Source organism: Clostridium sp., from assembly GCF_036646415.1.
Classification (GTDB): domain Bacteria; phylum Bacillota; class Clostridia; order Clostridiales; family Clostridiaceae; genus Clostridium_J.
The window spans coordinates 1-57,671 of record NZ_JAVXMF010000006.1; the positions used below are offsets into that span (position 1 = coordinate 1).

At 31.0% G+C, this 57,671-nt stretch carries 50 protein-coding genes and 1 pseudogene (1 of these 51 running past the window's edge); 8 read left to right on the forward strand and 43 right to left on the reverse strand.

The features are described 5' to 3' along the window. The first annotated feature begins 149 nt into the window (after positions 1-149). Positions 150-1,433, forward strand: a complete 1,284-nt coding sequence (locus tag RSD37_RS06015) for a DUF3794 domain-containing protein (RefSeq protein WP_346945809.1) — start codon at positions 150-152, stop codon at positions 1,431-1,433. A gap of 271 nt (positions 1,434-1,704) precedes the next feature. Further along, positions 1,705-2,235: a hypothetical protein gene (locus RSD37_RS06020; protein WP_346945810.1), complete on the forward strand. Its 531-nt coding sequence runs from the start codon at positions 1,705-1,707 to the stop codon at positions 2,233-2,235. Between the two features lie 84 nt (positions 2,236-2,319). On the opposite strand, the gene RSD37_RS06025 is transcribed toward RSD37_RS06020, so the two are convergent. The 18 genes and pseudogenes from RSD37_RS06025 to RSD37_RS06110 form a co-directional block, all read right to left on the reverse strand. Further along, on the reverse strand, positions 2,320-2,829 hold the full coding sequence (locus RSD37_RS06025; protein ID WP_346945811.1) for a DUF5698 domain-containing protein: 510 nt from the start codon (positions 2,827-2,829) through the stop codon (positions 2,320-2,322). Between the two features lie 238 nt (positions 2,830-3,067). Then, positions 3,068-3,400 (reverse strand): cupin, encoded by a 333-nt coding sequence (locus RSD37_RS06030; RefSeq protein ID WP_346945812.1) that lies wholly within the window; start codon positions 3,398-3,400, stop codon positions 3,068-3,070. Next, the gene (locus tag RSD37_RS06035) at positions 3,378-3,743 is read right to left on the reverse strand and encodes a cupin domain-containing protein (protein WP_346945813.1); all 366 of its coding nucleotides are present in this window, start codon (positions 3,741-3,743) and stop codon (positions 3,378-3,380) included. Before RSD37_RS06035 ends, RSD37_RS06030 begins: the two co-directional genes overlap by 23 nt. Before the next feature lie 127 nt (positions 3,744-3,870). Beyond that, positions 3,871-4,584: a Crp/Fnr family transcriptional regulator gene (locus tag RSD37_RS06040; RefSeq protein ID WP_346945814.1), complete on the reverse strand. Its 714-nt coding sequence runs from the start codon at positions 4,582-4,584 to the stop codon at positions 3,871-3,873. Between the two features lie 430 nt (positions 4,585-5,014). Beyond that, positions 5,015-5,293: pseudogene (locus RSD37_RS06045) on the reverse strand (PfkB family carbohydrate kinase); the annotation flags it as partial. Between the two features lie 170 nt (positions 5,294-5,463). After that, positions 5,464-7,044 (reverse strand): hypothetical protein, encoded by a 1,581-nt coding sequence (locus RSD37_RS06050; RefSeq protein ID WP_346945815.1) that lies wholly within the window; start codon positions 7,042-7,044, stop codon positions 5,464-5,466. Between the two features lie 201 nt (positions 7,045-7,245). Then, positions 7,246-7,968: a DUF434 domain-containing protein gene (locus tag RSD37_RS06055; RefSeq protein ID WP_346945816.1), complete on the reverse strand. Its 723-nt coding sequence runs from the start codon at positions 7,966-7,968 to the stop codon at positions 7,246-7,248. 50 nt (positions 7,969-8,018) lie between these two features. Then, positions 8,019-9,305, reverse strand: coding sequence for an argininosuccinate lyase (gene argH, locus RSD37_RS06060; RefSeq protein ID WP_346945817.1), 1,287 nt, complete (start codon positions 9,303-9,305; stop codon positions 8,019-8,021). Between the two features lie 43 nt (positions 9,306-9,348). Next, positions 9,349-10,551, reverse strand: coding sequence for an argininosuccinate synthase (locus RSD37_RS06065; protein ID WP_346945818.1), 1,203 nt, complete (start codon positions 10,549-10,551; stop codon positions 9,349-9,351). Positions 10,552-10,671: 120 nt separating this feature from the next. Then, positions 10,672-11,403, reverse strand: coding sequence for an amino acid ABC transporter ATP-binding protein (locus tag RSD37_RS06070; protein WP_346945819.1), 732 nt, complete (start codon positions 11,401-11,403; stop codon positions 10,672-10,674). A 16-nt stretch (positions 11,404-11,419) separates the two neighbouring features. After that, a complete protein-coding gene (locus RSD37_RS06075) occupies positions 11,420-12,067 on the reverse strand; it encodes an amino acid ABC transporter permease (RefSeq protein ID WP_346945820.1) in 648 nt (215 codons plus the stop codon). Between the two features lie 97 nt (positions 12,068-12,164). Further along, complete coding sequence (locus RSD37_RS06080) at positions 12,165-12,962, reverse strand: ABC transporter substrate-binding protein (protein ID WP_346945821.1); 798 nt, start codon at positions 12,960-12,962, stop codon at positions 12,165-12,167. A gap of 540 nt (positions 12,963-13,502) precedes the next feature. Continuing rightward, positions 13,503-14,363: a methyl-accepting chemotaxis protein gene (locus tag RSD37_RS06085; protein ID WP_346945822.1), complete on the reverse strand. Its 861-nt coding sequence runs from the start codon at positions 14,361-14,363 to the stop codon at positions 13,503-13,505. 199 nt (positions 14,364-14,562) lie between these two features. Further along, the gene (locus RSD37_RS06090) at positions 14,563-16,095 is read right to left on the reverse strand and encodes an MBL fold metallo-hydrolase (protein ID WP_346945823.1); all 1,533 of its coding nucleotides are present in this window, start codon (positions 16,093-16,095) and stop codon (positions 14,563-14,565) included. Positions 16,096-16,353: 258 nt separating this feature from the next. Beyond that, the gene (locus tag RSD37_RS06095) at positions 16,354-16,536 is read right to left on the reverse strand and encodes a hypothetical protein (RefSeq protein WP_346945824.1); all 183 of its coding nucleotides are present in this window, start codon (positions 16,534-16,536) and stop codon (positions 16,354-16,356) included. 62 nt (positions 16,537-16,598) lie between these two features. Beyond that, entirely contained in the window at positions 16,599-17,144 is a 546-nt protein-coding gene (locus tag RSD37_RS06100; RefSeq protein ID WP_346945825.1) for a CD3072 family TudS-related putative desulfidase, read from the reverse strand. Between the two features lie 483 nt (positions 17,145-17,627). Further along, positions 17,628-18,581, reverse strand: a complete 954-nt coding sequence (locus RSD37_RS06105; protein WP_346945826.1) for a hypothetical protein — start codon at positions 18,579-18,581, stop codon at positions 17,628-17,630. A 188-nt stretch (positions 18,582-18,769) separates the two neighbouring features. After that, positions 18,770-19,291, reverse strand: coding sequence for a GNAT family N-acetyltransferase (locus RSD37_RS06110; protein WP_346945827.1), 522 nt, complete (start codon positions 19,289-19,291; stop codon positions 18,770-18,772). 483 nt (positions 19,292-19,774) lie between these two features. On the opposite strand from RSD37_RS06110, the gene RSD37_RS06115 reads away from it, so the two are divergent. The 4 genes from RSD37_RS06115 (at position 19,775) to RSD37_RS06130 (ending at position 24,070) form a co-directional block, all read left to right on the forward strand. Continuing rightward, the gene (locus RSD37_RS06115) at positions 19,775-20,818 is read left to right on the forward strand and encodes an ABC transporter ATP-binding protein (RefSeq protein WP_346945828.1); all 1,044 of its coding nucleotides are present in this window, start codon (positions 19,775-19,777) and stop codon (positions 20,816-20,818) included. Positions 20,819-20,838: 20 nt separating this feature from the next. Further along, positions 20,839-21,729 (forward strand): sugar ABC transporter permease, encoded by an 891-nt coding sequence (locus RSD37_RS06120; RefSeq protein WP_346945829.1) that lies wholly within the window; start codon positions 20,839-20,841, stop codon positions 21,727-21,729. A 2-nt stretch (positions 21,730-21,731) separates the two neighbouring features. Further along, positions 21,732-22,577, forward strand: a complete 846-nt coding sequence (locus RSD37_RS06125) for a carbohydrate ABC transporter permease (protein ID WP_346945830.1) — start codon at positions 21,732-21,734, stop codon at positions 22,575-22,577. Between the two features lie 134 nt (positions 22,578-22,711). After that, the gene (locus tag RSD37_RS06130) at positions 22,712-24,070 is read left to right on the forward strand and encodes an ABC transporter substrate-binding protein (protein ID WP_346945831.1); all 1,359 of its coding nucleotides are present in this window, start codon (positions 22,712-22,714) and stop codon (positions 24,068-24,070) included. Positions 24,071-24,248: 178 nt separating this feature from the next. Here the strand turns inward: RSD37_RS06130 and RSD37_RS06135 are convergent, their stop codons facing one another. Both RSD37_RS06135 and RSD37_RS06140 read right to left on the reverse strand, forming a co-directional pair. After that, positions 24,249-24,470, reverse strand: a complete 222-nt coding sequence (locus tag RSD37_RS06135; protein WP_346945832.1) for a PC4/YdbC family ssDNA-binding protein — start codon at positions 24,468-24,470, stop codon at positions 24,249-24,251. 149 nt (positions 24,471-24,619) lie between these two features. Continuing rightward, the gene (locus tag RSD37_RS06140) at positions 24,620-26,458 is read right to left on the reverse strand and encodes a sensor histidine kinase (RefSeq protein WP_346945833.1); all 1,839 of its coding nucleotides are present in this window, start codon (positions 26,456-26,458) and stop codon (positions 24,620-24,622) included. A 238-nt stretch (positions 26,459-26,696) separates the two neighbouring features. On the opposite strand from RSD37_RS06140, the gene RSD37_RS06145 reads away from it, so the two are divergent. Beyond that, positions 26,697-27,035 carry a GNAT family protein gene (locus RSD37_RS06145; RefSeq protein WP_346945834.1) on the forward strand — a complete coding sequence of 113 codons (339 nt, stop codon included), beginning with the start codon at positions 26,697-26,699 and terminating at the stop codon, positions 27,033-27,035. A gap of 139 nt (positions 27,036-27,174) precedes the next feature. Here RSD37_RS06145 and RSD37_RS06150 read toward each other — a convergent pair whose 3' ends face one another. The 21 genes from RSD37_RS06150 to RSD37_RS06250 form a co-directional block, all read right to left on the reverse strand. Beyond that, entirely contained in the window at positions 27,175-28,611 is a 1,437-nt protein-coding gene (locus RSD37_RS06150) for a carbon starvation protein A (protein WP_346945835.1), read from the reverse strand. 105 nt (positions 28,612-28,716) lie between these two features. Then, positions 28,717-29,418: a LytTR family DNA-binding domain-containing protein gene (locus tag RSD37_RS06155; protein ID WP_346945836.1), complete on the reverse strand. Its 702-nt coding sequence runs from the start codon at positions 29,416-29,418 to the stop codon at positions 28,717-28,719. A 4-nt stretch (positions 29,419-29,422) separates the two neighbouring features. Continuing rightward, entirely contained in the window at positions 29,423-31,096 is a 1,674-nt protein-coding gene (locus tag RSD37_RS06160) for a sensor histidine kinase (RefSeq protein ID WP_346945837.1), read from the reverse strand. A 307-nt stretch (positions 31,097-31,403) separates the two neighbouring features. Further along, positions 31,404-32,729, reverse strand: coding sequence for an amidohydrolase (locus RSD37_RS06165; RefSeq protein ID WP_346945838.1), 1,326 nt, complete (start codon positions 32,727-32,729; stop codon positions 31,404-31,406). 138 nt (positions 32,730-32,867) lie between these two features. Beyond that, a complete protein-coding gene (locus tag RSD37_RS06170) occupies positions 32,868-34,577 on the reverse strand; it encodes an adenine deaminase C-terminal domain-containing protein (protein WP_346945839.1) in 1,710 nt (569 codons plus the stop codon). A 92-nt stretch (positions 34,578-34,669) separates the two neighbouring features. Continuing rightward, the gene (locus RSD37_RS06175; RefSeq protein WP_346945840.1) at positions 34,670-35,740 is read right to left on the reverse strand and encodes an ABC transporter substrate-binding protein; all 1,071 of its coding nucleotides are present in this window, start codon (positions 35,738-35,740) and stop codon (positions 34,670-34,672) included. 47 nt (positions 35,741-35,787) lie between these two features. Beyond that, complete coding sequence (locus RSD37_RS06180) at positions 35,788-36,819, reverse strand: ABC transporter ATP-binding protein (protein ID WP_346945841.1); 1,032 nt, start codon at positions 36,817-36,819, stop codon at positions 35,788-35,790. 30 nt (positions 36,820-36,849) lie between these two features. Then, positions 36,850-37,632 carry an ABC transporter permease gene (locus RSD37_RS06185; RefSeq protein WP_346945842.1) on the reverse strand — a complete coding sequence of 261 codons (783 nt, stop codon included), beginning with the start codon at positions 37,630-37,632 and terminating at the stop codon, positions 36,850-36,852. A 1-nt stretch (position 37,633) separates the two neighbouring features. After that, positions 37,634-38,461, reverse strand: coding sequence for an ABC transporter permease (locus RSD37_RS06190; protein ID WP_346945843.1), 828 nt, complete (start codon positions 38,459-38,461; stop codon positions 37,634-37,636). Positions 38,462-38,876: 415 nt separating this feature from the next. Next, entirely contained in the window at positions 38,877-40,391 is a 1,515-nt protein-coding gene (gene xylB, locus RSD37_RS06195; protein WP_346945844.1) for a xylulokinase, read from the reverse strand. Between the two features lie 23 nt (positions 40,392-40,414). Next, the gene (locus RSD37_RS06200) at positions 40,415-41,455 is read right to left on the reverse strand and encodes an NAD(P)-dependent alcohol dehydrogenase (protein ID WP_346945845.1); all 1,041 of its coding nucleotides are present in this window, start codon (positions 41,453-41,455) and stop codon (positions 40,415-40,417) included. A 73-nt stretch (positions 41,456-41,528) separates the two neighbouring features. Further along, entirely contained in the window at positions 41,529-42,515 is a 987-nt protein-coding gene (locus RSD37_RS06205; RefSeq protein WP_346945846.1) for a sugar ABC transporter substrate-binding protein, read from the reverse strand. Positions 42,516-42,580: 65 nt separating this feature from the next. Next, positions 42,581-43,606, reverse strand: coding sequence for an ABC transporter permease (locus RSD37_RS06210; RefSeq protein ID WP_346945847.1), 1,026 nt, complete (start codon positions 43,604-43,606; stop codon positions 42,581-42,583). 4 nt (positions 43,607-43,610) lie between these two features. After that, entirely contained in the window at positions 43,611-45,107 is a 1,497-nt protein-coding gene (locus RSD37_RS06215; RefSeq protein ID WP_346945848.1) for a sugar ABC transporter ATP-binding protein, read from the reverse strand. A gap of 259 nt (positions 45,108-45,366) precedes the next feature. Next, positions 45,367-46,968: a response regulator gene (locus tag RSD37_RS06220; protein ID WP_346945849.1), complete on the reverse strand. Its 1,602-nt coding sequence runs from the start codon at positions 46,966-46,968 to the stop codon at positions 45,367-45,369. After that, complete coding sequence (locus RSD37_RS06225) at positions 46,955-48,757, reverse strand: sensor histidine kinase (protein ID WP_346945850.1); 1,803 nt, start codon at positions 48,755-48,757, stop codon at positions 46,955-46,957. Before RSD37_RS06225 ends, RSD37_RS06220 begins: the two co-directional genes overlap by 14 nt. 14 nt (positions 48,758-48,771) lie before the next feature. After that, the gene (locus RSD37_RS06230) at positions 48,772-50,301 is read right to left on the reverse strand and encodes an extracellular solute-binding protein (protein ID WP_346945851.1); all 1,530 of its coding nucleotides are present in this window, start codon (positions 50,299-50,301) and stop codon (positions 48,772-48,774) included. Positions 50,302-50,717: 416 nt separating this feature from the next. Next, a complete protein-coding gene (locus RSD37_RS06235; RefSeq protein WP_346945852.1) occupies positions 50,718-51,800 on the reverse strand; it encodes a glycosyltransferase in 1,083 nt (360 codons plus the stop codon). A gap of 176 nt (positions 51,801-51,976) precedes the next feature. Next, the gene (locus RSD37_RS06240; RefSeq protein WP_346945853.1) at positions 51,977-52,816 is read right to left on the reverse strand and encodes an SPOCS domain-containing protein; all 840 of its coding nucleotides are present in this window, start codon (positions 52,814-52,816) and stop codon (positions 51,977-51,979) included. A 15-nt stretch (positions 52,817-52,831) separates the two neighbouring features. Beyond that, positions 52,832-54,106, reverse strand: a complete 1,275-nt coding sequence (locus RSD37_RS06245; protein WP_346945854.1) for a DUF3794 domain-containing protein — start codon at positions 54,104-54,106, stop codon at positions 52,832-52,834. A gap of 21 nt (positions 54,107-54,127) precedes the next feature. After that, positions 54,128-55,618, reverse strand: a complete 1,491-nt coding sequence (locus tag RSD37_RS06250) for a collagen-like protein (protein ID WP_346945855.1) — start codon at positions 55,616-55,618, stop codon at positions 54,128-54,130. A gap of 143 nt (positions 55,619-55,761) precedes the next feature. Between RSD37_RS06250 and RSD37_RS06255 the strand changes: the two genes are divergently transcribed. Next, complete coding sequence (locus RSD37_RS06255; protein ID WP_346945856.1) at positions 55,762-56,388, forward strand: hypothetical protein; 627 nt, start codon at positions 55,762-55,764, stop codon at positions 56,386-56,388. A 134-nt stretch (positions 56,389-56,522) separates the two neighbouring features. Here the strand turns inward: RSD37_RS06255 and RSD37_RS06260 are convergent, their stop codons facing one another. Then, the gene (locus RSD37_RS06260) at positions 56,523-57,350 is read right to left on the reverse strand and encodes a MerR family transcriptional regulator (protein ID WP_346945857.1); all 828 of its coding nucleotides are present in this window, start codon (positions 57,348-57,350) and stop codon (positions 56,523-56,525) included. Positions 57,351-57,520: 170 nt separating this feature from the next. Continuing rightward, positions 57,521-57,671, reverse strand: the end of a protein-coding gene (locus RSD37_RS06265) for an MATE family efflux transporter (RefSeq protein ID WP_346945858.1). Its footprint extends 1,169 nt past the window's final position; only the last 151 of its 1,320 coding nucleotides appear in the window; its start codon lies off the right edge, out of view; its stop codon occupies positions 57,521-57,523.

Below are 57,671 nucleotides of genomic sequence, written 5' to 3' on the forward strand. Positions count from 1 at the left end.
GAGGAAATATTCTTCAAAAATCCTCTTAAAATAAATTCGGTGAATAATTCAGGATCACCTATAATATGAACTATTTATAATAATTTTCATATTATGATATTGTCGATGGATATTCTATTGGTAATATAAAATTTTAAGGAGTAATTTATATGATAGATCATATCATTAAAATATTAGAAACCAATCTCGAAGAGATGAATGATACAAGCACTTGTGACATTGATAAATTTAGAAAGTTACTAGAAAACACCCCTGAGCTAGTAGCCTTGTTAGAAGAGAAACCAAATCAACGTAACTCTCCAGAGCTAAGACAATCACCTGCACTAAGCACCTGTAAAATTTTAGCTGTATCTCAAGGTCCAGCTTTTTATTTACCAGCAGCTTTAGCTATACTCAAAACTTTCTACAATCCTAATTTAAACTACGATATAGTTTTTCCAATCGGAGCTACACCATTTGCGCAGACACTATCACCTTTTATAAATAATATAGATGATTATTCTGTTATAATAGTAGATTGGCAAGTTAATCAAAATATAGTAACTGGACTTACAGTTTATAAGGATATTATAGCAAGATGGATAAATTGTGGTGGAACTATAATTTCACAATCTACTAATAATGCTACAAACCCTTATGGATATTTACCACTAAGCGTTAATAATCTTAATACTAATGATACTAATACAGTTATTATTACCGACCCTACTAGTCCTCTTATGAATAATTTAACAAATGCAACCATGAGTGGCTGGAATAACTCTATTCATGCTGTATTTGGTCCAATTGATCCTGCCTTTAAAACTATAACCACTAATCCCGCTGCACAACCAGCAACTATTTTAGCACAATATGGTAATGGTAATATAATTGTTACAGGACATGACTTTGCCTTCCATGTAATCTTTGGACCTTTTGCTGCTATTTTATTTGCTTTAAATCTAATTGACTTTGCTTGTAGTGGATGTAAACAATGCTGCTGCCCAGAGGCTAATCCTCAACTTTCTTGTCAGGTAGTTCTAAAGCATGAAACTCAACTTGTACCTCCAGCTTTAATGACTTCTGTTCCTGTAGTTACTAGAAAGCTTGATGTAAGAATTGAAAAAGTTATTGCAGAAAAAATTCTAATTTGTGGAGTTCTTCATAAAAAGATAACCTATAATTCTGTAGATGACTGTGGAAATCCATTACAAGGTGTTGTAAGATGTGATGATGTTCCTTTTAGTTGCTTTATAGATATACCTTGTGAAAATTGTTGTTCTCCAAATGCTCCTTATGAAATAAATGCAGCTATTGAAGATGTAGTTTATTCAAGAGTAGCGTGTTTTGGAAAACACCATAGTACTGGGCAACTTGTTGGATGGAAATATGTTGAGAAAGAAGTAATTAAAGTTACAGTTAAAAAAGCTGGTTGCGCTGGAACTTGCCCATAGGCTTATACCAGTCTAAGAAGTAATAAAATCTTTTAGATAAAATTTAACTAGTAGTATCCTTGGGACTTGGATAAATTCCGAGTCCCTTTTTATAATCACCTTAATTATTACCCTATACCTTACTTCCTTTGCACCAGCTAAAGTTTAAACTCATATAATATCAATAACTATATCTTAAAACTATATTTTAAAACCACATTTTAAAACTATATTTTAAAGCTATATTCTAAAACTATGTAAGTTTAATTATAATTAAAGGAGTTAACACTTTATGGAATATTTGAATAATACATCTGATGAAAACTTCACAAAATTATGTGAATATGATAATACACCTTTTGCTCCCCAAATCTCTCATGATCTACTTCTAAATGGTGAAACAAAACTATATCCACCCATACTCCTTAATTCATCTTATTCTATAAAAAGATATACTGATGTTTGGGCTGAAAAAGTACTTTGTGATAAGATTTTAATATCAGGAGTAATATATAATAAAATAATATATGATTCAGTAGATAAATACGGTGGAAATTTACATCATGTTGTTAAGTGCTATAATACCCCATTCCAATGTCTTATATCCTATCCATGTAATGACACATCCACTTGTCCTAATGACTATGCGGTTCATACCTCTATAAACAGTGTAATATACTCTAATTTTTCTTGCATTAATTCACTATGTAATTCTTGCAAATTAATTGGCTGGAAATTATCAGAAAAATATTTAATTTATATTACCGTCAAAAAAAAATGTAGGTCTCCAATCTGTGAAGATGCCTCAATGTCAAATCTTTAATGATAGCTATTACAAACTAAATGAGAGTAAATATATTTGTATAATAAACCAAATATATTCACTCTCTATATTGAAGCCAAATTTTTATCTTCTTTTAAATCCATAGCCACCTTGAATGCTACCTGTTTCAGCTGCAGAAACAAAGAACTTAACATCTAATTCCTCTAAGGATGATACCACTTCCACCTTACGATTTCTAGGTATATATGCAATAATTAGTATGTTATTATCTACTTGCCCATGAGCATCTACCATAGTATATCCAACGCCTATATCTCTTAACTTATCGGCAACAACCTGACTACTGCTTTCTCCTAATATTATGTTCAAAGTAACTGTTCCAAGAGCAATTTTCTCTTCAAGCCAGCTACCCAAGTAGCATCCTACTGAGAATCCCAACGCATATGCAACACCTTTGAAAATATCCTCTGATATACCATTTAGCACATTACCTGCAACTATTATCCATATGCAAATCTCTACAAATGATATTAAAGCTCCCTTTACTCTTTCACCCTTTGTTATAAATACCATCCTAAGAGTTCCTAATGCAACCTCTATCAATTTTGCCACAAATATCATCAAATATATCATAACTTTTCCTCTCCTTATCTCATTTTAAATTATATTAACATATTTATTAGACTTATTATACATTTTTTTAGGTAGATAGCAAATAATGTATTGTTATTGAGGAGGATATTTTTCTCCGCTCCCAATATCACCTTTTAAAATATACACCTTTAGTAGAAGAATAAATAATTATTTTATGGATTATGGATAAAAAGAAAAAAGAGCCCACAGAGGCTCTTTTGGGGGTTTAGAACATAAATCACTTTACTAATATATTAAATAACTTTACATCCGTTAGTGCTTCTATACCATAGTTTATATCTGATTCCATTGCTACCATGTCTCCTGCATTCATTATTACTTCTTCATCTTCTTTATACAAAACCTTGGCACTACCTTCAATCATAATAAATAATGTTTCCATTTCATAAAATTCCTTATCTATGCTCTCACCTTTTGCAAAGGAGAAAAATCTTATCTCTGTATTTTCATTATCTATTAATGCTTTACTTGCTATTTTATTCCCTGTATGTTGTACCATAGCATTCATGGCAACTGGATCAAAAGGCTTAATGTTTCTTAAATATTTCATGGCCTACCTCCTCTTTAACAACTATAAGTAGCATTTTCATATCTTCCTTAGCTGTAACTTGATGAGGAACATTTGCTGGCATTACTACAATTTGACCTTTAGATGCTTCCATTGTTTCATCACCTATTTTTACTGTTGCCACACCTTGATGTATATAAATTAGAGCATCTCCCTTAGCTGCATGAGGACCTACACCTTCACCTTTACCAAATGCTAAAGCAGTTAAACCTATACCCTTTTTTTGAGCTAAAGTCACAGTTTCTATTTGGCCCTCTTTACAACTTACTAAACTATCAAAATCTATATTTTTTGCCTTCTCGATATTTTTTATTAATTCTTGCATAATTAAACTCTCCTTTATATCACTTATTTTTGTATCTAATCTTTATATCCTCATGATACTTTAAATACTAACTTTATTATGTGATTTAAATCAAATTTAAAACCTATAAATTAAAAATCTCTAATATTTATATTATTAATTCCTCTAATTCCTTTATATTTTTAATTATAATTTTCTTAGTTCCAACAAGTTTAATTATTCCTTGCTTATCTAAAGATGTCAGCTTCCTACTTAAGGTTTCTCGTGCTATCCCACAGTAATTAGCCATCTCTTCTCTATTTAATGGTAATGCTACCTCTAATTCTCCGTTAATCTCTATGCCATACTTATCTGCAAATTCTAGAATCATACAACATATTCCAGCCTCAGGATTATTACTAGACAAATACTTAGTTAAATTTTCTATATCCACTAATCTTTTATTTAATTCCGCTAATAATTTTAAGCATATAGTTGGATTATCATATAAAATAACTTCTAAATCTTTTCTAGATATAGTACATAACTCAGTATCCCTGACTGCTATTGCAGATACATTACTTTCGGCTGTATTCCCCAATATATTACTTTCTCCAAAAAAGTCTCCAACAGTTAATATATTAATTATTTGCTCTTTACCCTCCACTGTGTTTTTGGTTATTTTTACTATACCATCATTTATTATAAAAAGTTTAGAAACTAGTTCCCCCTCTAGAAATAAGATCTCGCCTTTTTTAAAACTCATGTGTTCTCTTATATCTATTATTCTATTTAGCTCACCTTGTGAAAGGGACTCAAATATAGGTACCTCTTTAGCATATAACCGACTTGCACACATTTCACAGCAACTACCCTTTTTCAAAATATATTTCCCCCTTAATTTTAAAACTTCATTTCTATTTAATCCAAATAGTAACACAATATTTATTAAATTTCACTTTATTTAGGATAAAAAAATTCTAATTGATTTTATTAATTCCAATTAGAATTTGTAAATATCTATTTCACTGTTTTTCGCTCTACTAAGTAAGGCATTAAGGTTACTACTTCGTTTTATGTAAATGTTAAAACTACTACCTACAGTAATATAAGTCTAATTTTAACATAGGTTTAAAACATACTCAACTTTAGACAGTCCCTTGAAGTTATTTACTTATTATCTTTAAGTCTGCAGCTATTAATTTTTCAATTGCTTCACCATTGTATATTTTTTCTGTAATTTCAACACCTAAAGCTCCAATTAAATCTGGTTGTTGTGCTACAGTTGCTTTCATTTCACCTTTTTCGATAGCATCTATTGCATTTACTTTGTAAGCTGGAACTAATTCACAGAAATCTGCTCCTATTACCGCTGTTCCTCTAGATCCTAAAGTTATTATTGCAAATTTCACCCCTTTTTCTAAGAAAACTTTCCCTGCTCTTTCAGCATCCTCTATGCTCTCTACCTTAATTCCTGTTATAAGTTCTGCTTCTGTTTCATTTGGAACTATTATATCTGTAACTTTTAAAAGTTCTTCTTTAATAGCCTTAGCTGGAGCTGGAAATAATAGCCATTCCCGTTGACTCTTTTTCATCTTCAAAAACAAAATTCACATCTATATTATCTCTAAAAAAACTATCAATAAATCACCAGGATTGCAATTGATAAAGCCAGGATTACTCCTGGCTAATTGTTTTAACTTGAATTTTTTAGTCTTTTTATATTTTATTAAGACTATAAGAAATGCTTATCATAATAATATTATTTAACAAAATTATGATAGGTTTCACTTGGAAAAAGTTTAACAATTTCCAATAAATTCTCTTGTAAAAATTTAAAATGCTTTCTTATTTCTTCACTTACATTTAATTCATTTACATTTAATTCGTTTAATTCGTTTAGTTCACTTGCATTTAATTCACTGTAATAAACTTTAGGCATTCTATTATTACAGCAACAATCTTCTTCTTTATATTTAACATCCCAAACTTCACAACCTTGGAATGGGTTTGCCGTACCAAGATATAATTTATTTTCGCAATCTACAAATAATATTCTTCCACCATAGTTATTAGGATTATCTAAGCCTTTTTTTAATACTGGCTCAAATGTCTTTCCATTTTGGGAAACATACAAATCAAAACCAATTGGATACCTAACTCTAGCTAATATTCTAACAACACCTTCATAAGATTTAATTATTAGTTTAGTAGCATCCACCCCAATTAGTGATTCGATAGCAATTCTATTTCCAAGAATAGTATCTAATATAACCTCCATATTACTTGAATCATCAAAGGTTGATATTAATAATTCACCTTTATACTCCTGTATTTGCCATGCATATACATTAAACGGATTGTTAAAACCTGATCCAAGACCTGATATGCTTTCTCCTCTACTTCCCTTAGACGGAATAGATGGAATTAAAGGTTTTCCTCCAACAACTAATTCCCAATTATCATTTTTATTAATTCTAATGATGTCGCAACCAAGAGGTATAGCCCACGCTAATGGCAATGGTTTAGTTCCACTTACATAAAGATAATTTTTAAACACGCCTATACTTAGAACATATTTATTTGCAGAATCACCAAACCCTTTATCTACTACAAGTATCCACTCATTTAATCTTGGCTCTTCACCTTCACTTCTCCATACCTGAGCACCATCAGAAGAACTTGTTGCAACATAAAGTTTATTATTGAATACAGCCATATTGGTTATAGCACCCTTAGGATTTTTATCCGGATCAAAAGATGGATTACTAGCATCTATTACATCTTTCCAAGGATAATATTCCGGATCTTTACTACTATAAAGCAACGGTGTATCACTTGAATTTATATCATCTACAGTAGATACATATAATTTACCCTTAACAACAACCATAGTTCTTGAAGAAGTTCCTTCTAAAGTTGCATACGGCATTTCAAACCAATTGCATCCATTAGTTGATTTCAATATTTTAACTTGAGTTCCAAAGGTAGCCGCAAAAATACAAGGAGCACCACCTGCTGGTCTATGGGATATCATAAATCTGAAGCCTGTAATTCCTGAACCTATTTCAGCTTTATAAACTCTCTTCCATGGACGACTTCCATCTTTCTTATACCTCCAAATTTCAGCTAGATTATCCTGTGGAGTTGGTTCTAATAAAGAAGGTGGATTGATACTACCTTCAATAGATTGAAGAACTAGTAGTGGAATATTACGACCAGTACCTACATAAATATAATCATCTAATTCTGCCATAGACCATGCATAATTATTTTGTCTTGCATTATTTAAATTATCAAAATCGAATCCATTTGTCGGTGTAATATTTTTAAAACTATACATAACGTCCCCTCCTATTAGCAATATATGTCGCTTACAGATAGGTTGTACTTAATTCAACAAAAGTTACCTAATAATAATTGTTCACTTGGAGAAAATATAGTTTTCTCTATACTTATAATAAAAAAAGATGTTCGCACAAAGGAAGCCTAAAACTTTAAATGGTGGTATAAACACTTCAAAGCTTATACCACCATTCTTTTTCTATTTCACATTTAATTCGTTAAAATCTACATAATTAGCATATAATATCTTATCATCTATAATATATCTATTCATATTAATCCAACTCTTACATTTATCAAGGATAATTGCATCACTAGATACCACATTCTCTTTTGTTTCTAATGCACTATCTACATTATTAATATTTTCTACGTTTATTTCAAATTGCAAGTTCTCCAATACTTCTAAGATTTTCATCTTCAATCTACCTGAATTTGAAACTGGCAAATCCAAATAAAATATAGCTTTATCAACTTTATATTCTGCTAACCTTTCACCTATTAGCTTAATTGCAATCTCCGTTTTATCTATAACTGAATATGTACCTCTAAGTCCTGCTAAATCTCTTATAGTCCCATCCATAGATTTTATAATTAATGAATTAGATAAAGCAACTTCTAGAGTTATTATTGTATTGAAACCATCTATATGTATTATTTTTCCGACTAAAGAATCAGTAACTTCTTTAGATTTTCTTCTTCTAATATCTTCACTCTTAGATATTCCTCTTACTAACGCAAGTCTCTGCCTTTCAGATAAAAGATAGTGATTTCCTACAAAAGTGGAAGCTCCCTTTATCTTGTAACCTTCATTTAAAAGATACAATAAATTTTCTCCTGCTTTATATAATTTTTCACTATACTTATCTCCAAATTCCTTTTCATCTGTTGGAACATATCCTCTTCTAGTAGCTTTACTCATAATCTTCACCTTCATATTATAATTTTCTACTTTAAATTCATGAACTTTTATTAAATAAATCTTAAATCTATAAATTCATATACATCTTCTTGGAATAAAGCACTAAAACTCTTAAGCTTTTCTAAATTTAAATCTTCTATAGCCTTATGATTTTGTTCACAATATATAACAATAGACCCTATAACTTCATGGGCATCTCTAAATGCCATTCCCTTATTTACAAGATAATCCGCAGCTTCCGTAGCATTTAAAAAGCCTCTTTTAACTGCATTATACATATTATCTTTTTTAATTTTTAAAGTACTTATCATCCCATTCATTACTTTTAAGCATTTTAAAACTGTATCAACTGCATCAAAGAAGGGCTCCTTATCTTCCTGCATATCTTTATTATAGGCCAATGGAATCCCTTTCATAGTGGTAAGTAAACTTATTAAATCTCCATAGACTCTTCCGGTTTTCCCTCTTATTAACTCTGCTGCATCTGGATTTCTTTTTTGTGGCATTATACTGCTACCAGTAGAAAATTCATCACTAATTTCAATAAAATCAAACTCTTTAGTACTCCATAAAATCAGTTCCTCACTTAATCTACTAAGATGCATCATTATTATAGAAAAGGCAGATAAAAGTTCTAATAAATAATCTCTATCACTTACTCCATCCATAAAATTATCTACTGGTTTTTTAAACCCAAGTTCTCTTGTAGTAACACCTCTATCTGTATCATAGGTTGTTCCTGCCAAAGCACAGCATCCAAGGGGATTTTCATCCATAATATCAATAGCGCTCATAAGTCTTTTTCTATCTCTACTTAGCATATTATAATATGCCATAATATGTTGTTTGAAGGTTACCGGTTGGGCTCTTTGTAGATGTGTATAACCTGGCATTATAACAGCATTTTCATTGCCTAATTTTTCAATAGTACCTAAAACAATATCTAAATTTCCAATAACTTCTTTAGCCTTATATTTTGAATATAATCTCATATCCACTGCAACCTGATCATTTCGACTTCTTGCTGTATGAAGTTTTTTACCTACCTCACCTATACGTTTTGTGAGTTGTATTTCCATGAAACTGTGAATATCTTCATAGTTACCTTCAATTATTAATTTACCCCCTTCAATATCTGAAAGAATAGAATTGAGTCCATTAACTATAGTTTTAAATTCTTCATCAGTTAAAATACTACATTTAGCAAGCATTTTAACATGAGCTATACTGCCCACAACATCTTCATAATACAATGTTTTATCAAAGCTTAAAGAGCTATTAAAGTCCTCCATAAGTTTGCTTTCCTTTTCTTTAAATCTTCCACCCCAAAGTTTCATATATACAACTCCCCGCTTAATATTATATAGATTTTATAATCTCTTAAATGTTATTTAAATTTTTGTATGCTTTAATTTTACTTGGCAATGAAAATAAATTTATAAATCCTTCTGCATCCTTATGATCATATAGGTCACTTGCACCAAACGAAGATACACTCTCATCATAAAGAGCATTAGGTGATTCTTTACCTGCTACCATGATGTTTCCCTTATAAAGCTTTAGTTTAATAGTACCTGTTACAGTTTCTTGAGTCTTATCTACAAATGCATCAAGTGCTTCTCTCATAGTAGTAAACCAAAGTCCATCATAAACTAACTGTCCATATTTTTGTGATACTAAGTATTTAAAGTGCAATGTATCCTTATCTAAAGTTATTTCCTCTAGTTCTTTGTGTGCTGCGTAAAGTACAGTACCACCAGGGGTTTCGTATATTCCTCTTGATTTCATTCCCACAAGTCTATTCTCTACTAAATCTATAACACCTATTCCATTTTCCCCACCAATTTTGTTTAATACTGTAACAATATCTATTGGCTCTAACTCTTTACCATCTATTTTCTTCGCAATTCCATTTTCAAAATATATTTCTACATAAGACGGTTCATCTTTAGCTTTTTCTGGAGGTGTAACCATAAGATACATATCTTGTTTATGTTCATTTTTTAGATCTTCAATATCCCCACCTTCATGACTTATATGCCATAAATTTTGATCTCTTGAATATATCTTTTCCTTAGTAACTGATATTTCTATACCTTTAGCATTAGCATAATCTATAGCATCTTCTCTTGATTTTATATCCCAAATTCTCCAAGGAGCAATAATCTTTATAGAAGGATCTATAGCTGCTATGCCAACTTCAAATCTAACTTGGTCATTTCCCTTACCAGTACATCCGTGGCATATATATTTTGCCCCTTCTTTATGAGCAATTTCCACAAGCTTTTTAGCTATTAAAGGTCTTGCAAAAGATGTACCTAATAAATACTTACCTTCATATAAAGCATTTGCTTTAACTCCTTTGAATACGTAATCTTTTATGAATTCAGCTGTCACGTTTTCAATATAAATTTTTTCTACCCCTGCTTTTAAAGCCTTCTTTTCAATTTCCTTCATATCGTCTTCTTGACCAACATTAATACAAGCTGCTATAACATCCACATCATAGTTTTCCTTAAGCCAAGTTATTATTATAGAGGTATCTAATCCCCCTGAATACGCTAAGACTACTTTTTCTTTCATTTTTTTATCCCCTTCCACATTTGTTTTTATATTTTAATATCATTAGTGAATCACTAATTTTTGCTAAATAATCATGTTTATTAATTTGAAACTAAGTATTCGTCATCCCATAGCTTCTATCTAAAGTATTTTATTTAAAAACTCTTTAGTACGTTGCTCTTTAGGAGCAGTAAAAAATTCTTTTGGAGTTCCCTCTTCTACTATTTTCCCTCCATCCATGAAAATTACTCTATCTGCCACTTCTTTAGCAAATCCCATTTCATGGGTTACAACCACCATAGTCATTCCTTCTTTTGCAAGATTCTTCATTACTCCTAAAACCTCTCCAACTAACTCTGGATCTAAGGCAGAAGTAGGTTCATCAAAGAGCATTATGTCAGGTCTCATAGCCAGTGCTCTTGCTATGGCTACCCTTTGCTTTTGCCCTCCTGATAATTTTGATGGATAACTCTCTAATTTTTCTTTAAGACCTACCTTCTCAATAATTACTTCTGCTCTCTTTAACACCTCAGCTTTGGCTTCATGCTTAACTGTAATTGGAGCCTCCATTACATTCTGGAGCACAGTCATATTAGAAAAAAGATTAAAGTTTTGAAATACCATTCCTACTTTTTCAATAATATTTCTCATATGCTTTTTATTTTTAACATTCAGCCTTTCGCCTTCAATAAAAACCTCTCCCATATCAGGCTCTTCAAGGTGATTTAGACATCTTAAAAATGTACTTTTTCCTGAACCAGAAGGTCCTATTACAACTAATACTTCTCCTTTTTCAACTGTTACATTTAAACCTTCAAATACCGTTAGGCAGCCGAATTTCTTAGTTAAATTTTTAGTCTCTATCATATACATTCCATCTCACCTCTACTTAATATACTGACAGTCTTTTTTCATAGTATGAAAATACTGTAGTAAAAATTGTTGTCATAAAAAGATACAAGCATCCTGTTATAAAGAAAGCTTCCATAGGTCTAAAGCTTGAGGCATATAGAAGCTGTGCTGATCTCATAATTTCTACCATAGCTATAGTAGACACTAAAGAGGTATCCTTAAGCATTGTTATAAACTCATTACCTACAGATGGAATAATTATTTTGAAGGTTTGAGGTAATATTACTTTTTTCATAGTATCAAAATAAGTGAAACCTAATGACTTACAAGCTTCAAACTGCCCTTTGTCTACTGAAAGTATTCCACCTCTTATTATTTCTCCCATGTAAGCTCCTGAATTTAAACTAAGTCCTATTACGGCTGCTTGAAAAGGTGTAAATTTAATACCTATATATGGCAACCCATAATAGAAAACAAATAATTGAAGTAGCATAGGTGTTCCTCTAAATAGCCAGGTATAAAAACCTGCTATAGTAACCATTAATTTATTTTTAGAAAGTTTTAGTAAAGCTGTAACCATCCCTATTAAACTTCCAAGTACTACTGATATAAGAGTTAGCTCCATAGTTATTAAACTTCCTTTTAATAACACCGGGAACATCTCCTTTAAAATATTTATATCCATTTTTGTTCCCCCTAGTATTCCTCTGGGATAGATAACAAATATTAATTGTTATCCCCCTAATGTTTGTCTTTTATAACTAATAATTATTAATTGTTGGCTACTTGTTATTCTTATATGCATCAAATCCAAACCATTTTTCTGAAAGCTTAGATAGAGTTCCATCTGATTCAAGTTCATCAAGAGCCTTTTGTATTGCTGATTTTAATTCCTTATCTTCTTTCTTAAATCCAATTCCCATAGGTTCTTCACTAATCATGCCATCTAAAACCTCATACTCACCTGGTTTCTTTGCTACATAGTATCCACCAACTTGAGCATCCATAATAACTGCATCTACTCTTTCAGATGATAACTCTTGGAATGACTCTGTAATCTTGTCATACTTTTTAACCTCTTTTAATCCTTCCATTGCCGTCGCTGCACTATCTCCTGTAGATCCTAGCTGACAAGCTACAACCTTCCCCTTTAAATCCTCCAAATTTTTTATTGATGTATTCCCTCGTTTTATAGCAACAACTTGTCCGCCCATTGCATAAGTATCTGAAAAATCTATATTTTCCTTTCTCTTATCTGTAATACTCATACCTGAAAGTATAATATTAAATTTTGATGAGGTAAGAGCTAAAATTATTCCATTAAAATCTGTAGTAGTATACTCTGTTTCAACACCTAATTTTTTCCCTATTTCATTTCCTAAATCCACATCGAAACCTACTAAATTATTTTTAGAATCTCTAAATTCCATTGGAGGATAAGAATCATCTAATCCTATAGTTAATTTACCCGCCTGTTGAACTGCTTCTAGAGAATTTAATTTTTTCTGTTTTGGGCCACATCCTACAAGTAATGTCCCCACCATAGTAACTATTAATATAATTGACATGATTTTTTTCATTTGTACCACTCCTCATTTATAGTATATGTATGAATATTTATACATTGTTATACACAATGTTCATTTCCGTCTTTTCCTTGTTTTTTAATTATTTTTTAGTGTATATTGTTGATTTAACTAGCTTGTTTTTACTTATTATATATTGGTTTTTATAATAACGCAACACTTTTTTCTTATTTTTATTCATTGTTTTTAAATATTTATGCATATAAAACAATGGAAACTTGTCAAAGCAATTGATTTCACTCATCTCTTGTAATAACAAAATTCCATCCTCAATATTATTGTCATCACCATTTGTTACAAACTCACAACTTCCATTTCATCCCTTATTTCCTGAAAATTCCCAAGGTACAGTTGTACCAGTGACTCCATATATTCAGTCAATCTATCCATTATTCTTCTATTGAATTTTGCTTTATTAGTATAAAAAAAATGACACAACCAATTTATGATTGTGTCATTATCCAATATCAACTAATTATATAGGTTTTTATATCAATAATAAAGTATGGTGAAAATTGCTCAATAATTTACTTTCTATAATTTACTTGCCATTTTTGCTAAAATTTCTGCACTTCTATTCAACTCTTTTACAGAATGTACTATTTCAGTCAAAGCTTTTTCTTGTTTTTCAGCTGAAATCATAGAAATAGCAATACTGGTTTCTACTACTTTTACTGAATCCTTAATACTTTTCAGTATAGTATTAATTTCAGTTATAGACTGGGTACTAGATCCAGACAACTTTCTTATTTCAGATGCTACAACCCCAAATCCTCTTCCAAATTCACCTGCTCTAGCAGCCTCTATTGCTGCATTTAACCCTAGAAGATTGGTTTGGTTTGCTACTCCCTTAATAAAGTCAATTATATTATCTGTATTGTTGCATTGATTTGAAGTGATTTTTACTTCTTCTACAACCTTAGTGTTTATTTCTCTAATATTCTGTATATCACTGTTAATTTCATTTGCCACTTTTAGTATAGATGCAGTTGCATTTGATAGGTCCGCAGACATTTTAGATACCTTAATACTGTTTTCTAAATTTTTACCATAGGATATTGCACCTACTATGTTACCATGATTATCCCTTATTGGGATTGCAACTACTCTAATACTCATATTATTATAATTATCAACTGTGAAAGCTTTTATTTTACCACTTTCCATAACTTCCCTTAATGCTTCACCCTTAGGAATTACTTTTCCAACTTCAGAATATGCAGGCATATTTTTACTTTCAACAAACTTAACAAAACGCTCATTATCTGTCAATGTAAAAGAAATTTCATCCTCAAATAATGCAGGTAACTGATCTAATATTTCTTCAAAACTACTTATTACATTGTTTCTATTGTTTGTATTTTCGGCTTCTTTTAACGATATTTTATTATTCACTTTTTTCCCCCCACCCCATGAATTATCTAACTTTTCATAATAATTATATCACATAGAATTTTATTATAAATACCCTTTTCCATCTGTACCCTACCATTTGCAGGAAATCAAATTTTCTATGAAATCTTAAAGTATCCCACTACAAAAACCAACCCCTTAATGAGGTTGGTTTTATATCTACTCTTTTTATAGTATAATATTATTTAGATTCCTCTTCATCGCAAATAAAATCTTTTATAATATCAAGTAATTTTTCTTTTTCTAATCTTTCAATATTTTTTATTGATTTAATGTGTTTTATTAATCTGGTCCTTAGATTTTTACTATTTTTATCATTTCTTTCATTGATATAAAATTCCTCTCCACTTTCAACTATTCTAGAGTTGTAACCCTTTGAATCCAATAACTGTTGAAAGTTTTCCTGCGCTTCTTCATCTCCATGAACAAGTAGAATTTCCTTTGGCTTTTCCATAAAGCTATCTATCCAATTGAATAATCCATTTTTATCAGCGTGTCCTGATAATCCCTCTAGGTTATAAATATGAGCATTAACAGTAATGGGTTCTCCAAATATCTTAACTTGTTTTGCACCCTGCAATATATTTCTACCCAATGTACCTTGTGCTTGATATCCTACAAAAACAATTGATGATTCTTTTCTCCACAAATTATGCTTAAGATGATGTTTTATTCTACCTGCTTCACACATACCACTTGCAGAAATAATTATTGCCCCGCTTTGAATTTTATTTATAGCAGATGAATCATGTGCAGAAATTGAGAATCTCAAACCATCAAATCTAAACGGATAATCTCCCTTCATTAAAAATGCTTTAGCCTCTTCATCATAACCCTCATTGCAGCTTTCAAATATCCTTGTTGCTTCAATAGCTAAAGGACTATCGATATAAACTTGAATATCCTTCAACTCTTCACTTTCTACATATTTATTTAACTCATATAAAATCTCCTGAGTCCTACCCACTGCAAATGAAGGTATAACAACATTTCCACCTCTTGCAAAGGTCTCTTTAATTATTTTCAATAACTCCTTTAAATTTTCTTTCATCTCAGGATGAACCCTATTTCCGTAAGTGGTTTCTATTATCAAGTAATCTGCATAATTGATGATAGTTGGATCTTTTATAATTGGCTTATTTATATTGCCCAAATCACCACTGTACACAAGTTTTACTTCTTCTTGATATTTTTCTGTAATATATAATTCAACAATAGCAGATCCCAAAAGATGCCCCGCATCTCTAAATCTTATTTTTAACCCATCAAAAACCTCTATCATCTCATCATAGGGAAATTCTCTAAAAAGATAAATAGACAACTCAGCCAACTTCGCTGTATAAAGTGGTTCTATAGGGTTTAACCCTTGACGTGCTCTTTTTCTATTTTTCCACTCAACCTCAGATTCATGAATATGTCCACTATCAGGAAGCATAATGCTGCATAAATCCCTTGTTGCTTCAGTTGAGAAAATATCCCCCTTAAAGCCGTGTTTATAGAGTAGCGGTATTCTTCCACTATGATCTATATGTGCGTGTGATAAAATAACATAATCTACATCTTTAGGATTAAAATCAAATTCCTCATTTCCAAATTCCTTTTCATCTCTGCCCTGGTATAAACCACAATCAAGCAAAACAGTCTTTCCATTTATGTGTAAAATGTGACATGAACCTGTAACAGTTTTTGCGGCTCCATAGAATTGAACTTTCATAATAACCCTCCTCTTCTTCTTGCAAATACTTGTTTTATGCTGTTAATCATCTCAGTATTGGCTTTTATTTTTCATTGGGTAAGAGTGTTTTTAGCATTATTCTATACCCGTTCTTATCTGTTTGAAAATTCAGATATTTTTTCTATTATATCAAATATATTATAATATGACTAGATTGTCTTCGATTTATTTCTATAAGAAAACCCACGATAATTTGTCGTGGGTTTCATGGTATTTGTGAGGAGTTACTACACTTTACTAACTGTCTATAGATTTAGTCACATTGAACTCCATAAAATTCTGTGGTTTAAAAGTTGCAGGCAACGCTGAAATAACAAAATAAAGAATTACACAAGTTCCAATCTTATCAATAAGATTGTTAAATACTTTAGGAATAAAAGAAGCGGTAAAAATACTTGCTCCACTTTGTTTTATCCACATTACTGCAACATCAGATATAGTTCCTGTAAGACCACCATATAAATATATAAGCCTCCCTATATTTATATAATTATTTTATGCACTCCTTCCGTTAACCCAACCATTATCATATCTATTCCGTTTTCCTGAAGCAGGCTTTCTAACACTTCTATAAAAACACCTTTTTCTTTCTTTACATGAACTCTTTGTATTACCCCATTAATATCATCGTGGCTCGAAAATTCTCCACCCCATTCACCGCAACATGTAACATTTACACCACAGCTCGGACTTCCATCAATACCAATAATACCAAGGACTTCAAATTTATCCGATGAATTTACATACTCCTTAATTTGTAGTATATAAGGTTCTAACATTTTTCTACAGCTATCTCTGAAAAATGGATTATCAAATTGCTCCTTTGTATGTCCCCAACGATTAGATCCATATAAGTTAAATTCGGGACAAGGTAGTTGAATAATATGTATATCTTCTTTAATTGCTTCACATAAAAAATTCTTTCTTGCTATCTCCTCTTCAGTAATCCCCTTTTTTACATTATAAACAACTTTTGAAGCTGTATTTAACACGCAATGACTTACAAAAACAATTTTCTTTTTCTCCACAATTAACCTCCTTGTATAGATAACACTCTATTATCTTGCATCTTTTTTAAATATAACACACATTGTAAAAGTTTTGAAATTAAAAATACTGATGGTACTAAACCCGTCTATAGCAAATTTCTATAACCCCCACAATTCATAATCAAGCTTCTTTAACCATTGATAAACGGTCCAATGCTTCCCACTTACAATGACTACCACCCCCGAGAACTATATCCAACTTGAGTTCACCAAGGTTGAAATCACTTGCTCTTATATAGCAACCCCTAATACAACAAAAAACTGCAATAAAGTTTTTAACTTTATCACAGTTTAATTACTAAATATATTACTAGAAAATTTCTCTTTTCCCAATTGGATATTATTAAGCTTATGTTTTTCACACTCCTTGTAGAAAGTGCTTGACCCTGGCATTCACTATATCCACAGTGGAAAATGACACCACCTGAACTTACAAAAGTCCAAGGGTTTTTGCTATAGATGTTACTTATGCAAATGAAACTCCGTCCATATTTTTGCTAGATCTCCATTAGGAATCCATGAAGAACTTTTTTTATCCCCTTTATGTTCTAAAATAGGAGCTATATAGCCATCCGTTCTATCTCCTAGCCAAACAGATGATTGATTTATATCTTTTAATATAATAGGTCCCTTTGTTGCATTTACTTTTTCGGGTAATCTTTGTTTAATAACTTCATTTAACCATGGAATGGCTAACTCATCTGTTTTCCCGATTTCATGCTCAGAGTCTGGTTCATTTGCTAAACACCATAGTGGTTCATTTTTTATATTTTTATCAAACAATTCATTAACTGCATCTATCCTCCGTTGCAAATCATATTCTCCAGTAAACCACAATGCAGGTATTTTTAATGTTTCATTACTGGGTTCTGAAAAATAATATCCACCTTTTACAGCAATGAATGTAATGACCCTCTCAGGGTTCCAACAAGCAAAATGATAGTTAAACTGTGCCCCAGCAGAAAAACCCCACATGGCTAATGGTGCATGCTCTATTTCAGGATGATTTGATTCCTTTGCAAAATATCCTAGAGCATTCAGCATTTCTTGACCTGATCCATATTCTGCCTGCCAGTATGCTATGTCAGAATCCGCTTCTGTTCGGCTTTTCATATGTGAAGTCAATAAAATAAACTCATTTTCTCTTGCAATATCCTGCCACTTCGCTTCGTCCATCATAGGTATACTGCTATATTCATAACCAGCTCCCAAGTATAATATACCCTTATAGGTTTTTATATTTTCAGGACACCAAATGGAAAACTGTCCATAAGAAAAATTATCTTCGTCACTAGGAGTAGATGTATATGTAAATATCTTATCTCCTTCTTGAGTCGGTGCTTCATTTCTACAAGCTACTAAAATTATCATTGCACACATAATAATACCAATACTGAATTTATAAATGCTTTTCATAACCTCATCCTTCAAATGTAATAATTTAACTCATTGTAATATATTCAACCAAAGTATTCATTATTCCTCTATAAACTTAACTTTGTAATATAAGAAATCACACAACCAATTTATGATTATGTGATTCTAAATAATAATCATTACATTTATGAGTATAATTTTCAAAAGTTATATTTAACAAAATTTAATTATTGGGATACTGGTTTAATGAATTCCCAGTAAATTAAATAGCGGTCTCTATTAATTTCTCTCATGCCAGCCTTTTCTAATATGCGGGCAGAAGGTTTGTTATTAATTAAACAATCCGCTTTGATAACTTTAACACTTTCTTTAAAACTTAACCAATCCATAATAGCATTTAAAGATTCAAAACCAAAACCTTTTGCTCTTTCATGTTCTACTAATCCAAATCCAACTTCAACTTCGCCTTTTTCATTAGGTTTTCCATGAAAACCTATATCGCCAATTACTTGCATATTATCTTTTTTTACAATCATCCAAAATTCAAATCCACTTGGTATCTTATCCCTTTCTAATGAATTATTTATAATAGGTAAAATATCCATTGTATCTTTTCTAGGCCATTTTTTATCTGTTTTAATTCCAAGTTTCTCAACTTCTTTACTATTTCCAGCTAATAAAGATTTAGTTATTTCCAATGTTACAGGTACTAACATTAACCTATCTGTGTGTATGTTTCTTAAATTCATTTTATTTTCCACCTTTCAATACTAAAAAATAACTCAATAGAAGTAAAGATGGATTACTGTCTATAAATTTAATTTAGGTAGCAATCCACCTTATAGACTTCCCACTTATAAAACTTTTCATAATATCCACTTGTCATATAGTCTAATACGTAAGTATCCACCTCCAATGGATTACTATAAAATCATAGGCATTATAGGAATTTTCTATAGATGACTCTATAATTATAATTATTTTGAATTTCCAGTTTTTAAAAATATATGTTATATTGAAAATTACTGTAAGGAAATAAACTGGCAGTTAGTATATTCAGTATGGGAATTATAAATAGAAAGAAATTTGTTTTTTAAGTCATTATATATCAAATACAGCTTCAAAAGTTGTTTATTATAATAAAAAAGAGATTATAAATAAAGGAATATATGAGTGAGACTGATATATTCGAAGTTCTTGGTACTATTGAAATTGATTAGAGGTATGAAGCCATGAAAATACAATTAGAAAATATGTCAAAGCAGTATAAAGAGGTATTGGCAGTTAATAAGCTAAACGTTGAAATTGAGGATGGAAGCTTAGTATGCCTATTAGGACCAAGTGGTTGTGGGAAAAGTACAACATTGTCCATGATTGCAGGTCTAGATAAACCAACAAATGGCAATATATATTTTAATGGTGTAAATGTAAATGATGTTAAAGCAGAACATCGGGATATTGGAATGGTATTCCAAGACTATGCACTTTATCCACATATGTCTGTTAGTGAAAATATTGAATTCCCCTTAAAGATGCGTAAGTGGAAGAAAAAACAACGAGAAGAAAAGGTAAGGGAAGTAGCGAATATTTTGCAGATTGAAGAGTTATTAAATCGTAAGCCTTCTAAATTATCAGGGGGACAACAACAACGTGTGGCAATTGCTAGGGCATTAGTAAAAGATCCTAAAATATTGTTGCTAGATGAACCACTATCTAATCTAGATGCTAGACTTCGTATTGAGCTTAGAGATGAAATTAGAAATTTGCAAAGGAAGCTACAGATTACAACTATTTTTGTTACCCATGACCAAGAAGAAGCCCTTAGCATTTCAGATAAGATATTATTACTAAATAACGGTAATTTACAACAGTATTCTTCACCTAAGGAAATGTATACAGAGCCAAGAAATAAATTTGTGGCAGGATTCTTAGGCAATCCACCAATGAATTTTATAGATGGCACTTTAGAGAATGAAAATCTTTTTATAAAACCAGCTGATAAAAAGATACCAATACATGGAGAGCACATTTATAATTTGGAAAAACATCAGGGTGACAACCTAGTATTAGGAATTCGCCCAGAGGATTTAATTTTGTCTGAGAGTAAAAGCAATTTAGCAGGAATAATTACAAGTATTCAAACTCTTGGGAAAGAGGTTTATATTAAATTTTCAGTGGGGAATATAACCTTAACAGCCTGTGTAAGTTGGGATCACAATTATGATATTGGAGACCATGTAGATTTTGCAATTAGGCGTATACATGTATTCAGATAGATTTAAGGAGAATTCTGCATATGAAAAGATTTGAATTGAAAAATAATAATATGAGAGCAATTCTGTATCTTATGCCTGCATTGGTTATAATTGGGGTGTTTCAGTTTTATCCTATTTTTAAGTCCTTTATGATGGGGTTTTACACAAAGTTTGATTATTTAACAGATACAGTATATGAAACCGGGTTAGATAATTTCATTTATGTACTAAAGGATGGAGAATTTCTTTTGGCACTTAAAAACACTTGTATTTTTGCATTTTTTGCTGCACCACTTGGAATTGTTGTAGCTTTAATAATTGCTTTGATATTAAATTCAAGTATTAGATTTCAGAAATTCTTTCGAAGTGTGTATTTCTTACCATTTGTTACTTCAACGACAGCTGTATCTATTGTATGGAGATGGATGCTTAATAAGGATTATGGACTGACAAATGCTTTCTTAGGGGTATTTGGAATGGCTAAGATGAGTTGGCTTACAGATCCCAGAATGACTATACCTATTTTAGTAGCCTTAAGTATATGGAAGGGTCTTGGTTATAAAATTATTATTATTTTAGCTGGTCTTCAAGGTGTGGACAATCGTTATGAACTAGCAGGCAGAATGGATGGAGCATCTAAGTTACGCAGAATATGGAATATAACTATTCCAATTTTAAAGCCTACTATAGCATTTCTATCTATTACATCTACTATTGGTGCCTTTAAGTTATTTGATGAGGTGTACATTTTATATAGCCAGAAGCCTGGACCTCTACAAAGCGGTTTGACAATAGTTTATTATATTTTTGATAAATTTTATCGACATTGGGAATTTTCAACGGCATCAGCAGCAGCATTTATTTTATTTCTTGTGATATTAATACTAACTGTTATTCAGTTTGTATTTTCAAGAGCATTTAAGGAGGATTAGATATGAAAACTAGCAAGTTACAAAATAAAAAAGTTTCAGTTGTACATATCTTATCCTATTTTATTTTGATTATTGGTGCCATATGGGTATTGTTGCCCTTTATATGGATGCTATTAACTTCGGTAAAACCATCTAATGAAGTGCTATCTATGCCACCAAAATGGATTCCTTCCAAGATTATGTGGCAAAACTTTAAAGAAGCTTTAAAAACAGTACCATTTCAAAAATATTTATTTAATAGTATTTTTGTAGCTGTTTGTGTTACTTTAGGAGAATTATTTACCACAATATTAGCAGCATATGCTTTTGTATATATACCATTTCGCTTTAAAAATATATTATTTATTATTTTAGTAGCAACTATGATGGTGCCTAGCGAAATCTTAATGATTCCAAACTATGTTACATTAAGTAATTTGGGTTGGATTAATAGTTATAAAGCATTGATTTTACCATGGTGTGCTAGTATTTTCTCAATATTTTTACTTAGACAACAGTTTTCAACTGTTCCATATTCATATTATAAATCAGCAAAGATTGACGGTTGCTCTGATTTTCGTTACCTTTTTACAATATTGGTTCCAGTATCTATGCCAACCTTAGTGTCTATTGCCATATTAAAATTTATTAATAGTTGGAACTCTTATATGTGGCCATTGATTACAACCAATACCAGTGAAATGCGTACTTTACCAGTTGCTTTAGCAGCTTTTTCAACTGAAGCTGGGACAAGGTACAACATATTGATGGCTTTCTCTGTTCTTATGATTGCACCTATTATCATTTTATACTTATTTACACAAAAGTATATTATAAAAGGTGTTAGTAAATCGGGACTAAAAGGATAATTTAAATATTAATAAGTAAATATAGGGATTAATAAATATTTTCTAGTAAAAAACTTTGATTTTAAAGATAGATTGATTTTAAAATTAATTTGTTTTTATAATATATATTTTTAGAATAATAGGGGGATTAAACAATGAAAAAGAAAAAAATATTATCATTACTATTAGCCATGTCAATTATGGCTACTGCAATGGTAGGATGTGGGAAAAAGACAGAAGATACTTCAGAAGAATCAACAGGAACTAAGCAGGAGACAACATCAGTTGCAACAAAGGTAACAGAACCGGTAGAAATTACATTCTGGCATGCAATGAGTGGTCCCAATGAAGAGGCAATAAAAAAAATCACAGCTGACTTCATGAAGCAAAACGAAAATGTTACTGTAAAGTTAGAAAATCAAGGGAAATATCTAGATTTATTTGACAAGTTAATGGCATCAGCAAAAGCTGAACAAATGCCTACAATTTCACAGGTTTATTCGAATCGTCTTTCATGGTACGTTTCTAAAGATTTAGTAACAGACTTAACACCATATATGAAAGATTCAGAAATAGGTTTTACAGATAAGGATTACTCAGATATTCCTGAAATGTTCTTAGCTGATGGTATTTGGAATGAAAAGCAATTTGCTATGCCTTTCAACAAGAGCCAAATGGTACTTTACTATAATGTAGAAATGTTTAAAGCAGCAGGTATTGAAATCCCAACTACTTGGGACGAATGGGCAGCGGCAGCTAAGAAACTTACTGTAGATGAAGATGGTAATGGTGAACCAGAAGTATATGGTTGTGTATTTGCAAACAATCTTTCTACAGATATTGCACCATGGTTAAAACAAGCTGGTGGAGCAACAATGAATGAAGAGACAAATGAACTATACTTTGACACAAAAGAAACAAAGAGTGCAGTTGAATTCTTAAATGGTATGATGAAAGATAAAACAGCTCGTTTAGCTGGAGATGACTCTAATGCAAACGTACCATTACAAGATGGCCGTGCAGCAATGTGCGTAGCATCTACATCAGCACTTCCTTATATAGAAGAGAGTACTATTGAAGGTATTACAATTGATGCAGCAGCTTTACCAGGAAATCTTACTGATGATCAATTATACTATGGTACAAACGTTGCAGTATTTAATACATCTACTGACATGCAAAAACAAGCAGCTTGGGAGTACATAAAATTCTTAACAAGCACAGAAAACACAGCTTACTTTGCTTCTCAAACAGGTTACATTCCAGTAAGAAAATCAGCACAAGAAGATCCTGTGTTTAAAGAAATATTAGCAAAAAAACCAATAAAACAACTTTCATTCGATTGCATGGACAAAGGTTTCCAAGGAACTAGAAACATTGGTGGTATCAATGCATTAGATGAATTAGGAAAGCAATTAGACTTAGTATTTAGTGGAGAAAAGTCTATTGAAGATGCTTTAAAAGATGCCCAAAAGAATGGTAAAGATGCAATGGAAAAGGCTGCAAGCAACTAGCCAATTTCATAATATTATAACTGAAAAGGAGTTACTGAGGTAAAGGTCCTGTATTCATAGAGGAACTTATTTCAGAATAGCTCCTTTTCTATTGCTCTTTATTGATATTTAATTTAACTTTGCTAATATAAAAAATGACCCCCCCTTTAAAATTGTGTCATTCTCCAGTATAAACTTATTATATATCCATGTCATTAAGAATCTCTTTAAGTTTTTTCAACTCATCTACACTTAAAGTAACACCCTTACCCATTTTCTCATGGTTCGGTGCCCACTCTCTTAAATCATACTTAGGTTCTTTATCATTCCAACTTATTAGATTTAATTCCTTCTTCCAGCCTTTAGATGATTCTGCTATAGTTCCAAATTCTTTTTCTATTTCATATTTAATCTCTGCCATTATGATCTCCACCTATCTAAAATTATTATTAGGATTATTATATAGGTTTTTATGATAATAGTGAAGTAATGTTAATAGAAAATCTTATTTTCCCAGGGTGAAATGTCACCAACCTGAGTTTATGAAGGTTGAATGGTGCTTTCTATATTCTATGAATATATATCTGAAAATTCAATATGAATTTTATCTACATTACATTGTGGTATGAATTCTTCTATGAACGATTGATTCTCCTCTTTTGAAACCAGTTTAACAGGTATTTCAATGATAAATTCTGTTCCTTCACCACATTTACTTATAACATAAATGTTACCATTATGCATTTCAACTAAAGACTTAACCAGTGATAAACCTATTCCACTTCCCTCATTTCTTCTAATGTATAATTGATCTACTTGCCTAAATCTTTCAAATATTATTTGCTGTTTGTCTTCTGAAATTCCTATACCTGTATCTTTTACGGATATTAAAATACTTTCTTTTTTATCCTGTATCTTAACTTCTATTTTATCATTTGGATTTGTAAACTTAACTGCATTTGAAATAAGATTCAATACAATTCTTTCCATTTGTTCTGGGTCAAATGCCATAATTTTTTCTTCTATTTCTGTATCAAATATAATTTCTCTTGATTTACTTTTCACATAATCAACAGTTGATAATGTTATATTCTCAATAACTTCTACAATATTTTTATTTTGCAAATTTAAATCTTTAAATCCTGAATCAATCTTTGTAATATCAATTAAATTATTTACTAGCCTTAATAATCTATAAGAATTTTGATTTACTAAATTTATATATTTATTTAATTTCTCAGTGTCTAAATCATGATTATTACTGTGTAAAGACAATAACTGCATTGTAGAAAAAATAATATTTAAAGGGGTTTTTAATTCATGAGATATATTTGAAAAAAATTCAGTTTTTAATTTATCATATTCAAGGGCTTCTTCTAATAATCTTTTATTTTCTTTTATAAGGATATTAAAACTATTTGATAAAACTCCTATTTCATCATTACACTTTATATCAGATTGAACTGCAAGATCTCCTTTTGCAGCTACTTCCATATACTGTTTTAATTTATTAATAGGTTTAACACATGCATTTGTTAGAAAATATAATACTCCACCTATTAAAATTACTATTATAATAGACGTAATTAAAACGTATAATTTTAATATTTCTAAACTTTTAGTCACCTCATGATAATTAGCAGACATACCTATAGACCATCCCGTAGATTTAACGGGCTTAAATGAAACTAATTTTTTCTCACCATTATAGTAATAATATTCAGTTCCGTCTTCACCCATTGTCATTCTAGTAATAATATTTTTTAAATCTTTATTGGAATTTTTAAATAAATATTCCTCATTGGGATGTGCTACTGTTGCTCCATGTGAATCAAACATATAGGCATATCCATAATTTCCAAATTTTTCATCATTGATAATATCTGTGATAACAAATAAATTTATTGTTCCTGCTACTAATCCTATAACCTTACCCTCATTATCTTTTATAGGTGCTGAAACTATAATAATAGGATTTCCTGTAGATTTAGATATCATAGGCTCTGATATCATAGTTTGTCCTTTAATAGTTTTATGAAAATACTCTCTATCATTAATATTACCTGATACTCCATTTGTTGCACTATAGTTACCATTTATATCTGATATTAAAACTACTTCATAGTCCTTAAAAAACTTCTTATTCTCCTCTACATATTTGAATATCGCATTATAATCTAACGCTTGTGCAAGATGCATTGTGGATATTATTTCTATTTCTTCTTTCCAGTGTTCAAATTTATTTTCAACATTTACTACTAATTTCTCCACTTTCTCTTCAGCTATTGTTTCAATATGATTAATAATTATTTCTTTAGAAAAAGTATATGCTATTATTGCTAAAGATAATAATCCTATACTAGCTACTAAAATTACTGGAAACATAAATTTTTCCTTTAAACTTTTCATATTTTATCCATCTCCACATTGCAAAATGATTTATTTTATTCGTAATCTTTTGACTTTCTGTTTCATATTTTTAACATATATTAATATAATTTGATATAATTTAACATAATTCTATTATACTTTGCTTTTGCTATTTAGTAAATAATTAGAGTTTTTGAATTAATATATTTTTTTGTATATGTGGTTCATATAAAATACATGAAATTGAATAGCACATTATTTGAAAATATGTTATAATATGCATATAAAAATGGTAGACAAAAAATATCATGGCAAAGAATTTGGAAAAATTGCAATGAAAAATCTCATTGATATAGTTTTTAAAAAATATAGGGTAAATACTATATATTTAAGTATAGTTGAGGGAAATATAGTAGCTTATAATTTATACAAAAGCATTGGAGCCGGAGCAATAGTAACGAATTTTTATGACCTGTGTAAATGGTATGATTGTTTGAAAAACAGAAAATTCCTGTCTGACAAAACCTATGATTTATTTTTTCAAGAGAATAAGATAGTTTTACAGAAAACGAAAGATGGATTGGAGTTTGTACGTTTTAATGGTACTCGCTTCTAAAAACAAATTTTTTTATAATCACCTCCCCCTACAATGAATTTAATTATAAAAAAGTACCTATATGCTAAACACTTTTTATGTGTCTAATCTATAGATACCAATTTACTATATTAGCAAAATTTTTATTTTATAAGGGATTTTACATTTTAACGTTAGTTTTTGTTTCCACCTTTTTTGATGCCATTAAGAAAATTACCATTGCTACAATTGCACCTATAATCCCTATTGGATATGAAATACTTTGAGAAAGCTTAAATCCCTCTGGTGCAATTAAAATGTAAGACGTACATACAGCTGTCATAAATGTAGCTGGTATCGTCGCAATCCAGTGATTTTTACCTTTAGTAACCAAGTACATACCTGATGTCCATAATACTATAGTAGCTAAAGTTTGGTTAGACCATCCAAAATATCTCCATATTATTGCAAAGTCCATCTTAGTTAATATGAACCCTACCACAAATAAAGGAATAGTAATTACAAATCTATTTTTAATAGGACCTTGATTAAATTTAAATGCATCAGCTATTGTTAATCTTGCGCTTCTGAATGCTGTATCACCAGAAGTTATAGGACATGCCACAACTCCAAGTATAGCTAGCAATCCACCAACTTTTCCAAGTAAGCTTCCACAAATTTCATTTACTACCCACGCTGATGTATGACCATCTATTGCCATAGTAGCATTTAACTGCTCTACTCCACCAAAGAAGCTCATTGCTGCAGCTGCCCAAATTAATGCAACTACACCTTCTGCTATCATTGAACCATAGAATATTTTTCTACCTTGCTTTTCACTAGTTATACATCTTGCCATTAAAGGTGACTGTGTTGCATGGAACCCTGAAATAGCTCCACAAGCAATAGTTATGAATAACATTGGGAATATTGGGTTTTTACCTGGGTTTGAATGCATATTTATCAAATTAGCTGGTGTTATTTCTGGAATGTTATATCCTCCAAAAATCAAGGCACCACCAACACCAACAGCCATAACCAATAAACAAATTCCAAAAATAGGATATATCTTTCCAATAAGCTTGTCTATCGGAACCATTGTTGCTAATAAGTAATAGGCGAATATAGCATATATTAATACTGTAATATTTAACCCTGTTAAACCTTTTAAGATACTTGCTGGTCCAGTTACAAATACAACTCCTACAAGAACTAAAAGTATTACTGAAAACACTCTCATAAAGTTTTTAAAACCTTTACCAAGATATTGACCTACAACTTCAGGAATACTTGCTCCATCATGCCTTACTGAAAGCATACCAGAAAAATAATCGTGAACTCCACCTGCGAAGATACATCCAAAGACAATCCACAAAAATGCTGCTGGACCCCACATTGCCCCTGCAATTGCACCAAATATAGGACCTAAACCTGCTATGTTAAGAAATTGAATTAAGAAAATCTTATAGCCAGGCATTTTAACAAAATCTACACCATCCTCTAGCCTCACAGCTGGAGTTTTAATTTTTTCATCTGCCCCAAAAGCTTTCTCTACAATTTCACCATAAATAAAATAACCTACAATAAGAGCAATAATTGCTAAAATAAATGATACCATTTGAACCCCTCCTAATTAATTATTTATTGATAAAATTATAATATATTTTTAATGATTGAATACGCTTCCATACATGAAGAAACAAAAAAAGCACATCAAGTGCTTTTATATGCCCATTATTTGTTTAAACTCAATTATATTGTTTCTACTTACCGGTATATCTACTTCCTCACCTTGTATCTTTAGCATAAAGGTGTTGTTAAACCATGGAATTATCTCCGTAATTTTATCAGTATTAATAATATATGATCTATGACTTCTATAAAAGAATTCTTTTGGAAGTTTTTTGTAAAATTCTGAAATGCTACAACTTACATTGTATTGAACTCCATTAATATAAATTAATGTTTCTCGTTCTCTTGCTTCACAATAAGAAATATCAATTATACTCTTTACTATCATCTTATTGTTTTTCCAAAGAGTTATTTTATTATTTATACTTTTTTTATCTGAAAGTTTTCCAATTTTTTTTAATGTACTAACTATACGTTCTTCTGAATAAGGCTTTAATATATAATCATAAGCCTGAATTTCAAAGGCATCTACAGCGTAATCTTTGTGAGCGGTAATGAAAATGATAAGGGGGTGTTTGGGAAAGTGATTAATAATTTTGCCTAATGCAATACCATCTAGTTTGGGCATATTAATATCTAGAAAAATAATGTCCGGTTTATTATGTTCAATGTACTCTAAAGCTTTAATGGAATCATCAAACTCATCCACAATTTTAATATTACTAAAATTGTCTATAAAATATTTTAATTCTTCTCTTGAAGGAGATTCATCATCAACAATAATACAGTTCACATCATCACTCCCTTAGTTTACTTACATTGAAATTGATTCTAGTACCCTTTTGTAATCTTTCTATTTTTAACCCTTCACCATAAATATATTTTAATCTATTATGAACATTTGAGATGCCTATTTTATTTTCTTCCATTTTACCTTCATAGACTTTTTCTATAATCTCTTTTGAAATTCCAACTCCATCATCTTCAATTGAAATCATAATATTGTCTCCTTGAATTTTTTTGATTTCAATTGTCACTGCACCTTCGCCTTTACCTTTTAAAATACCATGTTTTATGGAATTTTCAACTATTGGCTGAATGATGAGACTTGGAATTTTAATATCTAAATCATCTTCAATATTATAAATTATATGAAGTTTTTCTCCAAACCTTGCTTTTTCTATCTCCACATATGCTTTAACCTGCTCTAATTCTCGATAAATATCTACAGGATTTTCTCCTATCTCTAAATTATATCTTAAGTAAGTGGATAAATTTATAATTAACTCTCTTGCTCTATTAGGATTAAGTCTAATAAATGAGATTATAGTATTTAAAGCATTAAATAAAAAATGAGGATTTATCTGAGCTTGTAGTGCCTTTATTTCAGCCTTATTTGCCATATGCTTTAACTCTCCAAGTTTACTTATTTCTAGTTGCGTAGAAATAAGTTGGGATAAGCCTACAGCTAAATTTATATTTCTGAAGGAAATTGCATTCTCGGTGCAATAATATATTTTTAATGTACCTATGGTTTCATCTCCTTCCTTCAAAGGAGCAATAATTGCGGATTTCAAATGGCAATTCAAATTAGGACAATCTATCTGCTTTGCATTTATTAAAGAAAGTAAATTACCTTCTTTAATAACTTTTTTTGTAGCTTCTGTTACAATCCTCTGCCCTTTTATATGGTGCTCAGCTCCTACTCCTACATGAGCTAATATATACTCTTTATTTGTTATAGATACAGCATCTGCATTAATTGATTCTTTTATTATTCCACATATCTGTTCTAAGGAATTTTCATCCATTTCTCTAAAATAAGGTAAGGTCTTATTTGCTATCTCTAAAGCAATTTGTGCTTGTTTTGCTGCAATCTCTTCTTTTTCTTTAAGTATCTTTTGAATTATTAATATTAAGATTGCAATTCCAATAGCATTAGTAAAACTCATAGGAAAATATATATTTTTTACAATGGTTAAAGTACTGCTAAAAGGATGCGCCATTGTAAGGATTAAAATCATTTCTAAAATTTCAACTAAAAGCCCACCAACTAACCCATAAAACCACTTGTTATTTTCACTTGATTTCTTATGTATTAGGCTTGCAACTATTCCTGAAATTATAGTTGTTATTGTACATGGTATTGATGTAATTCCCCCTATATCTACCAGTAATCTGTGAGTTCCAGCTATAAACCCTGCCATTACCCCTACAAAAGGACCACATAGTATTCCCCCTGACATTACTCCTATAATTCTAGTATTAGCGATGGCTCCATTAACCTCTGTTCCTGTGTAGGTTCCCAAAATTCCAAATGCTCCAAAAATTATTGAAAGCATAATTAAATCTCTCTTTTTAAATTTATCTTTTTGTACAATCTTCTTAAAGCTTCCCATCCTTGAAACAAAGAAAGCAATAAGAATTACATAACCTAAATTATTAGTAAGATTTCTTAGCAATTCAACCATTAATATTAACTCCATTTCACTCAATGCATCTTGAAAAAATATCTGTTTCATCTTTGATTAATTATTCTTTCAGATGCCTAAATAAGTTTCTATAAATAGTATATACAACATTATACAATTTATAAAGATATTAATTTATGTTATCTTTAGAATTTTCACAAATATATAATTCTACGAAATATAAAAACATCTTAAGACTCTTTACCTTAAGATGCTTTCCTTTGTATTTATAACTTCCCTATATTCCAACTGATTTTTTATCTACTTTAACTTTGGCCTCTAACATCTGGTTAAAGTCTTTGGCCTTTTACAAAGTCATTGCTATATTTTTAATCCTATCTGTTTGCTTTATTAAAGCAGTTCTTATTTCATTAAAATCTGCCGATTGGATTTCTCTATTTTTCACAACTATTTCTCCATTAATAATTACATGTCTAATATTAGATGGATTAGCTGAGTAAACCACAGCTGAGAAGTAATCATATATAGGCTGCATATTAACTGACTCTGTTTCAATAATCACTAAATCTGCCTTCTTGCTGATTTCTATAGAACCAACCTTATCACTTATCCCTAATACCTTAGCTCCATTTATAGTAGCCATTTCCATAAGTTCAGTAGCTGGCAATAAAGACCTATCATTATTTATTAGTTTATGAATTTTTCCTACTTGACTCATTTGTGTCATAATATCAATAGTGTTTCCACTCATAGGTCCATCGCTACCCAGCCCTATATTTATGCCTTTACTCTTCATTTTCATTAAAGGCATAACACCTTTAGCGCCCTTTGAGTTAGCACCTATATTGTGTGATATGCCTACATTATGAGCCTTAAGTATCTCTATATCCTTATCATTCACTAAAACAGTATGAGCTGATATAAATCCGTCATTCAAGACGCCTATACTTTCTAAATACTGTACAGGTGTTAATCCATAATCTTTTTTATATTGCTCTACCTCATAATCCATTTCTGCCACGTGCATAGTAAATGGTACTTGGTATTTTTTTGAGATTTCATAAGCAAGCTTCAATTTTTCTGTACTATTAGTATATGGTGCATGAGGAGCTATCCCTGGAGTTACTAAACTATCCTCTTTCCACTTTTCTATAAAACCTACAGCATAATCTATTCCACCATAAGGCTTCTCAGAATCTGGTGAAGGAAAGTTTAAGATAGTCTCACATAGAATTCCTCTCATTCCCATAGACTTGCAAGCCTTTGCTACTTCATCTTCATAGTAATACATATCACAAAAAGTAGTAACTCCACCTAATAGCATTTCACTTATTGCATATCTAGCACCAATATAAACAAGTTCCTTATTCATACATTTTTTTTCTAATGGAAATAGATATCTCTTTAATCTATCAGGATAATCATCTGCTAAACTTCTAAAAGGAATCATTGACCCATGGGTGTGACAATTAATCATTCCCGGCATTAAAATACCCTCTTCTCCATCAATAATTTCAATATCTTCTTTTACCTTGTACTTTTCATAAAGTTCCACAGAACCAATATAAATAATTGTATCACCTTCAATAACTACCGCTGCATTTTCTATAATATCCTTATTTTCATTCATAGTAATAAGTGTTATATTATGTATTAATTTAAAATTACTCATCTTTTATCTCCTTTAACCATGTGAATTAAACTCAAACTTCCAAAAGCTCTACATATGTAAATAGGATTTTCATATATATAAAGTTCCACTTCCATTAGGAACTTTATATATATGAAAAATCCTACTTATTATAAACCTCTACTTGTATAAAGAAACCACTTTTTGCTTCTTAACATCTATTAGTCCTTTATCCGTTATCTTGAGTTCTGGACTTACTGGCAATGATAAGGTACTAAAGGACATTATCTCATTGTTATGATTATATTCCAACTCTTTCATGGCACTTCTTACACTCTTAAGGTCTTCTCCTAATTCTTCTATTGGAGCATTACTTATTATTCCTCCAATAGGAAGTGATGCTGAAGCTATAATTTTCTCATTATTACTTACGGCATATCCACCTTGCATTTCTATTACCTTATTTGCGGCTTCAACCATATCTTGAATATTTCGTCCCATAACCATTAGATTGTGGTGATCATGAGCCCAAGTAGTTGCAACTGCACCGCATTTTATTATATCCCCAGTAACTATCCCAAATGCACTTCCCCCATTTTTACCGTATCTTTCAAAGACAGCTATTAAAGCACAATCTTCATTTTGCCATGCAACCTGTCCATCCTTAACTTGAAGTGTTATTTCCCCTTCTTTTGTAAATGTAGTGGTTCTAGTAACTTCCATAGTCCTACATTTCACTTTAGATTTATTACCTTCATGTCTTAGCCTTAACTGTTCTTCTGTGATAGAATCTAATTGCACACTATTAAAAAATTTACTAGGAAAGGTAGAAATGTTATTAAAATATTCTTCCTTCCAGCTCTTATTACTTTCATAAACAAGGTCTCCACCTTTATAAACAGCGTTTATTTCAAACTCCTCAAGGTCTTCTATCAAAAGAAAATCTGCCACTTTTCCTGGTGCTATAGCCCCTCTGTCTAAAAGTCCCATTCTCCTAGCTGGAGTAAATGTGCTGACATAAATAGCATCCTCTAACTTCATACCAAGTTCAACAGCCTTTTTAAGTAGAAGATTCAAATGTCCTTCCTTTAGTCTATCTGCCATTACATCATCAGTAACTAAACAGAAGTGTTCATATAGATTATTGTCTATCAAAAACTTTATATTATCTTCAGACATAGATTTATGTTGTATTTCCATAAACATTCCGTTCATTATCTTCTCTTTTATAGATTCCACACTTTGCTGGGTATGATCTCCATCTACACCTCTATAAATATATAAAGCTAAGTCAACGCCATCAATCCTTGGGCAATGACCTTCTAAAGGAATGTTTTTTCTTTTTTCTCTCACAGATTTAATTATTCTGTTTATCTGTGAAGTTTCATCCTCAATTAAATCCTTAAAGTTCATCACTTCCCCAAGGCATAATACTTTTTCATAACACAAAAGCTCATCTACCTCTTCATCACTTATAATTCCACCTGTAGTTTCAAGGTGTTGTGATGTTGATGGCACCGAGCTAGGTATACCATAAAAAATATCTAATTTTTCATCATGCTTTATAAATTCCTTTATGCCCTCTACTCCAAATACATTAGCTATTTCATGGGGATCAGCCACTACAGTGGTGACCCCATGTTTTATTGCCCATTTAGAAAATTCACTCGGAGTAGTCATGGAGCTTTCTATGTGCATGTGTATATCTACAAGACCTGGAACCATAAACTTACCTTTACCCTCAATTATTCTATCTGTAAATAATTGAGCTTCATAGTTCTTACCTATATATACAAAGTTACCCTCTTTAATAGCTACATCACCATGGGTAAATTTCTTAAAATAACTATTATACACCTGAACATCTCTTATAATATAATCAACTACCATGAATACAATACCTCACTCTTTAAACATTAGTTCATTAACCTACATATAAAACTGGTAATAATAACTTAATATCATCTTCCACATTTTAAACATTAGTTCATTAATCTATTCCACTTATCAATCCACTCAGTCATCAAAGGATTAACAACTTTAAAATCTATTGTATGTGCACTATCAACCATTGGTCCATAAGTTAAGTTCTTAGCTTCTTCGTCACTTAATTTTACATCTCCATTAGTTGGAGCCTCTGAATAACCTTTAGCTGTTCTTGTTTGTGTTTCTTCACTTAATGCAAAGTTTAAAAAGTCATAAGCAGCATCTTTATTTTTAGAATCTTTATTCATATTTATAGTATTAAAATTTAAATACGTTCCTGATTCTGGCACTATATATTTAGCATCTGGACATGCTTTCACTATATTCCCATAAGCAAAATCAGGACCTACTGCAACTAAAATCTCTCCACTAGCAAACATATTAGCTAAATCTGATGATTTTGAATAAGTTTTAACTATGTTAGGCTTTAATGCTTCTAATTCTTTGAAGGCAGCTTCACCCTTATCTGTGCTAATATCTACTCCAGCTTTTTTAGCTGCTATTTGAACCATAGCTGGTCCATTAGTTGTAGCTATATCTGGTATAGCTATTTTACCTTTTAACTCTGGTTTCCATAAATCTTCCCATGTATTCACTTCAATACCTGCTGTTGTATTAACTATAAGTGCTATGCTGTTTTGTGATTGAGCTGGTCCAAAGCCTGATTCTACACTTACTTGTGCCTTTTGATTTAACTTTTCACTATTAGGAATTTTGCTATAATCTAACTGTTCAAATAATCCTGCATCTATCCCCTCTTGTGAGAATGACTGAGCCAAAACAATTAAATCCACATTAGAGTTTGGATTATTTTTAAGCTTAGTTAATCTTTCAGAGTTATTTCCTGTTTCTAAAACAACTTTTACTCCATATTCATTTTCAAAAGGAGTAAATAAATTTTCCCACATTTTATCTTCATTTAGTCCGAAGGTTGATATTACAAGTTCTTTCTTCTCTCCACTATTAGAAGCTCCTTCATCAGAACCACTGTCCTTAGATCCACACCCTACTAATCCAACCATTGATAAAGTTAATGATAGTACTACTGCCAACGATTTTTTTAACATAAATAATTCCCCCTGCTTTTGTTTATTTTAATTTTTTAAAATACATTTTAGACTAAAACTATTTTATTTTTAGGAAGTTGTAGCTTTATGATATCTCCCTGTTTATAAATTATATCATTCTCACTATTTACTATTAATGAACCTACTTCTGTATTTACGTTATACTGATATGATTTCCCTAAAAAAGTTCTTATTTCAACTTTTCCTTCTACAGTGTTCTCTTTACGTTCCTCAACAATTTTAATATCCTCCGGTCTTATAGTTGCTTTCACATTAACACTTTCATTAAGGCTATGAATTTCGAACTTATGTCCTAATGAAGTTTTATAAACATCCTTTGATATTTTCTCTAAATCTATAAAATTCTCAAAACCTACAAACCTTGCTACAAACTCTGTAGCTGGATTAGAGTATATATTTTCTGGAGTGTCAAACTGTTCAATTAACCCTTTATTCATTACTGCAACTCTATCAGATATTGAAAAACATTCCTCTTGATCATGAGTTACGAATAAGGTTGTTATCCCTAATTTTTGTTGAATTTTTCTTATCTCAACTCGCATCTTAAGCCTTAGCTTAGCATCTAGGTTACTTAGTGGTTCATCTAAGAGCAATAAACTCGGTTCTATAACTAAAGCTCTTGCTATAGCAACCCTTTGCCTTTGACCACCAGATAGCTCCTTTGGAAATCTTTTTGCTAGGTGTGACATATCTACAAGTTCTAATATATTAGCTACCTTCTCCTTAATCTCAGCTTTAGGAACCTTTTTCATCTTTAATCCAAATGCTACATTTTCAGCTACGTTTAAGTGTGGAAATAATGCATAACTTTGAAATACTAATCCGAAATTTCTATTATGTACTGAAATGTTAGTGTAATCCTTATTATCTAAATTAAAACTACCCTTAACAGGTTCTATAAATCCAGCAACTACTCTCAAAGTCGTAGTTTTACCACATCCACTTGGACCTAGCAATGAAACCAACTCACCTTTTTTTACCTTCAAGTTTAAATTTTCTAATATATTCATTTTTCCATCATAGGATACTGTTATATCTTTTAAATTAATTAAATCCATATTTGTGTCCCTCCAGTATTATCAAAATATTTAAGCTGAAAAATTGTTTAATCCCAAAGTTTTTTCTACTATAAACATTATTCCTACAGTTATTAACATCAATAATACTGATAATGCTGAAACCGTTGGATCATAGTTATATTCCACATAGCTCATCATGGTTATTGGTAAAGTACTAACTCCAGGACCCGTTAAAAATATTGATACAGGTACATTGTTAAATGAATTTATAAAAGCAAGCATAAATGCGGCTATTATTCCCGAAGTAATATTTGGCATAACCACCATAAAGAATGTTTTAAACTTAGTACATCCTAAACTAATGGCAGCTTCCTCTATGGAATAATCAAAAACCTCCAAGCTTGACCCAACAACTCTAATTATATAAGGAATAATTACTAGTGTATGTCCTATAAACAAACTTATATATATTGATAATTGTAATTTTACTATTAAGAATTGAAACAGTGAAAATCCAACTACTATTCCCGGTATTATAAGGGGTGAAAAGAAGAAATTTTTAAGAATATTCTTTCCCTTAAAATTCATCCGGCTTAAACCATAAGCAGCAGGCATCCCAATTAATAATGCCGTGAATGTTGCCACTATTGATATAATAAAGCTTGTACCCATAGTACTCATAAAAGATTTGGATTTAAAAATATTTGCAAACCACTGTAAGCTAAATCCCTTAGGAGGAAACGCTATATAGCTCTCTGTCCCTATACTAGTAAGAGCTATTATTATGAGTGGAGCAAATAAAAATATATATACTAAAAACACAAAGGCTGTTAAAGCTTTATTTTTTTTCATATTAAACACCTCTCTTATCTAACTTTCCAGCTAGATAGTTTATACCTTTTATAACTATTAATGTAGTAACTATCATTATAGTAGATACCACCGCAGCTCCTTGCCAATCACCTAAAGTCATAGTCTTCTGATATATAAGAGTTGCTAGTACAGTATTCTTATTCCCACCTAATAATTGTGGTGTAGTATAAGCTGTTAAAGAACCTGTAAATACAAGAACTGTTCCAACTATTAATCCAGGCACACTTAAAGGAAATACAACCTCCAAAAACGCTTTAAATCTATTGGCACCTAAACTCTCTGCCGCTTCTAATAAATCCTTGTCTATGTTTTCCATGACCCCCACAAGGGAAGTTATCATTAATGGTAAAAATATGTACACCGTACCAACTATTATTGCACCCTCTGTATATAATAACGATAATGGTTCACTAATTATGTTTAATTTTAATAGCAGATTATTTATTACTCCATTTTTCCCAAGTATACTCATCCATGCAAAGGATCTTACAACTGAGTTTGTAAGTATAGGGAAAATAATCATAGCCATACATAATCCCCTAAGTTTTTTAGAAGTTCTTGATATGTAGTAAGCTGTTGGCACCCCCACTATCATACAAATTAGTGCAGATATTAATGATACCTTTAAAGTTCTTGAAAATATTCTCATCATATATTCATCTTTAAAAAAGTTTATATAATTTCCTAATCCGAAACTTCCCTCGATACTAAATGTTGGAATTACAGTGCTTATAAGCGGAACTATTAAGAAATATAAAACCAAAACTAAACATGGAACAAATAATATATATGTCCATCTTTTCTTCATAATACTTACTCCTCCATCAAACCTAATATATAAAGCTCACGAATAATTTTACCGAACCTTTCGACTTTGTTCGTGTTTATTTTATCAAGTTTTCAAGTTAAAGTCAAACATTTTTTAATTTTATTCTGTTTTAGTTCGTAAAAAATGTGTATTAGAGTCATTTAAAAAACAATTCTAATACACCTGTATTTTCTTTTAAAGTTGAACTATAATTTTATATCATCCCCTAAGAAAATTCTTTTTCAAAACATTTTGCTAGTTCCACTTACTATTTACTCTGAATCTTCTGTTTCTAAAGTTAACGCTTTAGTAGTTAACACGACTTAACCATCTTCTGAATCATCATAAAATTAAGAAGGAGCACCCCTAAGAGGTGCCCCTTTTTAAATCCATAGAATATAAGAGAATTAACCTATTATAATAATTCAAAAGTTCCCTTGAGATCATTATATATCTTCTTATAAATCTCATAATATCTTTTATATATCAGTGAATTTTCTTCCTTTGGATATTGTATGCTATTTTCAGAAATTGCTATGCTACAAGCCTCATTTATGTCCTTGTATACACCAGTTCCAACCCCTGCAAGTAATGCCACCCCTAATGCTGGTCCTTCTGATGACTTATTTGTAGATACCTTGCAGTTAAACATATCTGATAGTATTTGGCGCCATAGTTCACTTTTTCCGCCTCCACCTGATACCATAACATTAGTAGGATTCATTCCTGTTTCTTTAATGATTTCCATACAATCTAAAAGAGAATAGGATACTCCTTCAATTACAGCTCTTAACATATCATTTTTTGTATGAGCAGCTGAAATTCCAAAAAATACACCTTTTGCTTTAGGATTCAAGTGAGGTGTACGTTCACCCATTATATATGGAAGATATATTACTCCTCTTGAAGCTGCGGGTACTTTTTCTGCTTCTTTAGTCATAAGTACATATGGATCGATTCCCATATTTTTTGCCACTTCAATTTCATTTGGGCAAAAGTTATCTCTAAACCACTTTAAAGAAAGTCCTGCTCCTTGAGTTACTCCCATCATGTGCCATGCACCTGGTACTGCATGACAAAAGGTGTGCACTCTTCCCTTTTTATCAATTACAGGGTGATCTAAATGTGCAAATACTACTCCTGAAGTACCTATAGTTGAAGATATTTGTCCACTTTTTATAATACCATTTCCTATCGCACCTGCTGCTTGATCTCCTGCTCCACCTACAACTGGGGTATTCTCTTTAAGACCAGTAAGCTCAGCGGCTTTTTTATGAACCTTTCCACTGACTACAATTGATTCATAAACATCTCCTAAGTACTCTATAGGAATATCTAAGGCATTAAGAACTTCCTTAGACCAGCACCTATTTTTAATATCTAAAAGCTGCATTCCTGATGCATCAGATACCTCCGTTGCAAATTCACCTGTCAGCATGTATCTTATATAATCCTTAGGTAATAATATCTTCCTACATTTTTCATAGATTTCGGGCTCATTATTTCGAACCCAAAGTATTTTTGATGCTGTAAAGCCTGTAAGTGCAGGGTTTGCTGTAATATCTATTAATCTTTTTTCTCCAACTTTTTCTGTAATCTCAACACATTCCTTGGCTGTACGCTGATCACACCAGATAATAGACTTTCTTAATACATTGCTATCACTGTCTAGCATAACTAAACCATGCATTTGACCTGATAAGCCAATACCACTAATTGATTCTGGATTTATATTACTATCTTTTATAACAGCATTAATTGTTGTGCATACTGCCTTCCACCAATCTAGAGGATCTTGCTCTGCCCATCCAATCTCTGGCTGATATAATGGATATTCTGCTGTGGAAGAGGAAATAGGATTTCCTCCCCTATCAAAGAGCACTGTTTTAGTACCCGAGGTTCCAATATCTATACCTAATAAATACTTCATATTCTAGCCAACTCCAATCAAAATTACAAAAGCTTAATAACTGCCTTTACTACATCATTTTTATTTTCTATAACATAGTCAAAAGCTTCCTTGGTATCACTAAAATCAAATTCATGAGTAACTATTCCATTAACATCTATTTTCCCATCTGAAATTGCTCCTATAGCTGCTGGATATATATTTCTATATCTAAACACACTTTTTATTTCAACTTCTTTAGTCATTATTTGCATGAAATCAAACTCAATTATGTCCTTTGGTGCAAGTCCTACTAATACAATAGTTCCACCTCTTTTTACTAAGTAAGGTGTCTGCTTTATTGTGTGCTCTGATCCTGCTGTTTCGATAACCACATTAACACCAGCATTATTTGTAATCTCATTTATTACAGATAATACATCTTGATTTTTGGCATTTATAACCTCCGTAGCACCTAACTTTAAGGCATAGTCTAATCTCTTGTCTATAACATCTATAACAATAACATTTGTAGCCCCATATGCCTTACAAGCTAATAAAGTTACTAGACCTATACAACCTGCACCTAAAATCACAACTGTATCCCCTAATTTTACGTTTCCTTGTGATACAGCATGTAGTCCTACTGCTAAAGGTTCAACTAAAGCGCCCTCCTTAGTTGATACATTCTCTGGTAGTTTAAAGCACATATTTTCTGGGTATGTTATATAGTTCATCAAAGAACCATGATATGGTGGTGTTGCTAGGAACTCTACATCTGGGCATAAATTATATTTACCACTCTTGCAAAATTCACATTGACCACAAGTTTGACCTGGCTCTAATGCAACTCTATCTCCAACTTTTAAATCCTTAACTGCTGAGCCTATCTGAACTATTTCTCCCGCACATTCATGACCTAAAATAAAATCTCCACCTACTATGAAATCTCCTATTCTACCATGTTCATAGTAATGTACATCTGAACCACAAATTCCTACATATTCTAATTTTATAAGTACTTCCTTATCCTTTGGAGCTGAAACTTCAATATCTCTTGTTTCCATATTATGAGTTCCACACATATATACTGCCTTGTTTATCATCTTTATTCCCCCTAAATTAACTTCAATTATAGAAGAACCTTGCACAAAGTCGTGCAAGGCCTATATTTTTTTATTAGTCTATATTACCTGCTTTTTTATGAATTTCTATATACTCATCAGCATTATCTTTTGTGATTAATGGACAATCTACCATTATAGTATCACGCTCTACTTTACCAGTCATAACATCATATGTTAACTTAACAGCTTTTTCTGCAAGCTCGTAAGCACTTTGAAGAGTTGTTGATGTCATTTCACCATTTTTTATAGATAGGCAAGCTTCTGCTGTTCCATCAACACCATAAGCTAACATATTTGTCTTTCCAGCTGCTTTAGCTGCTTCAAGCGCTCCTACACACATGTTATCATTCATAGCAATTATGGCATCAATTTCTCCATAAGTTTGAATCCAGTCTTCCATGAATCTCATTGCTTCATCTTTGTTCCAATTTGCAATTTGTTCATCTAAGATTTTAACGTCTGGTCTCTTTGCAAAGAACTCTTGTTGCCATCCTTCACGTCTCTTATCAGAGTGCATGTTACCTGCTGGCCCCATTAAAACTACAACTTTTCCATTTTGAGGAATTTGATCTAAAGCAAGTTTTGCATTTTTAGCAGCTTGATCAACTGGATCTGCATCTACTGCTGCTGCTCTATCATTATCATTAATACGATTATTTACTGTAATAACTTTAACACCTTTGTCCATAGCTGCCATTGCTGGTGCTACTTGTGCTTCAGAGTCAAATGGTTGAAGAAGAATTGCATCATATTTCTTTGTAACTGCATTCTCGATATGAGCTGCTATAACTTCATTCTTACTATCTCCATCAAATATATCTACCTCTACATCTTTATAGTTTTCAGACACTTCATCTTTTACTGCATTTGCAAGCCAAGCAGCAAAAGAATCTCCTTGGGCTCTTGCAATATATGCAACTTTATAAGTCTTTTCACCCTCTACAGCCGAATCCTCTTTTGAAGCATTAGAACATCCTACGGTAAGTGATAATGCCAATATTGATGACATTGCCAAGGCTAGTATTTTCTTTATTTTCATAATAATTGTCTCCCCCTAATAATATTATTTTTAATTTTTAATTTTTGTTTTTGACTTAATCTAAATTAAACAGAACCTCCACTACTTTCTACTACGGTTTTCACCTTAGTTTTCTCAGCACTATTGCCTAATTTCCTGTTTTCTCTTTTGTTTTTAGATTTTATATCGTAAATTACTGCAAGTGCAATAATTACTCCCTTTACTACTTGTTGCATATAAGATTGTATTCCTACTAGGTTCATTATATTGTTTAAGAATCCCATAATGAATGCTCCCGCAAGTGTTCCACCAGCAGTTCCTATTCCACCAGTGAAACTTGTTCCACCGATTATTGCAGCTGTCATTCCTTCAAATTCTGCTGCTATACCTGCATTGGGAAGTCCAGCGTTAACACGAGACATAAACAGCACACCTGCGATTCCAACAAATACACCATTTATAAGATAAGCCTTCATCTTAGTTTTATTTACGTCTATACCTGAAGCTCTTGAAGCCTCTTCACTACCACCTACAGCGTAAACACATCTTCCTAGCTTTGTGTGTTTTAAAATGTACCAAGTTAAAAGAGTAATTCCAGACATGAATATTACAGGGATAGGAATAAATCCTATAGAACTTTGTCCTAATACAATAAAATCTCCTATTTGATAAATATTTTGCCCATTAGTAAATAATAGAGCTGCACCTCTTGCTACAGTTTGCATAGCTAAAGTTGCGATAAATGGAGGCGCTTTAAACTTAGTTATCATTATTCCATTGATAAAGTTACAAATAACACCTACAAGTACTCCCGTTAATATTGCTAATTCTAAAGAACCTGTAGCCTTATAAGCAGCAACGGAAAGCAGACCTGACAAAGCCAGAACTGAACCTGCGGATAAATCTATAAGACCACATATAATTAGAATTGTTTCACCAAAAGCAATAATAGTTGTTATAGATATTTGTCTTGATATATTTGTTAAGTTTTCTGTTGATAAAAACACAGGACTGATTACAGAACAGGCCATAAACATAGCAAGTAATACAATGTAAATACTGTATTTACTTGAGGTCCTTGACCATTTATGTCTAATATCTATCATCTTCATTCTTCTATTCCCCCCTTGTAGCTAATTTCATAATAGCTTCTTGTGTAGCGTTTTCTCTATCTATTTCTCCAGTAATTTTTCCCGATGCCATAACATAGATTCTATCGCACATACCTATGAGCTCTGGTAATTCCGAACTAATTATTAGCACTGCTCTATTTTCTTTTGCAAGTTCTGTTATAAGTTTATATATTTCGTACTTTGCTCCTACATCTATTCCTCTTGTTGGTTCATCAAGTATAAGAACATCTGGATTTCTAAGCATCCACTTTGCAAATACTACTTTCTGCTGATTTCCTCCACTTAGAGAATCAATTGATGTTTCTAAACTAGGAGTTTTAACATTCATTCGTTTACATATCTTAGATACACTGCTAATTTCTTTTTTACTATGGAGATGACCCTTATAAAAGAATTTCTCTAAATTAGACATGGATACATTTTCAGTTATACTTCTAATTCCTACAATTCCATATCTCTTACGATCTTCTGACAGCATAACTACGCCGTTATTAATGCTATCTTCTACATTTTTTATTTTAACTTCCTTACCCTTAACTTTAATCTCACCTGACAGATATGGATCTAGTCCAAATATTGTTCTGGCTACTTCGCTTCTACCCGCTCCCATAAGACCTGCTAAACCTACAATTTCTCCTCTTTTTACATGGAAATTGATATCCTCAAAGTGCTTTCCATCAGTTAATTCCTTAACCTCTAACATGGTTTCTCCGATTTTAACATCTTCCTTAGGATAGGCATTCGTAATTTTACGTCCTACCATAAGTGAAATAACCTTGTCTATATCTAACTCACTGGCTGGCTTAGTATCAATAACAACTCCATCTCTTATAACTGTTATTTCATCAGCTATTTTAAAGATTTCTTCCATCTTGTGGGATATGTATATTATACTTACACCCTTACTTTTTAGTTCAGCGATTTTTTCAAATAGAACTCCTACCTCTTTTCTAGTTATTGCAGATGTAGGCTCATCCATGATAATAACCTCTGAATTATAAGACATAGCCTTTAGTATTTCTAGCATCTGTATATCTGATACTGTAAGATCTTTAAACTGAGTTGTTGGCAAATAAGGTAAATTTTCTTGCTTTAAAAGCTCTTCCGTATCCTTTCTAATCTTATTCCAGTTGATTTTCCCTAACTTATTTACTGGCTCTCTTCCCAAAAATATATTTTCCTCTATGGTGATTTCAGGTATATAATTTAACTCTTGAAATATCATAGATATACCATGCTTACGAGCTTCAATAGGATTCTGTATCTTAACTTCTTTACCATCTATATGAATGCTTCCACCATCAGGTTGGTATATCCCATTTATTATCTTCATAAGTGTAGATTTACCTGCTCCATTTTCACCACAAAGCACATGAACTGTTCCCTTTTTAACAGAAAAACTTACATTAGATAATGCAGTTACCCCTGGAAAAAACTTCTGTATGCCTTTTAATTCTAGCTTTGGTATATTACTCTCCACCTTTATCCCCCCTTATAAACTTTTAATTTCACTTGATGGCTTAATTATAATAAAAAAGTTATTAACCCATAATGGAAAATAACTGTGGTTTTGTGTAAATTATTCTCACCTAATTTTTCACAAACTTTTTTATGTAATATATTAATATTTTTGTGTAATATATTAATATGATTTTTTACATTTTGTTCATTAAACCTCATACTTTATAAAAAAAACACTACTCAACATAGTTGAATAGTATTTATGTGCTACACTTTATTTATTGTTGTATACTGTACTTGTATTGACCTACGGTTAATCCTGTGACCTTTTTAAAAGTTTTATAAAAATACTGTTGGTCAGTAAATCCTACTCTTTGATAGATAACTTTCATACTATCTTCCCCTTTAATAATCATTTCCTTTGCCTTATCTATACGAAGTTTAATAATATGAGAAGAAATATTTATCCCAGTCTCCTTTTTAAATAAAAATGATACATATTGTTTAGATAGATTAATATGAGATGATATATCTTCTAGTGTAACTTTATTTGAATAATTTTTTTCAATATATTCCACAACTTTATTTATTATATATTTAGAATTCTGATCCCTTATTCGTAAAACTAGCTGAGATATCTCCTCTATAAATTTACACATTAGCTCTGATATAAATATAATTCTAGTAGAATCCATAATCTTATTATAATACCCCTGATATAAAGTCACATAATCACTTCCTTCAAAGTACTCTTCATACTTTTCTAATATACTAGCAACAATATTGCAGTACATAAGTTTACATGATAACTCTGATATTTTACAATTTTTTATTTCCTTCTCTATACTCTGTACATAACTTTTGCCTTCCTCCAGGTTGCATTCTTCTATAAAGTTTATTAAAACACCTTTTGAATGTTTTTCAAACTTTAACATATTTATATCATTTAGTTCTCTTTTTTCCCTTGTTTCTACTGTGGAACTTAATGGCAAATAGAATATATCTTTAGTTCTATCCACCCATTCCTTAAATCTACTTGGAAATTCCCTAAGGTCACAAAATATAGGTGTATAGATTATATCTAACTTAATATTAAAGTATTGAATTACAGTGGTTTTTATATACTTAATTACCTCCTGAACCTGGCTATTTTTTATATCTTCCTTGGATATAAGATATAAAAACCCCTCTCCCTGTTCCTTTACAATACATTGTATTTTTTCCTTAGAAAATACCCATGTTATGAGTTCCAACATAGCATTTTTAACATTTTTACTTTCTTTTCCTTCAGTAGAAATAGTCATATTCTTGGCTTCAGGAAAGAAACCTAAAATAGAATATTTTCCTTCATCAATATTAAAATCCACCTGTTTAAAATCCTTAAGGTCTACACTCTCAAAGGAACTCGAACCATCTATAAGATACTCAATAAGCTGCTCTTTAGTCTTCATCAAGGTTTCACTTGCCTTATCCCTACCTAAACCCACCTTATCCATAGCATTTAAATTTCTTTTTAAATCTAGCATAGTATTTACAAGTTCCTCATCCTCTACCTCTGATTTAAGAATATAATTATTAGCTCCGTACTTTAATGCTTGTCTTACATTTGTAAAATCATCATAGCAGGTTAACACAAGTATTTGAGTTAAATTATCTTCTTTCCTTACTTCTTTAGTTAACCATAAACCATCCTTCTTAGGCATTTTTATATCTGTTATAATCACATCTGGGTTATATAACTTATACATTTCATAAGCCTTCTCACCATTTGGAGCCTCACCTATAACTTCAAATCCTATGCTATTCCAATCTATTGTTGATTTTAACCCTATTCTTACAAGAACCTCATCATCTACAATTAAAACCTTATATACTTTCATCACCCTCTTTATCTACTAAAAAGTCACCAGTAGGTTTACTCATTATAATCCTAGGAACCTCCACCTTAACGTATGTACCTAGTTTACTTCTATTACCTATGTTAATTCCATATTCTTCCCCACAATGAAGCTTTATTCTTTGATTTACATTATTTAATCCAACTTTACTAAACTTATTTACATCCTTTTCTTTACTAAAGATTTTTTCTATATCTTCATCACTAATGCCAGGTCCATTATCTTTTACAATGATAATTAATTTTTCCCCCTCAATACATGCCTTTATAGATATCTTCAATGGGTCATCTTCTTCCTCTTCCCTAATCCCATATATCAAGGAATTTTCTACAATGGGCTGTAAAATTAATTTAGGTATTGTGCACTTAAAGCACCCTTCATCAATGTTATAAACTATGTTAACTTTTTCATTAAACCTTAAGTTTTGTATATTAATATAATTTTTAACATAGTCTATCTCATCCTCTAGAGTAATCATTTCCTTTCCTAAGTTTATACTTACCCTAAGGAGCTTTATAAGTGAAGTTACTGCATTACTTACGGATTTATCACCTTGTATCTTAGCCATCCATTTTATAGTATTTAAGGTGTTATATAAAAAGTGTGGATTAATCTGTGCATGCAATGTCTCAAGTTCTAACTCTTTTTTAATTCTTTCCTCTTCAACTAGCTTATCAACAACTTCATTCATCTTTCCAATCATATTATTAAAGCTATTTCCTAGTTCCCCAATCTCATCAATTCGCTCCACATTTATACGCACACCTAAATCTCCATCTTCAGCTTTCTTCATCATATTTTTCATACTTACCATAGGTCTTGAAATCTGTGATGAAAAGAATAAACAAATTAGTATGGTTATAATTACATAAATTATTCCACCTATAAACATATATCTCTGCATATTTGTAATTTCTTTGTATAGATATTCCTTAGATACAATCTTTACAATTTTCCAATTAGGCAATGTAATATTAGAATATATGCATACCTTTTCAACTTCATCATCCTTAAACTCAATTGACCCTACATCTTTATTTGAGGATAGAACTTCTACTGCATAATTTTTATCTTCTATATTTTTTCCTATGATTTCCTTATTAGAATGACTAATAATCTGACCCTCGGAATTACAAATAAATAATTCGCTACTTTCCTCTGTAATGAGACTCTTGTAAGAATCCTCTAATATGGTTTCATCTACATCTATAAATATTATCCCCATTTCCCTTAAGCTATTTAAATCTATTATCTTTCTTCCCAACGAAAAATAATTCTTAGTAATTTCTCCCGACAATATTTTAACCTTAACAGGTATTGTATCAATCCACACTAACTCTCCATGGGTTTTATTAATATCATTAATATCCATTCCTTCTTGCACACAAGTTTTAATAGTTCCCACATCATAAATCTGATCTTTAGCTATGAGGGATATACTGTCTACCTGCTCATTTGTAGTACAAAAATTTCTAAGTATATTATTTAATTCCTCATTACTTTGCAATGATGAATCTTTTAAGTTTTCTATAAAATCTCTATTAGTAATAACCATATCTGATAGGTCTGCAATGCTATCAATTATAAAATCAATATTACTCCCTGCTTCGTATACGGATTGCTTTGCAGATTCACTATACTTTGCAGTAATAATAGATTTCATCACATTGTTATAAATAATATATATAAATCCAATAGGTATAAATACTAATAAAATAAAAGTAATTAACAACTTATTTCTAAAACTCTTTCTAATCCATAAAGCTTTCATTTTATACCCACTATTCATTGTAGTAAACTCAACTCTTCGAAGATTTTATCTGCTACTACCTTAGGATCTAAATCATTATTTACCATATCTCTTACATTATTAATAATTATTTGTTCTACAAAATAGAAGTTACTTATCTTAGATCTAAAATATACATTATCCGCTTTCCAAACCTCTAGCAATGTAGGTAAATGATTTAAATTACTTATTTCATTTGTATTATTTTTTACACTTTCTATGATGTTTTGTACCTCCATACTATTGTACACAGATTTTCTCGGGGGCATACTTCCACCCTCTGGTTCCCCTAAAACCATAATTTGTGTCTGAGGTGCTGTAGCCCAAACTATGAATAACCAGGCAGCCTTCTTTTCAATTTCTGTAGCATTGCTATTAATTCCTATGCCTGCCCCTCCATATATATTTGCACTTTTCTCAGTGCCATAAGGCAAGATGCTATAGCCTACCTTGCCTGCCACCTTAGATATATTAGGATTTTCCGCTACAGCCGCATTCTCATCCCAGTTTGCCATCATTGCAACTTCACCATTTTTAAATGCCTCTGCAGTATCTGTCCAATTCCAATTAAGGCTATCTGGTGCTCCCACTTCCACCATCTGCTTGTACATATTTAATCCATCTTCAAATTTATCATTTTGTACTGAAATCATCTTAGGTTTTTCTATGCCTAATGTATTAACATAAGGATCATCAAAATAATTTCCTCCATAGGATGCAAGAACATTTGAAAAATCGCAATATACTGAATTATGTAATTGAGCCATTTGTGCGCTTCCATATTTAACTTCTTCATCTGGAACATTTTCATCAATCCACTTAGAAACAATACAATACCTTTCCCAAGTGAAATCCTTTTCTCCTGGAGTCCAATCAAATCCATTCTCCGCTATAAACTGTTCCCTATATTTTTCAAAAATATCTTTTCTATAGAAGAAAATCATAGTTGTAGTATCAAAAGGTATCGCACATAACTTATTTTTATCACTAAAATAAGATAAAATATTTACCTGGTCATCAAAGAAATCATCAATTCCACCTGGTATATGAGGCATCTTAGGATCATTATTATATAAATTCAAATCCTCTAGACTGTTATAAAACCTGTTAATAGTTTGATATGGATCTACATAAACAAGTTGGAACTTTCCCCTTTGTGATATGAAATCAGTGTTTATCTTTTCTATCATTGTAGTATAATCCATTGGTCTAATGTTTACTCTAATACCTGTTTTCTCTGTAAACTTTCTACATTCTCTAGAAAGAATATTAGCATTTATATTATTCTCTACTACAAAATTAAGGGTAGTACCCTCAAATTCTCTCCAATTAAATCCCTTCGGTGTCTCTATATTCGGTAATTCATAATCCCATGGATAAAAAGGTGCTTTAAGGTTATTACTAATTAATTCATTATCTTCCGCCTTAGCCATTATTATGTTTTCACTATAAGTAGTTAAGCAAATCATTGTTGCAACCATAATTATAATTAAAGTATATATTCCTTTATTTCTAATAATAATCACCTTCCTCCTTTTTATATGAAATACTATTCCATTTAGCTACATTATACATAATATTTCTCCATATTTAAATCATTAAATCACTATTTTTTCATAAAAATGTTACTCTATTAAAAAATATTAAGAAAAAATAATCATTATATGATAAACAAAGAAATATATACCCCTTAGCTCTTCTGTGAACATGAATACTAAATCTGATATATGAAGTAATAATATAAGTATTAAAACTTCAGAGAAAGATATCTATTTATTTGATTTAAATATTGGAACTATAAGCTTAAATATTAATTAAATTATAAAAATAAGAACCCATAGAAATATACACTTTTTCAAGGTGTCAACTCTATAGGTTCCATTTAAAAATGATTTCTAAAATCATTCTAAGTCAGCCTCTTTTTTCTCTCTCTATACTCCTGTTATTCTCTTCTCTGTATCCTATTAAATAAATTTCTATTATACTCTATTTTAGGGTTATCTGGTATATACTTAGCTGCTTCCTCGTTATAATATATCGATTTATTTATATCACCTTTTTTAAAGTAAGCAACACATAACTGAAGATGTGGAATCCAAGTATAGTAACCTTTGTTCATTAGTGCTAAATATCCCTGTGGTGGTATACACTTTGCTGCTACTTCATACCAAAATATAGCTGCATCAATTAAATTTCTTTCTAAAAGTATATCCCCAATGCTACAGCAAAAATCTGCTCTTGGAACATCAAACTCAAAGCTTCTAAAAAGAGCCTTCAAAGCACCATCTATATCACCCATAATCACATAACAGTCAGCCAAATTTTTACAAGCTATTTTTCTATCTTCTACCCAACCTTCATTTAGCTCTAAAAACTTATTATATTCTTTTATAGCTTCATCACATAGCCCGTTGTGATATAATTCATTACTATAATAGAACATATCTCTTACAGATAGAGCTTCTCCCTTTGAAATAAGATTTTTAAATATTTTTAGATTTCTATCAGTGTAATGCTTATCTTTTTTATGGATTATATCTATATCAGCATTAATAGTAGGTTCTTCCACAGATAAGTATTCATGTACTGCCCCAATCCATTTAAATCCACAATTTCTTTTAACTAATCTATTTCTTCTTAATGAACTTGTTGTATTTCCATCAGAATCTTGTCCTAAAATGTAATTCATAGTTACAGACTTTATTGTTATATCAAAATCATTCTTTAAAGCTATTAATTTTTTAACACTTTCATTTTCAACTATATCATCTGCATCAAGCCACATTATATAATCCTTAGTTGCTTTACTAAATCCATAATTTCTCGCTGCTGCAAAATTATCTATCCATTGAAAATCATAAATCTTACAACCTAATGCTTCTGCAATTTTCTTAGTGTTATCAGTTGATCCTGTATCAACTATTATTACTTCATCAACAGCCTCCTTTATAGATGTTATACATCTTTCAATAACAGCTTCTTCATCTTTTACAATAATGCATAAGGTTATGGAAATTTTATTCATAATACTCTACCCCTCTCTGCACTTCACTATTCTACATATATAAGGTAAAGGGAATACCTATTAATTAAGTACTCCCTTCAATTTGTTAATTAAACATAAATCTATCTATTATAAATACCATATTATACTAAATAATGGTATATTATTTTCTATACTACATAAGGGTATATTATTTTCTATGGTAAATCACTAATTGTAACATCTACACTACCTATTTCACCTGAATCAACTGTAACAGTTGCATTTCCAGGTGTTGTTCCAATGGTATATTTACTTTCATCAACATCAAATACAACAGTATAGGTTCCTGGGCAAAGATTTCTAAATGCATATGAGTTTTGCACACCTGTTGCTACTGCTAAAGTAGTCTTTTCTACAAATACATTAGATCCTCTATATAATTTAACTGTTAAAACTAATGCAGGATCAATGCCACCATAGTTAATTACTCCTGCAACTATTGCTGTTGCATCTTCTTCTTCACAGCAAGTTGTTTCAGCAATAGTAGCCTTTAGGAATAATGCTACACTCTTGAATATAATTCTACTATTTAAAACCTTTGCAAATACATCTTCTACACATACATCAACACAATATTTAGTTAATTCTATTGGCGTTTCATCATCTGGTATAACTATATAGGTGCAGAAAGGGTGTTGGAAATTAACTGAATGAAGAGATTGAACACAGGTATCTGCTGTGTATACTATTGTTTGGCATATAATCCCATCAACTAAAAGCTTTCTTCCTGTTAATGTTGTACCTTCTGCATTTTCTACTAATACACCACTACTATCGACCTTGCTAGGTGTTTCTATAACTCTAGCAGATTCTATTTTTACATTAATATAAATTCTTTCTAAATCTTCAATATCAGGGTAGCAATCTGGAAGTTGTAAAATTTCTGGAACTATGATTTGTGTCCATGGCTCTTGTTCTTGTGTGTCAAATCTTGATGGGTCATCACATAGTCCCACTACTTGATAATTATATCCGTGGTTACATTTACAATACATAGTTTAATCCCCCTTCTACAAGCAAGCTATAGGCTCTGCTTTTATAAATAATGTGGTGTTCTTAAAGATTTGTCTTTCATTAAGAGCACATGCATATAAGTCTTCAATACAAGTTCTAATTCTATACTTGCTGAGCGTAGAAGCCCCTTCTGGAAGAACTATATAAGCTGATACTGGAACATCAAAATGAGCTGAATGAACTGACCTACAATCTGTATTAGAAACATAAGTGATTCTTTGTCTTAAAACTGCATGAATTAATAATTTTAATCCTGTTAATTGTAATCCCTCATAATTTTCAGCTACTTCTGGAGTTATAATAATCTTTTGGCATATAACCTTAACATTAGACGTAATCGTAAGAATTTGCATTACATCCGGTTTACAAGATGGTATTGTTAATAACTCTGGTACTGATATCTCTGTCCAGAGAGTTTCTGTATCATCTATTATTAAATTTTCAATTTGAACTCTAGTACAAGTCCCTTTTATAATAGGTTGTTCTGTAAAGCATTCAGTTGGGCCACAAGAGCTAGTTGAAGATATACAGTCTATACCTGAATTATCATAATATGATTTATTACAATCGGTGTTAGAAGTTCTTTCTGCTGTCAATATGATTGCAAATGTTAAATTAACACTTCTATCACAAACTCTTTTAACACAAATTTCTTCAATCAATGAATAAACTTCATAATTTGCCTCTAGATCTGCATCCTCAGGTAGTACTATGAATGCTGAGAAAGGAATTTGTCCATGGAAGCTATGAACACTTTGGTCTATATTTAAAGAAACATAAGAAACTGTTCCACAAATTAAACCTTCTATTACAAGCTTCCTTCCAGTGGTTATTTTCCCTTCTTCGTTAGTTACTGTATCAGTAACAATACTGGACTCATCATAAACTGCTGGAGCTACTATTACTTTTTTACTAATGATTTGAACTGTAGCATTTACAGAATCTATTTGTTCAATTGATGGTTTTTGTAATGGCACTCCCACTGAACCATTTACACTTAATTCTGTCCATACGTCTTTTAATTCGAAGCTTGCTACTTTACTTTCAAAATCCGGGAAAAATATACTTTCCTCATCAATACAGTAGTTACACTTATCTTTACTACAATGATTAGCATTACATTTACAACTTGAAACTAATTTTTTTTGACACGGGGTCGTCATAGGCCTATAGCCACTACAAGGCATATTGTTATCATTCTTTTTATTACAATCGCATGCTATATTTTGATGTGATTTATCACAACCACATGTTGTATTTATATTATCCATTTATAAAAATCCTCCTGAATTTTATGATAGTATTACATCATCAATTAACCAGAAACCTGATGGTTTATTTATATTATTAATTACTCTGCTTGGTTCTGCTACAAACACTATTGTAGCTTTTGAAATTCCTGCTGGAATTGTTACTTTTTCACAGCATGGTCCTTTGATTCTACTACATGATGGAACTAAGCTATATGATTCAAAATCATAATTGTTTAAAACTGGAATTGTAGGATCTTCTTCATCTAAATTTAAATCTATATCTATCTGCTGTGCTCCTCCTCTTGGAAGTTTCATTGCAGCAACTAATTCACCACTGAAATTACAAATATTATCTGCTATAGGCCAATTAATTGGGTTTAATATAAAATCTCTTATACTGCAACAAGATCCTGTATTTAATACGTCTCCCCAATATAAATAAGCTCCTGCAATTAAATTATAATTTTCTCTATTAACTTCTAATAACTCGCCTTCATCATAATTTAATTCATAATTATAATCATATTTAGCTGCCCAAAATTTCAATTCATAAGAACAATCTGGATCAATATCTACAACTCTTATAAAATATGATGGTAAAAACCCTAAAATATTATTATAAGTTGGCTGCAATATTAAAGATTGATTTCCACTATGAGCTACATTGAAAAATTTACCTGTATTAATTGGTATTGTAACTGGAATTAATGCTGGTATAGTTCCTACAATATTTACTAGACTAATAGATGAATAGTATGACTCTGTAGTTGGAGTGCCAGCTGGATCTCCAATTGGAATTATAGTCCCTGTTGGTATTAGTACTTCATTTGTTCTTAAAACGCCATTGCTGGCTGTCCAGCTTCTAGGCTGATAACAACTATCAAAAATACTACATCCTTGTGGAAAATATTCAAAACTCCAATCACAAACATGATTACATTTTAAGCATCCTGGTCCTGTTGCACCTGTTGCTCCAGTATCTCCTTTAATTCCTATACCTGTTGCTCCTGTTGCTCCTGTTGCACCAGTATCTCCTTTAATCCCTATACCTGTTGCTCCTGTTGCTCCTTTACAACAATTACAACATCCATTATTACATCCACATCCGCAACCATATGGTTGACACATTTGAACTGGCATTATTTGTCCTGGAGGTCCTGGATCACCTTTTTGTCCTGGACATCCTGGATCTCCCTTTGGTCCTTGGGGACCTGGCCACCCTGGATACCCTGCTGGTCCTGGAGGTCCTGGCCACCCTGGACAACCTGCTTGTCCTTGTGGACCCTGATATCCTGATGGACCTGGACATCCGGGATCTCCCTTTGGTCCTTGTGTGCCAGGATATCCTGGTGGACCTGGACATCCTGGGTCTCCCTTGGAACCTTGAGGTCCAGGTTGTCCTTGAGACGGCATTATATAACTAACTGGCGGTGTATAATAAGGGGCACCTCCAGATATATTCGTACTATTTAAATTTACATTTTCTCCACTACTTGGAAATTCATTGTAATAGGTTGGATAAACACTCAACTTTATCACCCCCATTATTACAATATGCTTGTCTATATAACTTGACACTTTATTTATTAATTTATTTATTTCAAAAATTGCACCACTTTATATTAAAAACATACTCTATATTGTAACGACATTTCCATATTGAGGTGAAATAAGTGAGCATAAATTACGTACACTGTGATAAAACACAAAGGATTATTAAAGAGTTTAATTATACTAACGAATTATGCATAGCAAAATGTAAGCCTCCTATTAAGAAAATTTTAGATGTTTCTGTGAAGGTTTTAATTGTAGAAAAAAAAATCATAGATACTTGCACTGGGTTTAAATTATGTATTAAAGGTTGTAAAGTAATAAAAATTGATTACGAATCATGTGACTGCTCCGATAAAATAATAAATGATAAATTTATATGTCCTTTTTTTGAGTTAATCTCTTTAGATTTGTGTACTGATATACTAGACGTATCTGTTGAAATTTGCTATTGTGATGCAAATGTTTGTGGAGGCAACTCTATTTGGGTTCATAATTCCATCGCAGTGTGTTTACTTGTAGCAATCAAATGTAATTCTTGTAATTGTAATTGTGATGATGATATATTAAGTATAGATTGTTGTAATCCTACTAAGGACTCTGATTTCTACTGTAATAGCACTTGTAGTCCTTTATATAAAGACGATAAGCTTAATATTAACCCTGATCATGATAACTATAATGAAACTCCGTGGAATTTTAAAAATGACTTTCTTCAAACCCAATTTTGCAATGTAATATTAAAATAAATTTAACTTGATTTAATAAAAAATACCCAATAGTGCAGACAATAAAAAGTCTACCTATTGGGCATTTTTGTGTACAAAGTCCCTATATAAAGAATAAATAACAATTGAAGTTATCTAATAATGAACCATTTTCTTTACATAATTGTATCTATTAAAATTTGAATTTGTCCTAAAGATTTTTCTTCATTGTCTATTCCGCCTCTTGTCATTATGTATATCTCATAAAAAGTTTCACTAACCTTTATATTATTTTTTTCAATATAATCAACTAGTTTTCCATAATACTTACTTGTGTCTTTATAATCATCATCAAAATTTATTGTAATATAATATCCAGGTTTTAATGTAATTATTTTTTTTTCATCTATTGCCATAGTATCACTTATGCTTATTATCATATTATTATATGTTAACTGATTGTGTTTTTTAAAATCCTCATAGGAGGTAGAAAAAACTAACTCTTTATTAGTGTTTCCATACTTTTTATCTATATCTCCTAATGTTTTGCATAAGTTTATCTGAAATTCCTCTGTATATCTCTGAGTATTATTATATTTTATAAATTTTCTCTCACTGCAATATTTTACAAAAACTTTGTTTATACCCTCTTCTAATAGAGTTTGAATTCTATTTTCTAAAAAATATATGTTACTTTTTATGTTATCTAACTCTTTTATTTTCTCTTCAACTATTTCTTTTTGTTTTGTTATGATGTCTAAAATAGAGTTAATAGAAGTATAATTATTTACTAATATTTTTATCTCATTTAAGGACACCCCCATAGCTTTACATTGTTTTATCAAATCTAAAATTATAAAGTGTTTTACTGAATAATATCTATATTTGCTTTTTTCATTTATATATGCTGGCTTTAATAAGCCAATTTTGTCATAATGCCTCAATGTCTGTATAGAAATATTATGTAGCTTAGATACTTCTCCAATTGAAAAACGTGTATACATATTATCTCACCCCACTATTATTATACCCTAAATTTCAAACTGAAACCCCCTCTCACAAACAATATAATGTATATGAGAAGGCGTGTGTTATATATAATAATGAAAACTCCACCTCAACGGTGTTCGGTAGATTAAGTTCCAGTTACCAAATATAAAATTTAGAGTGTAACTTATGCACTTAATACTTCTCTGGTAGATACTTTTATATTAGCCATTATACTTATGGTTATAAATGTAAGGCTCTCTGATAATATTGTACCTGCCCAAATTCCATTTACTCCAAATACTTTATAAAGTACAATTAAACATATAGGTAAGTAT

Coding starts and splice junctions, on each gene's coding strand:
- RSD37_RS06015 (WP_346945809.1), top strand. CDS start 150: ATGATAGATCATATCATTAAAATATTAGAAACCAATCTCGAAGAGATG.
- RSD37_RS06020 (WP_346945810.1), top strand. CDS start 1,705: ATGGAATATTTGAATAATACATCTGATGAAAACTTCACAAAATTATGT.
- RSD37_RS06025 (WP_346945811.1), bottom strand. CDS start 2,829: ATGATATATTTGATGATATTTGTGGCAAAATTGATAGAGGTTGCATTA.
- RSD37_RS06030 (WP_346945812.1), bottom strand. CDS start 3,400: ATGAAATATTTAAGAAACATTAAGCCTTTTGATCCAGTTGCCATGAAT.
- RSD37_RS06035 (WP_346945813.1), bottom strand. CDS start 3,743: ATGCAAGAATTAATAAAAAATATCGAGAAGGCAAAAAATATAGATTTT.
- RSD37_RS06050 (WP_346945815.1), bottom strand. CDS start 7,044: ATGTATAGTTTTAAAAATATTACACCGACAAATGGATTCGATTTTGAT.
- RSD37_RS06055 (WP_346945816.1), bottom strand. CDS start 7,968: ATGAGTAAAGCTACTAGAAGAGGATATGTTCCAACAGATGAAAAGGAA.
- argH (WP_346945817.1), bottom strand. CDS start 9,305: ATGAAACTTTGGGGTGGAAGATTTAAAGAAAAGGAAAGCAAACTTATG.
- RSD37_RS06065 (WP_346945818.1), bottom strand. CDS start 10,551: ATGAAAGAAAAAGTAGTCTTAGCGTATTCAGGGGGATTAGATACCTCT.
- RSD37_RS06070 (WP_346945819.1), bottom strand. CDS start 11,403: ATGTATATGATAGAGACTAAAAATTTAACTAAGAAATTCGGCTGCCTA.
- RSD37_RS06075 (WP_346945820.1), bottom strand. CDS start 12,067: ATGGATATAAATATTTTAAAGGAGATGTTCCCGGTGTTATTAAAAGGA.
- RSD37_RS06080 (WP_346945821.1), bottom strand. CDS start 12,962: ATGAAAAAAATCATGTCAATTATATTAATAGTTACTATGGTGGGGACA.
- RSD37_RS06090 (WP_346945823.1), bottom strand. CDS start 16,095: ATGAAAGTTCAATTCTATGGAGCCGCAAAAACTGTTACAGGTTCATGT.
- RSD37_RS06095 (WP_346945824.1), bottom strand. CDS start 16,536: ATGTGGATAAAACAAAGTGGAGCAAGTATTTTTACCGCTTCTTTTATT.
- RSD37_RS06105 (WP_346945826.1), bottom strand. CDS start 18,581: ATGAAAAGCATTTATAAATTCAGTATTGGTATTATTATGTGTGCAATG.
- RSD37_RS06110 (WP_346945827.1), bottom strand. CDS start 19,291: ATGAATTTAAGAAACATACACACAGATAGGTTAATGTTAGTACCTGTA.
- RSD37_RS06115 (WP_346945828.1), top strand. CDS start 19,775: ATGAAAATACAATTAGAAAATATGTCAAAGCAGTATAAAGAGGTATTG.
- RSD37_RS06120 (WP_346945829.1), top strand. CDS start 20,839: ATGAAAAGATTTGAATTGAAAAATAATAATATGAGAGCAATTCTGTAT.
- RSD37_RS06125 (WP_346945830.1), top strand. CDS start 21,732: ATGAAAACTAGCAAGTTACAAAATAAAAAAGTTTCAGTTGTACATATC.
- RSD37_RS06130 (WP_346945831.1), top strand. CDS start 22,712: ATGAAAAAGAAAAAAATATTATCATTACTATTAGCCATGTCAATTATG.
- RSD37_RS06135 (WP_346945832.1), bottom strand. CDS start 24,470: ATGGCAGAGATTAAATATGAAATAGAAAAAGAATTTGGAACTATAGCA.
- RSD37_RS06140 (WP_346945833.1), bottom strand. CDS start 26,458: ATGAAAAGTTTAAAGGAAAAATTTATGTTTCCAGTAATTTTAGTAGCT.
- RSD37_RS06145 (WP_346945834.1), top strand. CDS start 26,697: ATGCATATAAAAATGGTAGACAAAAAATATCATGGCAAAGAATTTGGA.
- RSD37_RS06150 (WP_346945835.1), bottom strand. CDS start 28,611: ATGGTATCATTTATTTTAGCAATTATTGCTCTTATTGTAGGTTATTTT.
- RSD37_RS06160 (WP_346945837.1), bottom strand. CDS start 31,096: ATGGTTGAATTGCTAAGAAATCTTACTAATAATTTAGGTTATGTAATT.
- RSD37_RS06165 (WP_346945838.1), bottom strand. CDS start 32,729: ATGAGTAATTTTAAATTAATACATAATATAACACTTATTACTATGAAT.
- RSD37_RS06170 (WP_346945839.1), bottom strand. CDS start 34,577: ATGGTAGTTGATTATATTATAAGAGATGTTCAGGTGTATAATAGTTAT.
- RSD37_RS06175 (WP_346945840.1), bottom strand. CDS start 35,740: ATGTTAAAAAAATCGTTGGCAGTAGTACTATCATTAACTTTATCAATG.
- RSD37_RS06180 (WP_346945841.1), bottom strand. CDS start 36,819: ATGGATTTAATTAATTTAAAAGATATAACAGTATCCTATGATGGAAAA.
- RSD37_RS06185 (WP_346945842.1), bottom strand. CDS start 37,632: ATGAAAAAAAATAAAGCTTTAACAGCCTTTGTGTTTTTAGTATATATA.
- RSD37_RS06190 (WP_346945843.1), bottom strand. CDS start 38,461: ATGAAGAAAAGATGGACATATATATTATTTGTTCCATGTTTAGTTTTG.
- xylB (WP_346945844.1), bottom strand. CDS start 40,391: ATGAAGTATTTATTAGGTATAGATATTGGAACCTCGGGTACTAAAACA.
- RSD37_RS06200 (WP_346945845.1), bottom strand. CDS start 41,455: ATGATAAACAAGGCAGTATATATGTGTGGAACTCATAATATGGAAACA.
- RSD37_RS06205 (WP_346945846.1), bottom strand. CDS start 42,515: ATGAAAATAAAGAAAATACTAGCCTTGGCAATGTCATCAATATTGGCA.
- RSD37_RS06210 (WP_346945847.1), bottom strand. CDS start 43,606: ATGAAGATGATAGATATTAGACATAAATGGTCAAGGACCTCAAGTAAA.
- RSD37_RS06220 (WP_346945849.1), bottom strand. CDS start 46,968: ATGAAAGTATATAAGGTTTTAATTGTAGATGATGAGGTTCTTGTAAGA.
- RSD37_RS06225 (WP_346945850.1), bottom strand. CDS start 48,757: ATGAAAGCTTTATGGATTAGAAAGAGTTTTAGAAATAAGTTGTTAATT.
- RSD37_RS06235 (WP_346945852.1), bottom strand. CDS start 51,800: ATGAATAAAATTTCCATAACCTTATGCATTATTGTAAAAGATGAAGAA.
- RSD37_RS06240 (WP_346945853.1), bottom strand. CDS start 52,816: ATGTATTGTAAATGTAACCACGGATATAATTATCAAGTAGTGGGACTA.
- RSD37_RS06245 (WP_346945854.1), bottom strand. CDS start 54,106: ATGGATAATATAAATACAACATGTGGTTGTGATAAATCACATCAAAAT.
- RSD37_RS06260 (WP_346945857.1), bottom strand. CDS start 57,350: ATGTATACACGTTTTTCAATTGGAGAAGTATCTAAGCTACATAATATT.